General features: G+C 67.7%; 59 protein-coding genes and 1 pseudogene (2 of these 60 running past the window's edge). 40 read left to right on the top strand and 20 right to left on the bottom strand.

Annotation, left to right across the window (positions count from 1 at the left end; genetic code table 11):
• Window positions 1-241: pseudogene (locus tag FND50_RS14085) on the bottom strand (RNA-guided endonuclease InsQ/TnpB family protein); it reaches 922 nt to the left of the window's first position.
• Window positions 242-318: 77 nt separating this feature from the next.
• Here FND50_RS14085 and FND50_RS37765 point away from each other — a divergent pair.
• Window positions 319-540 carry a transposase gene (locus FND50_RS37765; RefSeq protein ID WP_397494177.1) on the top strand — a complete coding sequence of 74 codons (222 nt, stop codon included), beginning with the start codon at window positions 319-321 and terminating at the stop codon, window positions 538-540.
• Between the two features lie 318 nt (window positions 541-858).
• On the opposite strand, the gene FND50_RS14095 is transcribed toward FND50_RS37765, so the two are convergent.
• Genes FND50_RS14095 through cofD form a run of 3 tightly spaced genes read right to left on the bottom strand, consistent with a single transcriptional unit; the run spans window position 859 to window position 3,768 of the window.
• A complete protein-coding gene (locus tag FND50_RS14095) occupies window positions 859-1,407 on the bottom strand; it encodes an NUDIX hydrolase (protein WP_144286155.1) in 549 nt (182 codons plus the stop codon).
• Between the two features lie 10 nt (window positions 1,408-1,417).
• On the bottom strand, window positions 1,418-2,782 hold the full coding sequence (locus FND50_RS14100) for a coenzyme F420-0:L-glutamate ligase (RefSeq protein WP_144286156.1): 1,365 nt from the start codon (window positions 2,780-2,782) through the stop codon (window positions 1,418-1,420).
• Entirely contained in the window at window positions 2,779-3,768 is a 990-nt protein-coding gene (cofD, locus tag FND50_RS14105; RefSeq protein WP_005264987.1) for a 2-phospho-L-lactate transferase, read from the bottom strand. The genes FND50_RS14100 and cofD overlap by 4 nt, the downstream gene beginning before the upstream one ends.
• Before the next feature lie 467 nt (window positions 3,769-4,235).
• Here cofD and FND50_RS14110 point away from each other — a divergent pair, with 467 nt between their 5' ends.
• Entirely contained in the window at window positions 4,236-4,496 is a 261-nt protein-coding gene (locus tag FND50_RS14110; RefSeq protein WP_166680705.1) for a WhiB family transcriptional regulator, read from the top strand.
• Between the two features lies 1 nt (window position 4,497).
• On the opposite strand, the gene FND50_RS14115 is transcribed toward FND50_RS14110, so the two are convergent.
• The gene (locus tag FND50_RS14115; protein ID WP_029539455.1) at window positions 4,498-4,989 is read right to left on the bottom strand and encodes a metallopeptidase family protein; all 492 of its coding nucleotides are present in this window, start codon (window positions 4,987-4,989) and stop codon (window positions 4,498-4,500) included.
• 80 nt (window positions 4,990-5,069) lie between these two features.
• Here FND50_RS14115 and FND50_RS14120 point away from each other — a divergent pair, with 80 nt between their 5' ends.
• The 15 genes from FND50_RS14120 to secA all read left to right on the top strand — a co-directional run bounded on the left by FND50_RS14120 (window position 5,070) and on the right by secA (window position 23,770).
• Window positions 5,070-5,465, top strand: coding sequence for a DUF3499 domain-containing protein (locus tag FND50_RS14120; protein WP_005259770.1), 396 nt, complete (start codon window positions 5,070-5,072; stop codon window positions 5,463-5,465).
• Window positions 5,466-5,568: 103 nt separating this feature from the next.
• Window positions 5,569-6,936, top strand: coding sequence for a phosphomannomutase/phosphoglucomutase (locus tag FND50_RS14125; RefSeq protein WP_144286157.1), 1,368 nt, complete (start codon window positions 5,569-5,571; stop codon window positions 6,934-6,936).
• A 77-nt stretch (window positions 6,937-7,013) separates the two neighbouring features.
• The gene (locus tag FND50_RS14130) at window positions 7,014-8,093 is read left to right on the top strand and encodes a tobH protein (protein WP_144286158.1); all 1,080 of its coding nucleotides are present in this window, start codon (window positions 7,014-7,016) and stop codon (window positions 8,091-8,093) included.
• The gene (manA, locus tag FND50_RS14135) at window positions 8,093-9,325 is read left to right on the top strand and encodes a mannose-6-phosphate isomerase, class I (RefSeq protein ID WP_144286159.1); all 1,233 of its coding nucleotides are present in this window, start codon (window positions 8,093-8,095) and stop codon (window positions 9,323-9,325) included. The genes FND50_RS14130 and manA overlap by 1 nt, the downstream gene beginning before the upstream one ends.
• A 78-nt stretch (window positions 9,326-9,403) precedes the next feature.
• Window positions 9,404-10,330 carry a cation diffusion facilitator family transporter gene (locus FND50_RS14140; protein WP_144286160.1) on the top strand — a complete coding sequence of 309 codons (927 nt, stop codon included), beginning with the start codon at window positions 9,404-9,406 and terminating at the stop codon, window positions 10,328-10,330.
• A 28-nt stretch (window positions 10,331-10,358) separates the two neighbouring features.
• Window positions 10,359-11,867: an amino acid permease gene (locus FND50_RS14145; protein WP_144286161.1), complete on the top strand. Its 1,509-nt coding sequence runs from the start codon at window positions 10,359-10,361 to the stop codon at window positions 11,865-11,867.
• Window positions 11,868-11,951: 84 nt separating this feature from the next.
• Window positions 11,952-12,572, top strand: coding sequence for a TetR/AcrR family transcriptional regulator (locus tag FND50_RS14150; protein ID WP_043790470.1), 621 nt, complete (start codon window positions 11,952-11,954; stop codon window positions 12,570-12,572).
• Between the two features lie 90 nt (window positions 12,573-12,662).
• Window positions 12,663-14,147: an adenosylhomocysteinase gene (gene ahcY, locus FND50_RS14155; protein ID WP_144286162.1), complete on the top strand. Its 1,485-nt coding sequence runs from the start codon at window positions 12,663-12,665 to the stop codon at window positions 14,145-14,147.
• Between the two features lie 56 nt (window positions 14,148-14,203).
• Complete coding sequence (locus FND50_RS14160; RefSeq protein ID WP_144286163.1) at window positions 14,204-14,887, top strand: dTMP kinase; 684 nt, start codon at window positions 14,204-14,206, stop codon at window positions 14,885-14,887.
• 45 nt (window positions 14,888-14,932) lie between these two features.
• Window positions 14,933-15,610, top strand: coding sequence for an MtrAB system response regulator MtrA (gene mtrA, locus FND50_RS14165; RefSeq protein ID WP_005240059.1), 678 nt, complete (start codon window positions 14,933-14,935; stop codon window positions 15,608-15,610).
• Window positions 15,607-17,379, top strand: coding sequence for an MtrAB system histidine kinase MtrB (mtrB, locus tag FND50_RS14170; RefSeq protein WP_005240060.1), 1,773 nt, complete (start codon window positions 15,607-15,609; stop codon window positions 17,377-17,379). Before mtrA ends, mtrB begins: the two co-directional genes overlap by 4 nt.
• Window positions 17,376-19,169 carry an MtrAB system accessory lipoprotein LpqB gene (lpqB, locus tag FND50_RS14175; RefSeq protein ID WP_005259751.1) on the top strand — a complete coding sequence of 598 codons (1,794 nt, stop codon included), beginning with the start codon at window positions 17,376-17,378 and terminating at the stop codon, window positions 19,167-19,169. Before mtrB ends, lpqB begins: the two co-directional genes overlap by 4 nt.
• Before the next feature lie 31 nt (window positions 19,170-19,200).
• Entirely contained in the window at window positions 19,201-19,899 is a 699-nt protein-coding gene (locus tag FND50_RS14180; protein WP_005259749.1) for a ComF family protein, read from the top strand.
• Between the two features lie 171 nt (window positions 19,900-20,070).
• Window positions 20,071-20,748 carry a ribosome hibernation-promoting factor, HPF/YfiA family gene (gene hpf / locus FND50_RS14185; RefSeq protein WP_005259747.1) on the top strand — a complete coding sequence of 226 codons (678 nt, stop codon included), beginning with the start codon at window positions 20,071-20,073 and terminating at the stop codon, window positions 20,746-20,748.
• 151 nt (window positions 20,749-20,899) lie between these two features.
• On the top strand, window positions 20,900-23,770 hold the full coding sequence (secA, locus tag FND50_RS14190) for a preprotein translocase subunit SecA (RefSeq protein WP_144289054.1): 2,871 nt from the start codon (window positions 20,900-20,902) through the stop codon (window positions 23,768-23,770).
• Window positions 23,771-23,786: 16 nt separating this feature from the next.
• On the opposite strand, the gene FND50_RS14195 is transcribed toward secA, so the two are convergent.
• Window positions 23,787-24,311, bottom strand: a complete 525-nt coding sequence (locus tag FND50_RS14195) for an Rv3235 family protein (protein WP_005259741.1) — start codon at window positions 24,309-24,311, stop codon at window positions 23,787-23,789.
• A gap of 105 nt (window positions 24,312-24,416) precedes the next feature.
• Between FND50_RS14195 and FND50_RS14200 the strand changes: the two genes are divergently transcribed.
• The 6 genes from FND50_RS14200 (at window position 24,417) to FND50_RS14225 (ending at window position 30,692) form a co-directional block, all read left to right on the top strand.
• Complete coding sequence (locus FND50_RS14200; RefSeq protein WP_144286164.1) at window positions 24,417-24,854, top strand: HAD-IA family hydrolase; 438 nt, start codon at window positions 24,417-24,419, stop codon at window positions 24,852-24,854.
• Complete coding sequence (locus tag FND50_RS14205; RefSeq protein ID WP_005259739.1) at window positions 24,848-26,272, top strand: wax ester/triacylglycerol synthase family O-acyltransferase; 1,425 nt, start codon at window positions 24,848-24,850, stop codon at window positions 26,270-26,272. The genes FND50_RS14200 and FND50_RS14205 overlap by 7 nt, the downstream gene beginning before the upstream one ends.
• A 30-nt stretch (window positions 26,273-26,302) precedes the next feature.
• Complete coding sequence (locus FND50_RS14210) at window positions 26,303-26,815, top strand: DUF6912 family protein (protein ID WP_005259738.1); 513 nt, start codon at window positions 26,303-26,305, stop codon at window positions 26,813-26,815.
• Window positions 26,816-26,906: 91 nt separating this feature from the next.
• Window positions 26,907-28,022 carry a ferredoxin reductase gene (locus FND50_RS14215; protein ID WP_005259737.1) on the top strand — a complete coding sequence of 372 codons (1,116 nt, stop codon included), beginning with the start codon at window positions 26,907-26,909 and terminating at the stop codon, window positions 28,020-28,022.
• A gap of 62 nt (window positions 28,023-28,084) precedes the next feature.
• On the top strand, window positions 28,085-29,341 hold the full coding sequence (locus FND50_RS14220) for an acyl-CoA desaturase (protein WP_144286165.1): 1,257 nt from the start codon (window positions 28,085-28,087) through the stop codon (window positions 29,339-29,341).
• A 112-nt stretch (window positions 29,342-29,453) separates the two neighbouring features.
• The gene (locus FND50_RS14225) at window positions 29,454-30,692 is read left to right on the top strand and encodes a fatty acid desaturase (protein ID WP_005240079.1); all 1,239 of its coding nucleotides are present in this window, start codon (window positions 29,454-29,456) and stop codon (window positions 30,690-30,692) included.
• 29 nt (window positions 30,693-30,721) lie between these two features.
• Here the strand turns inward: FND50_RS14225 and rsgA are convergent, their stop codons facing one another.
• On the bottom strand, window positions 30,722-31,762 hold the full coding sequence (gene rsgA / locus FND50_RS14230) for a ribosome small subunit-dependent GTPase A (protein ID WP_005259734.1): 1,041 nt from the start codon (window positions 31,760-31,762) through the stop codon (window positions 30,722-30,724).
• On the bottom strand, window positions 31,708-33,024 hold the full coding sequence (aroA, locus tag FND50_RS14235; protein ID WP_144286166.1) for a 3-phosphoshikimate 1-carboxyvinyltransferase: 1,317 nt from the start codon (window positions 33,022-33,024) through the stop codon (window positions 31,708-31,710). Before aroA ends, rsgA begins: the two co-directional genes overlap by 55 nt.
• Window positions 33,025-33,102: 78 nt before the next feature.
• On the opposite strand from aroA, the gene FND50_RS14240 reads away from it, so the two are divergent.
• A complete protein-coding gene (locus tag FND50_RS14240) occupies window positions 33,103-33,861 on the top strand; it encodes an SOS response-associated peptidase (protein WP_043787757.1) in 759 nt (252 codons plus the stop codon).
• Here FND50_RS14240 and ybaK read toward each other — a convergent pair.
• Window positions 33,848-34,342, bottom strand: coding sequence for a Cys-tRNA(Pro) deacylase (gene ybaK, locus FND50_RS14245; protein WP_065490421.1), 495 nt, complete (start codon window positions 34,340-34,342; stop codon window positions 33,848-33,850). The genes FND50_RS14240 and ybaK overlap by 14 nt on opposite strands.
• A 98-nt stretch (window positions 34,343-34,440) precedes the next feature.
• Between ybaK and FND50_RS14250 the strand changes: the two genes are divergently transcribed.
• Both FND50_RS14250 and rsrA read left to right on the top strand, forming a co-directional pair.
• Complete coding sequence (locus tag FND50_RS14250) at window positions 34,441-35,178, top strand: sigma-70 family RNA polymerase sigma factor (protein WP_051055340.1); 738 nt, start codon at window positions 34,441-34,443, stop codon at window positions 35,176-35,178.
• Complete coding sequence (gene rsrA / locus FND50_RS14255; protein ID WP_005240092.1) at window positions 35,175-35,456, top strand: mycothiol system anti-sigma-R factor; 282 nt, start codon at window positions 35,175-35,177, stop codon at window positions 35,454-35,456. Before FND50_RS14250 ends, rsrA begins: the two co-directional genes overlap by 4 nt.
• Window positions 35,457-35,526: 70 nt before the next feature.
• Here the strand turns inward: rsrA and FND50_RS37770 are convergent, their stop codons facing one another.
• Complete coding sequence (locus FND50_RS37770; protein ID WP_022597109.1) at window positions 35,527-35,601, bottom strand: 50S ribosomal protein bL37; 75 nt, start codon at window positions 35,599-35,601, stop codon at window positions 35,527-35,529.
• A 94-nt stretch (window positions 35,602-35,695) separates the two neighbouring features.
• Here FND50_RS37770 and FND50_RS14265 point away from each other — a divergent pair, with 94 nt between their 5' ends.
• The gene (locus tag FND50_RS14265; RefSeq protein ID WP_005240095.1) at window positions 35,696-35,911 is read left to right on the top strand and encodes a biotin/lipoyl-binding carrier protein; all 216 of its coding nucleotides are present in this window, start codon (window positions 35,696-35,698) and stop codon (window positions 35,909-35,911) included.
• Window positions 35,912-35,928: 17 nt separating this feature from the next.
• On the top strand, window positions 35,929-37,431 hold the full coding sequence (locus tag FND50_RS14270; protein ID WP_144286167.1) for a sensor histidine kinase: 1,503 nt from the start codon (window positions 35,929-35,931) through the stop codon (window positions 37,429-37,431).
• A 60-nt stretch (window positions 37,432-37,491) separates the two neighbouring features.
• Here FND50_RS14270 and FND50_RS14275 read toward each other — a convergent pair whose 3' ends face one another.
• Complete coding sequence (locus FND50_RS14275) at window positions 37,492-37,746, bottom strand: WhiB family transcriptional regulator (RefSeq protein ID WP_005240099.1); 255 nt, start codon at window positions 37,744-37,746, stop codon at window positions 37,492-37,494.
• Window positions 37,747-37,985: 239 nt separating this feature from the next.
• Window positions 37,986-38,942, bottom strand: coding sequence for a diacylglycerol kinase family protein (locus FND50_RS14280; protein WP_005259726.1), 957 nt, complete (start codon window positions 38,940-38,942; stop codon window positions 37,986-37,988).
• Between the two features lie 76 nt (window positions 38,943-39,018).
• Here FND50_RS14280 and FND50_RS14285 point away from each other — a divergent pair, with 76 nt between their 5' ends.
• Window positions 39,019-39,456, top strand: a complete 438-nt coding sequence (locus FND50_RS14285; protein WP_005259725.1) for a hypothetical protein — start codon at window positions 39,019-39,021, stop codon at window positions 39,454-39,456.
• On the opposite strand, the gene FND50_RS14290 is transcribed toward FND50_RS14285, so the two are convergent.
• Window positions 39,453-39,932 (bottom strand): GNAT family N-acetyltransferase, encoded by a 480-nt coding sequence (locus tag FND50_RS14290; protein WP_005240103.1) that lies wholly within the window; start codon window positions 39,930-39,932, stop codon window positions 39,453-39,455. The genes FND50_RS14285 and FND50_RS14290 overlap by 4 nt on opposite strands.
• Window positions 39,929-40,543 (bottom strand): acid phosphatase, encoded by a 615-nt coding sequence (locus tag FND50_RS14295; protein ID WP_005562524.1) that lies wholly within the window; start codon window positions 40,541-40,543, stop codon window positions 39,929-39,931. Before FND50_RS14295 ends, FND50_RS14290 begins: the two co-directional genes overlap by 4 nt.
• 69 nt (window positions 40,544-40,612) lie before the next feature.
• Here FND50_RS14295 and FND50_RS14300 point away from each other — a divergent pair, with 69 nt between their 5' ends.
• A complete protein-coding gene (locus FND50_RS14300; protein WP_144286168.1) occupies window positions 40,613-41,410 on the top strand; it encodes a ParA family protein in 798 nt (265 codons plus the stop codon).
• Here the strand turns inward: FND50_RS14300 and FND50_RS14305 are convergent.
• Entirely contained in the window at window positions 41,382-42,212 is an 831-nt protein-coding gene (locus FND50_RS14305; protein ID WP_005259719.1) for an SDR family oxidoreductase, read from the bottom strand. The genes FND50_RS14300 and FND50_RS14305 overlap by 29 nt on opposite strands.
• An 8-nt stretch (window positions 42,213-42,220) precedes the next feature.
• Complete coding sequence (locus FND50_RS14310; RefSeq protein ID WP_144286169.1) at window positions 42,221-43,051, bottom strand: NAD(P)H-dependent oxidoreductase; 831 nt, start codon at window positions 43,049-43,051, stop codon at window positions 42,221-42,223.
• A gap of 99 nt (window positions 43,052-43,150) precedes the next feature.
• Between FND50_RS14310 and FND50_RS14315 the strand changes: the two genes are divergently transcribed.
• Entirely contained in the window at window positions 43,151-44,137 is a 987-nt protein-coding gene (locus FND50_RS14315) for a GlxA family transcriptional regulator (protein WP_054247388.1), read from the top strand.
• A 54-nt stretch (window positions 44,138-44,191) separates the two neighbouring features.
• Window positions 44,192-44,605 (top strand): VOC family protein, encoded by a 414-nt coding sequence (locus FND50_RS14320; protein WP_144286170.1) that lies wholly within the window; start codon window positions 44,192-44,194, stop codon window positions 44,603-44,605.
• Between the two features lie 9 nt (window positions 44,606-44,614).
• On the opposite strand, the gene FND50_RS14325 is transcribed toward FND50_RS14320, so the two are convergent.
• Window positions 44,615-45,829 (bottom strand): hypothetical protein, encoded by a 1,215-nt coding sequence (locus tag FND50_RS14325; protein ID WP_144286171.1) that lies wholly within the window; start codon window positions 45,827-45,829, stop codon window positions 44,615-44,617.
• 9 nt (window positions 45,830-45,838) lie between these two features.
• Window positions 45,839-47,473 (bottom strand): DEAD/DEAH box helicase, encoded by a 1,635-nt coding sequence (locus FND50_RS14330; RefSeq protein WP_005259710.1) that lies wholly within the window; start codon window positions 47,471-47,473, stop codon window positions 45,839-45,841.
• A 321-nt stretch (window positions 47,474-47,794) separates the two neighbouring features.
• On the opposite strand from FND50_RS14330, the gene FND50_RS14335 reads away from it, so the two are divergent.
• Together FND50_RS14335 and FND50_RS14340 are read left to right on the top strand one after the other, a co-directional pair.
• The gene (locus tag FND50_RS14335) at window positions 47,795-48,475 is read left to right on the top strand and encodes a ferritin-like fold-containing protein (protein ID WP_144286172.1); all 681 of its coding nucleotides are present in this window, start codon (window positions 47,795-47,797) and stop codon (window positions 48,473-48,475) included.
• Between the two features lie 112 nt (window positions 48,476-48,587).
• Entirely contained in the window at window positions 48,588-48,818 is a 231-nt protein-coding gene (locus FND50_RS14340; RefSeq protein WP_005259708.1) for a DUF3107 domain-containing protein, read from the top strand.
• Window positions 48,819-48,875: 57 nt separating this feature from the next.
• Here FND50_RS14340 and FND50_RS14345 read toward each other — a convergent pair whose 3' ends face one another.
• Window positions 48,876-49,547 (bottom strand): TetR/AcrR family transcriptional regulator, encoded by a 672-nt coding sequence (locus FND50_RS14345; RefSeq protein WP_005259707.1) that lies wholly within the window; start codon window positions 49,545-49,547, stop codon window positions 48,876-48,878.
• Window positions 49,548-49,771: 224 nt separating this feature from the next.
• On the opposite strand from FND50_RS14345, the gene FND50_RS14350 reads away from it, so the two are divergent.
• The 3 genes from FND50_RS14350 (at window position 49,772) to FND50_RS14360 (ending at window position 53,167) form a co-directional block, all read left to right on the top strand.
• Window positions 49,772-50,911, top strand: a complete 1,140-nt coding sequence (locus FND50_RS14350) for a DUF3152 domain-containing protein (protein WP_005562509.1) — start codon at window positions 49,772-49,774, stop codon at window positions 50,909-50,911.
• A gap of 134 nt (window positions 50,912-51,045) precedes the next feature.
• On the top strand, window positions 51,046-52,230 hold the full coding sequence (moeZ, locus tag FND50_RS14355; RefSeq protein WP_144289055.1) for an adenylyltransferase/sulfurtransferase MoeZ: 1,185 nt from the start codon (window positions 51,046-51,048) through the stop codon (window positions 52,228-52,230).
• 82 nt (window positions 52,231-52,312) lie between these two features.
• Window positions 52,313-53,167: a TIGR02569 family protein gene (locus tag FND50_RS14360; RefSeq protein WP_005562508.1), complete on the top strand. Its 855-nt coding sequence runs from the start codon at window positions 52,313-52,315 to the stop codon at window positions 53,165-53,167.
• On the opposite strand, the gene FND50_RS14365 is transcribed toward FND50_RS14360, so the two are convergent.
• The gene (locus FND50_RS14365) at window positions 53,164-53,829 is read right to left on the bottom strand and encodes a FadR/GntR family transcriptional regulator (RefSeq protein WP_144286173.1); all 666 of its coding nucleotides are present in this window, start codon (window positions 53,827-53,829) and stop codon (window positions 53,164-53,166) included. The genes FND50_RS14360 and FND50_RS14365 overlap by 4 nt on opposite strands.
• Before the next feature lie 11 nt (window positions 53,830-53,840).
• Between FND50_RS14365 and FND50_RS14370 the strand changes: the two genes are divergently transcribed.
• From FND50_RS14370 to nirB, 3 genes are all read left to right on the top strand, one after another.
• Window positions 53,841-55,091 carry an MFS transporter gene (locus FND50_RS14370; RefSeq protein ID WP_005562506.1) on the top strand — a complete coding sequence of 417 codons (1,251 nt, stop codon included), beginning with the start codon at window positions 53,841-53,843 and terminating at the stop codon, window positions 55,089-55,091.
• Window positions 55,092-55,222: 131 nt separating this feature from the next.
• A complete protein-coding gene (locus FND50_RS14375) occupies window positions 55,223-56,635 on the top strand; it encodes an MFS transporter (protein ID WP_144286174.1) in 1,413 nt (470 codons plus the stop codon).
• Between the two features lie 52 nt (window positions 56,636-56,687).
• Window positions 56,688-57,070 carry the start of a nitrite reductase large subunit NirB gene (gene nirB, locus FND50_RS14380; RefSeq protein ID WP_144286175.1) on the top strand. Its footprint extends 2,128 nt past the window's final position, so 383 of the gene's 2,511 nt are visible here — the first part of the coding sequence; the start codon lies at window positions 56,688-56,690; the stop codon falls past the right edge of the window.

Below are 57,070 nucleotides of genomic sequence, written 5' to 3' on the forward strand. Positions count from 1 at the left end.
CCCGCGCCGCGTAGGCGTCCGCGACCTTCTTGATCGTGCGGACCGCCGGTTGCGCCGACAGCCCCAACGCCTTCAACTGGTGGTAGACGGCCTTCTGCAGGGCGAACGCGCGGCGATCCTCGCTCGCGTGCCCGACCTGTGACACCACGCCTGCGGCGGTGTTACACAGCATCAGTGTGTCGTGCAGCGCACGCGCCTGCGCGTCGGTGGGGGCAAGTTTGATCTTCACCACCCGTTTCACACCCTCACCACACTCCCGTGCGTCATCAAATATCGTCGAGGCGCTGACCGAGTTCAACGCGAAGCACGATCACGTGCATCTGCCGATTCACGACCCACGACCCACCGACAGTTCAACCGTCAATTCTGATCACCAGCCGCGAGGGTGTCTCGGCACGGCATCCGCGACAGCAATTCCCCGACCACACCCGGGCAAACCTCTGCAGTCACTCTTCGCCACCATCATATTTCGCTGCCTCCGCCGGAGAGACCCCGCTGTCAAACGTCGCCCCATACATCACCAACCAGAAACAGCCCTGATCCCGGGGGGAGTCGTGCAGTCCCGGCTCTACCACGCAACTCTGATCGGCACCTCCGGCCATGAAGAGCCCGGCTTCCGCCGAAGCGCTGGTGAAGTGACGCACGGTTTCACACGCTAAGTGGCGCTGGACGATTCGTATACGGAGGGATCGGCGATCCGGGCACGAGTCGTCCCAACGGATTACACGGATGATCGGATCGGGTTGCCGAGCAACTTGCGGCCCGTTCGGGGGATCTCGGCTACGCCGACCCGGCGATCTGGGGAACATCCTCCGGTGACCGTATCTCGGCGAAGCGCCCGACGCTGGAACCGCTCCGCTAGCGCAGTCCGGCCAGGTGCACGAGCTGGTCGATCGTGGACTTCTCCGCGTTCGGCGGCAGTGCGTCCACCGGCCACCAGCGGAGATCCGTGGATTCGGAGCTGCGCACGATGTGGGCGCCGGGACGCGCGCGGACGAGGAACCGGAGATCCAGGTGCCGGGTGGGTTGTCCGAGTGAGCACGTGATCGGGTGGGTGTGCGCCGAGAGCAGGTCGGGATCGATCCGGAGGTCGGGAATTCCCGATTCCTCGCACGCCTCCCGCAGCGCGGCGTCGACGACGGTCTCGTCGGAAGGCTCGCAGTGCCCGCCCAATTGGATCCACCGGCCGACCCGGGGATGCAGGGTCAGAAGCACGTGACATCCTCCCTCGTCCAGGACGAGGGACGACGCCGTGATGTGTCCGGGTGCGTGCTCCCGCAGGCACCCGAGCGGCGCCGACGCGAGGAACGCGAGCATGGTGTGGCGCAACGATTCGTCGTTCTCGTCGAGCGTTTTCCAGCCCTCGAGCGCGGCGGTCGCGGTGCGGTGTAGTGATTCGGCGCTCATTGCGCGTGGGTCATCTCTCGATCAGGGCGTCGCCGGGGTCGGCGGCGTGTCGGGGGGTAAGTGGTTCGAGGGGGTGGCCGACGGCGACCGCTCCGAGGGGTTGCCAGTCGGCGGGGAAGTCGAGGGTGCTGCGGACGATATCGGCGGCGAAGATCGTCGACCCGATCCAGCAGCTGCCGATTCCCTTGGTGGCCAACGACACCAGCAGCCCCTGCACCGCGGCGCCGACCGCGACGGTGAACATCGTCGACTCCGCCGCCTGCCGGCGCTTGTCGGGGTAGGTGTGGGCGCCGTCGGGGACGCAGAACGGGATGATCACCTCCGGTGCGTCGAACAAAATGTTGCCGCGGGCCACCCGCGCCGCCACCGCGTCCGCGCTCATCCCGTCGGCGGCCAGGTCGGTGCGCCACTGCTCCCGCATCCGGGTCAGCAGGGCGTCTCGGACGGTGCGGGTGCGGACCCACACGAACCGGACCGGTCGGGTGTGGTGCGGTGCGGGCGCGGTCAGGGCGTCCGCGATCGACGCCCGCACCGCATCCGGATCGACCGGGTCGGTCGAGAACTGGCGGACCGAGCGGCGCAGCAGCAACGCCTCCGCCCGGCCCAGCTCGACCGATTCGGCGGTGCCGAGCCAGAACAGGTCCTCGGCGCCACGCCGGATCAGATCCTGTGCCCGCGAACCGTCGTCGACCAGATCCAGACCACGCACGACCGCGACCGGTACCCCGCCGAGTTTGCCCTTCACCAGATCCCCCGCCGCGGCGATCTCGTCGGCGACCGCCACCTCCGTCACCACCAGTTCGTTGCCCTGACTGTCGCGGGACCCGGCGTACCCGTGCAACACCGGAAGCCCGACCGCGCCGATCGCGGCGTCGATCTGGCCGTTGCGCCACGCCCGGCCCATGGTGTCGGTGACCACCACCGCCACCCGCACCCCGAGCGCCACCTCGATCGCATCTCGCAGGGTGCGGGCGCTGGCATCGGGATCCTCCGGCAGCAACGCCAGTTCGGAGCCCGCCACGTTCGAGCCGTCGATGCCCGACGCGGCCTGCACGATCCCGAGCCGGTTCTCGGTGATCAGGGTCCGGCCCTTGCGGGCCACGATCCGGACCGCTTCCTGCTCGACCAGCCGCCGCCGGGCGGCATCGCGTTCCTCCGGGTCGGTCGGGGAGGACACGATCCGGCCCTCGACCTTCGAGAACACCTTGCTGGTGACCACCAGCACGTCCCCTTCGGCGAGCCACGGCGCGGCCGCAACGATCGCCGCCGCCAGGTCGTCGCCGGGCCGGAACTCGGGCAGACCGATCACCGGGCGGATCTCGAGCGCACCGCCCGGGGCGTGATCGAGCCGGGCGGAACCGGTGGCGTCGCTCACAGCGCCACCCCCGCCACGTCCAGCGCCGCCCGCACCATCGCGGCGGTGGCGTCGGGGTCGGACATGATCAGCGGCACCCGGGCCACCTCCACCCCGGGAACCTCGGCGGTGTCGGTGTCGTGGACAAGCCAGCCGTCGAGGATCCCGGTCCCGGACCGGGCCCCGTACCAGCGGCCGATCGCCTCCGCGGAGGTGTCGACGCCGATCACGTCGAGGCATTCGTCGGCCATGCCGCGCAACGGTTTTCCGCCGACGATCGGCGAGATCCCGACCACCTTCGCCGCGGTGGTGCGCAACGCACCGCGGATCCCCGGCACCGCCAGGATCGCCCCCACACTGACCACCGGATTCGACGGTGCCAGCAGCACGATGTCGGCCGTCTCGATCGCCTCGAGCACCCCCGGCGCCGGGGCGGCCTGCTCGGCGCCGATGTGCGCGAAGCTGTGCGTCGGGACCTGGGCGCGGTACCGCACCCACCACTCCTGGAAGTGGATCGCCCGCTGCTCCCCGTCCTCGGGATCGGTGATCACGACGTGAGTTTCACTACGATCATCGGTCACCGGCAGCAGCGTCACACCCGGCTGCCACCGGTTGCACAACGCCTCGGTCACCGCCGACAACGGATACCCCGTCCGCAGCATCTGCGTGCGGATCAGATGCGTGGCGATGTCCCGGTCACCGAGCCCGAACCAATCCGGTTTCGCACCGTAGGCGGCGAGTTCGGCCTTGGCGTTCCAGGTTTCACCGGCATGCCCCCACCCACGCTCGGTGTCGATGCCGTCGCCGAGGGTGTACATGCAGGTGTCCAGGTCCGGGCAGATCCGCAGTCCGTGCATCCACACGTCGTCGCCGACATTGACGACAGCGGTGATGGAATGGCCGGAATCGGCGCCCGCACGACCGGGCGCATCGGCCCCGAGCAACCTCCGCACACCTTGCAGGAACCGGGCCCCGCCCACCCCGCCAACCAATACAGTCACGTTCACGGTGCAAGCCTAGGCGGTGGCCGACCGCCTCCTGTGAGCTGCTTCCCCGAAGCGAATCGAGAGCGCGAAATAGTAATCGACTTTCGACGGTTAGCTTGACCGCGACACGCTGGGCGTGTCTAATCACAAATATGTCATTCCGACGTTGTGGGCGTGGAATCACTTGCAACGGGGATCAATTCGAACGGTTGTTCGAACGGGTGGCAGGGGTGTTCGGTTCGGGGTACATGATCGATCGAAATTTTCTGCGCTATCACAGGTGAGGAGGCGGAACGATGCCCAATGAGCAGATCGAGTCGGAGACTCGCTGGAGCACAGTAAGCGACGAACCGCAGACCAATTCCGAAGCAGGCGCAGCGGACGGCGTCTGTGTTCAAGAAGTCTGTGTGCAAGAAGGCAGTGTGAAAGAAATTCCTGTGCCGGAACTCGTCGCACAGGAAGTCGAGACGACGGGCCCCCGCCCGGCGTTGAGTCTGGTGACCGGTTTCGACGAACTGTTCGAGACCATCGAGGACCAGTGGCAGGAACGCGCGCTCTGTGCGCAGACCGACCCGGAGGCCTTTTTCCCTGAAAAGGGAGGCTCCACCAGGGAAGCGAAGCGCATCTGCCTGGGCTGCGAGGTGCGGGACGAGTGCCTCGACTACGCACTGGCCAATGACGAGCGGTTCGGTATCTGGGGTGGCCTGTCGGAGCGTGAGCGCCGGCGCCTGAAGCGGGGGATCGTCTAGTTCAGTCTTCGTCGCCCGGCAGATCCGGGTCGATGACCTCGGGTTCGACTCCGAGGTAAGTACTCACCTGCTGTACGAGCACGTCGTGCACCAGGTCGGTGAGGTCGTCCGGGTCCTTGGCGCGCTGTTCGAGCGGTCGTCGGAACAGCACGACTCGCGCCCGCGTCGTGGATCCGTGCCGGTCGATGCCAGCCGGGATCAATCGGGACAGTGGCACGGGCCCGTCCGCCACGACCTCGGCGGGCCAGTTGACCGAATCCGGGTCGAGCGCATGAATCTTCGGGACCTCGTCGACAGCGATGTCCAGCTTCGTCAGGCGTTCGCGCCAGCGCGCGTCGATCGGCGCGAATGCCTCGAGCACCACCAGATCGAACTTCTCTGCGCGGCTCCGTCGTGCCGGCGCGTCCGGAGGGAAGACGGACCCGCGGATTCCCCGGCCCCGTCGGTCGACGGATCGGGTGGTCACGGGACGCCTGCGTCGTGCTCTGGACATGGTGTGGACATTACGACAGCCGCACACTCTCGGTGTGTCCGAGTAGGTGTCGGGCCTTCGTGGGGCTAGGCTTCCTAGCTGTGAGATCTCTGCGTCGATGCTGCCGCCCCGGGTGCAAGAACCCCGCTGTCGCGACGCTCACGTACGTCTACTCCGACTCCACCGCCGTCGTCGGCCCGCTTGCGACGGTCGACGAGCCGCACTCGTGGGATCTGTGCGAAACGCACGCGTCGAGGATCACCGCACCCAAGGGCTGGGAACTGGTTCGGTACGAGGGTGGGTTCTCGTCGAGCACCCCGGACGAGGACGACCTGACCGCGCTGGCGGAGGCCGTGCGGGAGGCGGGCCTCGGCGATCGCGGGCGGTCCGAACGGGCCCTGTCCACCGAGGATCGCGCGGAGACCGGCACCCAGCCCAGCCCGGCGCGCACCGGGCGTCGCGGCCACCTGCGGGTACTTCCCGACCCTTCCAACTGACGTCCAGCCTGTTTCCGGGCCTGCGGTCCGCGGCGTGCCGTGCCCGCGACGGGCAGGCATTAGGCTTGCGCCAGCACTGGTGCTCGTAAAGGAGAAACAAGAAGTGGCGCGATCAGCCGAGTCCGTACATGCCGTGATCAAGGCTTACGACGTGCGGGGTGTCGTCGGTGAACACATCGACGCCGCGTTCGTGCAGGACGTGGGTGGCGCATTCGCACGACTCGTTCGCGAGGACAGCGCCACGAAGGTCGTGATCGGCTACGACATGCGCGCGTCTTCCCCCGATCTGGCCCGCGCGTTCGCCGATGGCGTCACCGCCCAGGGTCTGGACGTCGTCCTCATCGGACTCGCGTCCACCGATCAGCTGTATTTCGCTTCGGGGCTGTTCGACTGCCCGGGTGCGATGTTCACGGCGAGCCACAACCCGGCGAAGTACAACGGCATCAAGCTGTGCCGCGCAGGCGCGAAGCCGGTGGGGCAGGAGACGGGCCTCGCCACCATTGCAGCCGAGGTCGTCGACGGGGTTCCCGCGTTCGACGGTGCTCCCGGCACGGTGTCCGAGGAGGACGTGCTCGAGCAGTACGCGAGTTTCGTCCGCGGACTGGTGAACCTCTCCGACCTCCGCCCGCTGACGGTGGCCGTCGACGCGGGCAACGGCATGGGCGGGCACACCGTCCCCGCCGTGTTCGAGCCGATGCCGGTGAAGCTGGAACCGCTGTACTTCGAACTCGACGGCACGTTCCCGAACCACGAGGCGAACCCGCTCGACCCGGCGAACCTCGTGGACCTACAGCGGTACGTCCGTGAGACCGGGGCCGACATCGGTCTGGCCTTCGACGGCGACGCCGATCGCTGCTTCGTGGTCGACGAACTCGGCAACCCGGTGTCGCCGTCCGCCGTCACGGCCCTGGTCGCCGAGCGGGAGCTGGCCAAGGAGCCCGGCGCGACCGTCATCCACAACCTCATCACGTCCCGCGCGGTGCCGGAGCTGGTGACCGAGCTGGGCGGACACCCGGTCCGCACCCGGGTGGGGCATTCGTTCATCAAGCAGCAGATGGCCGAGACGGGCGCGATCTTCGGCGGTGAGCACTCCGCGCACTACTACTTCCGCGACTTCTGGGGCGCCGACTCCGGCATGCTCGCCGGACTGCACGTCCTCGCGGCACTGGGGGAGCAGGATCGTCCGCTGTCCGAGCTGATGGCGAAGTACGAGCGGTACGCGGCGTCGGGTGAGATCAACTCGACCGTCGCGGACGCCGCCGAACGGACCGCCGCGGTGCTGTCGGAGTTCGCCGAGCGCACCACGGACGTGGATCGGCTCGACGGTGTCACGGTCGCGCTGGCGGACGGCGCGTGGTTCAACTTGCGGGCCTCCAACACCGAACCGCTCCTGCGACTCAACGTGGAGGCGGCGACGGCGGCCGAGGTAGATGCACTCGTTACCGAGATACTGGGCATCGTCCGAGCCTGACTGCCATAGTTGGAAGTAAAGGTTCTGCTCGTGCTGCGAATGTGGCTTGCACCGATGAAGAAAGGGGGTGCGGTGTCATGACAGCGCCGACGCCCCTGGTCGATCTGGACGACGGGGACGCACTGGTTGCGGCGGACACCGAGGGTGTGTTGCGATCCGCCGCCATGGGGGGTGCCCAGATCCGGGCGACCGGGTCCGCGGTCGAGGAGGGGGCTCTCGAACGACTGCAGGGGCTGCGTCCGCGCAGCGTGGTGGTGGTGACCGGTGCGGGGCGTGCCAGCCGCGGGGCGGCGATCCTGACGGCGGTCCTCGCCGAACGGATCGGTTTCCCGCTGGTGCGCGCCACCCGGACCCCCGTGTGGGTGGGCCCGCTCGACGTGGTCGTGGTGGCCGGCGACGACGCAGGTGACCCACGGCTCGTGCAGGCCATCGATGCGGCGGTGCGCCGCGGCGCCGAAGTGGTGGTGGCGGCACCGGATGAGGGACCCTTGCAGGCCGCGGCGGCCGGACGCGTCGTCATGTTCGCGCCGCGGGTCCGGGCACTCACCCGGCACGGTCTGCTGCGGTACTTCGCCGTTCTGCTGGCCGTCCTCCGGGTGGTCGGTTCGGAACGCTGGGGTGACGAGGTTCCCGACCTCGAGCAGATCGCCGACGCCGTCGACGGTGAGGCGCTGCGCGACAGGCCGAACAGCGAGGTGTTCCACAATCCCGCGAAATCGTTGGCCTCCCGCATGCAGGGACGCCGAATCGTGCTCACGGGCGATACGGAGAGCACGGTGGAACTGGCCCGGCACGGCGCCGAGGTGCTGCTGCACGCGGGCCGGGTGGCGACCGCGTCGGAGCTTCCGGACGTTCTGAGCGCGGCGGGCACGTTCCGTGTCGACCAGGCGCTCTCCGCGCACGACTCGATATTCCACGATCCCGAGTTGGACGGTCCACCGTCGGCGAGCCCGGTGCGCACGTTCGTGCTGTCGGCAGACGCCGATCGGATGCTCGTCGAACGCAGGATCGCCGCCCTGGGCGACGTCGATCTCGTCGTCGCGTCCTCGGACGAGGGTCAGGTTCCGTCGCAGCGTCCCGAGCTGGAACAGGCGGCGGTTCTCGTCGGCAGGCTCGACATGACTGCCGCGTACCTCCAGTTGATCGGCGGCATCTAGTGCACCGACTCGAAGGTGCGCTCCGGTCCTACGCGTGGGGATCGCGCACAGCCATCGCACAGCTGCGTGGACTTCCGGTTCCCACGGCGCATCCGGAGGCGGAACTGTGGTTGGGCGCGCACCCGGGTGATCCCGCCCGCGTCCTCACCGAGGAGGGGCCCCGGTCCCTTCTGGACCTGGTGCACTCGGAACCCGAACGCCAGCTCGGCAAGCGGAGTGTGGAGACGTTCGGAGAACGTCTCCCGTTCCTGCTGAAGTTGCTCGCGTCGGAGGAACCACTGTCGTTGCAGGCCCATCCGAGCGCCGAGCAGGCGTGGGAGGGGTTCGCCCGGGAGAACGAGGCGGGAATACCCCTCGAATCCTCGGTGCGCAACTACAAGGACGCCAGCCACAAACCCGAACTCGTCGTGGCCCTCAGCCGGTTCCACGCGCTCGCCGGTTTCCGGGACCCTCAGCGGACGGTCAAACTGCTCGAGGCGATTGCGGTTCCGGAGCTGCAGCCCTACGCCGGCCTGATCGCCGGGCAACCCGACTCGGACGGTCTCCGCGCGTTGTTCACCACATGGATCACGTTGCCGCAGCCGGTGCTCGGCGCGCTGATGCCGAGAGTGCTCGACGGATGCGTCGCCTATCTGTCGAACACCAAGGACGGTGAGTTCGCGGCGGAGATCCGCACCGCCCTCGAATTGAGTGAGGTGTACCCGGGGGATGCGGGGGTGCTGGCCGCGCTCCTCCTGAACCGGGTCACCCTCGAACCAGGGCAGGGCCTGTACCTCGACGCGGGCAACCTCCACGCCTACCTGCACGGGATGGCCGTCGAGATCATGGCCAACTCCGACAACGTGCTGCGCGGGGGACTCACGCCCAAGCACGTGGACGTTCCGGAGTTGCTGCGCGTCCTCGACTTCGACACCGTCGACATTCCGATACTGGAAGCGGAAGAACGCCCGGGCCGTGGCGAATTCGTGTACTCCACACCGGCGCCGGAATTCGTCCTCGCGCGGATCGATCTGTCGCCGGACGGCCCCACGGAGCACCGGCTCGACTCGGAGGGGCCGTACATTCTGCTGTGCACCTCGGGTTCGGTGGAGTTGCGGTGCGGAACCGATGCCCTCGACCTGTCCCAGGGCAACGCCGTCTGGATCGCGGCCGAGGACCCCGAAGTCGTGGTGACCGCGGGCACCGAGTCTGCCCAGTTGTTCAGTGCGAGGGTCGGCCCGCCGATCGCGTAGCCTGTGACCCGCCCTGCGATCCGAGAAGGGCTCCGCGGCCCGTCGTGAGGGTCGTGTGCGACCGAGAGGAGAAGTCAGTTGTCGGTTCATGGGGGAAAGAAGGCGATTCTCGCCGCGCTCGGCGCCAATGCCGGTATCGCGGTAGCCAAGTTCGCCGGCTTCCTGATCACCGGCTCGTCGTCCATGCTGGCGGAATCCGTGCACTCGGTGGCCGACACCTCCAACCAGGGCCTGCTCCTGCTCGGCCAGAAGAAGGCCGAACGCGCCGCCGACGATCTGCACCAGTTCGGTTACGGGCGTAGCCGCTACTTCTACTCGTTCGTCGTCGCGCTCGTGTTGTTCAGCCTCGGTTCGCTGTTCGCGATCTACGAGGGCATCCACAAGATCCAGCACCCCGAGGAACTCACGTCGCCCCTCGTGGCGGTGGTCATCCTGGTGATCGCCATCGGGCTCGAGACGTTCAGCTTCCTCACCGCCGTGCGGGAGTCGCGTCCCCTCATGGGGAAGGCGAGCTGGTGGGGATTCATTCGCACGTCGCGCAGCCCGGAGCTTCCCGTCGTGCTGCTCGAGGACACCGGCGCACTGGTCGGTCTGGTCCTCGCTCTCGGTGGTGTCGGACTGACGATGCTCACCGGCGATCCGGTGTGGGACGGTGTCGGCACCCTCTGCATCGGCGCCCTGCTCGGAATCATCGCGATCATCCTCATAGTCGAGATGCAGAGCCTGCTGATCGGTGAGGGAGCCACCGCAGACGAGGAGGCGCGGATTCTCGCCGCCCTCGTCGACGGTGAGAAGATCGAGCGCGTCATCCACTGCAAGACGCAGTACCTCGGACCCGAGGAAATCCTCGTGGCCGCGAAAGTGGCCGTGGCCGCCGGATCGGACATCAGCGCCGTCGCCGAAGCCATCGACGAGGCCGAGGCGCGAGTGCGCGGCGCAGTCCCCGCGGCTCGCCGCATCTACATCGAACCCGATCTGTTCCGGGCAACCGAAGGCATAGGCTGAACGGCAACTTTCGATTGAGGAGGCTGATGTGGCCATCCAGGACAAAGGCAGCGGAGAACCGCACCTGAGCGGCAGGCCGACCGGATTGTTCCGCACCAAGTCGATCGAGCAGTCGATCCGAGACACGGACGAACCGGAAACCAAGCTCCGCAAGGATCTGACGGCGTGGGACCTGACCGTCTTCGGTGTCGCCGTCGTCATCGGCGCCGGCATCTTCACGCTCACCGCGCGCACCGCAGGCAACGTCGCCGGTCCGTCCGTGTCGGCGGCGTTCGTGATCGCCGCCATCGCGTGCGGGCTCGCCGCGCTCTGCTACGCCGAGTTCGCCTCGACCGTTCCGGTCGCGGGCAGCGCGTACACGTTCTCGTACGCGACGTTCGGTGAACTGATCGCGTGGATCATCGGCTGGGACCTCATCCTCGAATTCGCGCTCGCCGCGTCGGTCGTGGCGAAGGGCTGGTCGCTCTATCTCGGTGAGGTGATCGGCAACCACACACCGGTGGCGCAGCTCGGCTCGGTCACGTTCGACTGGGGTGCGGTACTCATCGTCGCGATCATCACCGTCGTGCTGGCGACGGGCACCAAGCTGTCGTCGCGGGTCTCACTCGTAATCACCTCGATCAAGGTGGCCGTGGTGCTCGTCGTGGTGGTGGTCGGCGCGTTCTACATCGACACCGACAACTACTCCCCGTACATTCCCCCGTCCGAGGCGGGCAGCACGGGCGAGGGCATCCACCAGTCCCTGTTCTCCTACGTCACGGGTGCCGGCGGCAGCACGTTCGGCTGGTACGGCCTGCTGGCGGCGGCGAGCCTGGTGTTCTTCGCGTTCATCGGTTTCGACATCGTCGCCACCACCGCCGAGGAGACGAAGGATCCGCAGAAGGCGTTGCCCCGCGGAATTCTGGGATCGCTGCTGATCGTGACGATCCTGTACGTGGCGGTGACGCTGGTGCTCACCGGCATGGTCGACTACCACGAATTGGCCGGGGACAGTTCCAATCTGGCCACGGCGTTCGGCATCCACGGGGTCACGTGGGCGAAGAACCTGATCTCGTTCGGTGCGCTCGCCGGTCTCACCACCGTGGTGATGGTGCTGATGCTCGGGCAGACCCGGGTTCTGTTCGCCATGTGCCGGGACGGACTGATGCCGAGGCGCCTGGCGCCGACCGGCAAGCACGGCACACCCGTTCGGATCACCGTGCTCGTCGGTGTCGTGGTGGCCGTGCTCGCGGGCATCTTCCCGATCGGCACCCTCGAGGAAATGGTCAACATCGGAACGCTGTTCGCGTTCGTCCTCGTGTCGGTCGGCGTGATCGTGCTGCGCCGGACGCGACCGGACCTGCCCCGCGGATTCCGTGTCCCACTGGTCCCGTGGGTGCCTGTCCTCGCCGTCCTCGCCTGCCTGTGGCTGATGGTGAATCTGTCGGTCGAGACGTGGATCCGGTTCATCGTGTGGATGGCGCTCGGGGTGATCATCTACTTCGCCTACAGCCGCCGCCATTCGATGATGGAGAGAAGAAGCCGCGGCGAGGTCTGACACGCAACGGGATTCGGCGTGCGGGGGTCGGAGCGGCAGTACCGGGCGAGTACCCCGGAGGTGGCGGGCACTAATGTCTTCGCCATGACTTCGTCGCGTGTCCGGGTGCCCTATCAGGAGGCTGCGCGGCTGCTGCTGCGTCAGTCGGTGCTCGATGCGATGCGGGATCTCCTGTTCGAGAAGGACTGGTCGGACATCACGATGTCGGATGTCGCGGCCGGCGCCGGGGTGAGCAGGCAGACGCTCTACAACGAGTTCAAGTCGCGGCAGGGGCTGGCGGAGGCGTACGCCCTCCGGTTGGCCGACGAACTGGTCGACGCGGTCGACGAGGCGCTGGCGGCGAACGTCGGGGAAGGCCGCGCCGCGCTGCTTTCCGGATTTACCGCGTTCTTCGCAGCCAGCCTGTCCGACCCGCTCGTGCAGTCACTTCTGCGTGGCGAGACCAAGCCCGATCTGCTGCGTCTGATCACGACCGAGAGCGCGCCGATCATCGAGCGGGCGTCGACGCGGCTCGCCGACGTCTTCCAGCGGGGCTGGGTGCGGGCGAACCCGTCGGACGCGGGGATTCTCAGCCGCGCCATCGTGCGCCTCGCTATGAGTTACATCTCGATGCCACCCGAATCCGAGGCCAACGTCGCTGAGGATCTGGGTGCTCTTCTGGGGCCTTTCGTGGACGAGGCGGTCGACGGGGCCGATCGGGAGTGACCGCCCCGCGGCGGAGCCTCACGTGAGTGTGACCCTCGGGCCGCAGTACCGATAGCCTTGACCGAAACAGCAGTCAACCAGGAGAGGCAGATGACGACCTCAGTTTCAACCACGCCCGTGGCCGAGAGCCGAAACGGGATCGATTTCAAGGTGGCGGACCTTTCGCTCGCCGAGTTCGGCCGCAAGGAGATCCGGCTCGCCGAGCACGAGATGCCGGGACTGATGGCGCTTCGCCGCGAGTACGCAGAGGTGCTGCCGCTCAAGGGTGCTCGCATTTCCGGTTCGCTGCACATGACCATCCAGACGGCCGTCCTCATCGAGACGCTCACCGCACTGGGCGCCGAGGTCCGCTGGGCCTCGTGCAACATCTTCTCGACGCAGGATCACGCCGCCGCCGCGATCGTCGTCGGCCCGCACGGCACGCCCGAGGAGCCGCAGGGCACCCCGGTCTTCGCGTGGAAGGGCGAGACGCTCGAGGAGTACTGGTGGGCCGCCGAGAAGATGCTCACCTGGCCGGACGCCGACAAGCCCGCGAACATGATCCTCGACGACGGCGGCGACGCCACGATGCTCGTCCTCAAGGGCGCGCAGTTCGAGAAGGCCGGCGTCGTGCCGCCCACCGACGACGAGCAGGATTCCGACGAGTACAAGGTGTTCCTAGCCCTGCTGCGTCAGTCCCTCGAAGCGGACAAGACCAAGTGGACCGCGGTTGCGGAGTCGGTCCAGGGCGTCACCGAGGAGACCACGACCGGTGTCCTGCGTCTCTACCAGGTCGCGGCCGCCGGTGAACTCACGTTCCCGGCCATCAACGTCAACGACTCGGTCACCAAGAGCAAGTTCGACAACAAGTACGGCACCCGGCACTCGCTGCTCGACGGCATCAACCGCGGCACCGACGTCCTGATCGGCGGCAAGGCCGCGCTCGTCTGCGGTTACGGCGACGTCGGCAAGGGTTGCGCGGAGGCTCTGCGCGGACAGGGTGCCCGCGTCGCGGTCACCGAGGTCGACCCCATCAACGCTCTCCAGGCGCTGATGGACGGCTTCGAGGTCAAGACGGTCGAGCAGGCCATCGGCTGGGCCGACATCGTCATCACGTCCACGGGCAACAAGGACATCATCACGTTCGAGCACATGAAGCAGATGAAGCACCAGGCCATCCTGGGCAACATCGGCCACTTCGACAACGAGATCGACATGGCCGGCCTCGAGCGGTCCGGCGACGTCACCCGCATCAACATCAAGCCGCAGGTTGACGAGTTCCGGTTCAACGACGGCCACTCGATCATCGTGCTGTCCGAGGGCCGCCTGCTGAACCTCGGCAACGCCACCGGCCACCCCTCGTTCGTGATGAGCAACAGCTTCTCCAACCAGGTGATCGCGCAGATCGAACTGTGGACGAAGCCGGAGGAGTACGACAACGAGGTGTACCGCCTCCCGAAGCACCTCGACGAGAAGGTCGCGAAGATCCACGTCGAAGCGCTCGGTGGCACGCTCACCAAGCTCACGAAGGAGCAGGCGGAGTACATCGGCGTCGACGTCGAGGGCCCGTTCAAGCCCGAGCACTACCGGTACTAGAGGCCGCGGCGTCCCCCGGTCCGTCGCGCACGGGCCGGGGGATAGCCTTCTTCCTCGTGGGAAAACTGATTGCGTTGGAAGGCTTGGACGGCGCGGGCAAGCGAACACTCGTCGGCGCAGTGGTGACACGCCTCACCGAGCAGGGCCTGACGGTCGGCACCCTCGACTTTCCGCGGTACGGCAGGTCCGTGCACGCCGATCTGGCGTCCGAGGCCCTCAAGGGCACGCACGGTGACCTCAGCGACTCCGTGCACGCGATGGCCGTGATGTTCGCGCTGGACCGGTCCGGTGCCGTCGGGGAGCTGTCGGCGCTGCTCGCCGAACACGACCTGGTGATTCTCGACCGCTACGTGGCGTCCAACGCCGCGTACGGTGCGGCCCGGTTGCATCAGGGGGCGGACGGGGAGTTCGTCGGCTGGGTGGGGAACCTCGAATTCGAGCGGCTGGGGCTGCCCCGGCCCGACCTGCAGCTGTATCTGGACGTTCCCGTGGCACTCGCCGAGCAACGCGCCCGCGGCCGTGAATCGGCGGATGCGAGCCGCTCGCTGGACGCCTACGAGCGCGACCGTGGACTGCAGGAACGCACCGGCGTGGTGTACCGGGAGCTGGCCGGGAAGGACTGGATTTCGCCGTGGTGGGTGCTCACCCCGGACACCGATCCGGTCACGCTCGCCGAAAACCTGGCACTCTTGAGTGACGACACGGCACGCCGTGACGAGAAAGAACACGGCACGCCGTAACGGCGAACGGGCTGTTACGGCCTCCGAAGATGCAACGATAGGGACATGAAGCCAAGGATTCTGGTTGTCGACGACGATACTGCGCTCGCGGAGATGCTCACGATCGTCCTCCGCGGCGAAGGATTCGATCCGTATGTGGTGGGGGACGGGACCCAGGCGCTCACCGCGGTCCGGGAGACACGCCCGGACTTGGTGCTGCTCGACCTGATGCTGCCCGGCATGAACGGCATCGACGTGTGCCGGGTCCTGCGCGCCGATTCCGGTGTCCCCATAGTGATGCTGACCGCGAAGACGGACACCGTCGACGTGGTCCTCGGATTGGAATCCGGCGCGGACGACTACATCATGAAGCCGTTCAAGCCGAAGGAGCTGGTGGCGCGGGTCCGGGCACGGCTTCGCCGGACCGAGGACGAGCCGGCCGAGCTGCTCAGCATCGCCGACATCGTCATCGACGTCCCCGCCCACAAGGTGAGCCGGGGCGAAGAACTGATCTCCCTCACCCCCCTCGAGTTCGACCTCCTGGTGGCTCTGGCGCGCAAACCGCGACAGGTGTTCACCCGTGAGGTCCTGCTCGAGCAGGTGTGGGGTTACCGACATGCAGCCGACACCCGACTGGTCAACGTGCACGTTCAGCGTCTGCGGGCCAAGGTCGAGACTGATCCCGAGAATCCCGAAGTGGTTTTGACGGTCAGGGGGGTCGGCTACAAGGCCGGACCGCCGTGACAGGTGTTTCCCGATGGCGGCGTCGTGTCAACCGACGCGTTTCGCCGATCCTTCGGTGGGGTCACTCACTGAGCAATACCCTCGCGCACACGTGGCGTCGTTCGCTGCAGCTGAGGGTCGTCGTCTCGACGTTGACGTTGTCGCTCATCGTCATCGTCGTGCTCGGCGTCGTGCTGACGAGCCAGATCACCGACCGTCTGCTCGAAACGAAGATCAACGCGGCGACCGAGGAGATGGACCGTGCCCGCAGCACGGTCGAGGGGCAGCTGGCGGGGGCGGACGACAGTAGTTCGCCCACCACCCAGCTCGACGGTGCCCGGGCTGCGCTGACGAACCGGGAGCCCGACGCCGGTCAGGCGTCGGGGTCGGCGGGAACGTTCGATCCTGTGCTGATCGTGCCCGGTGACGGCCCCCGCGCCCCGACGTCCAGCGGCCCGGCGGACCAGATTCCGGAATCACTGCGGGCGTTCGTCCAGGCCGGTCAGGTGGCCTACCAGTTCGCCACGGTCAACGATCCCGAAGGCTATTCGGGGCCGGCGCTGATCGTCGGGAGCCCGACCGCATCCGCGATCTCCACGCTCGAGTTGTACCTGGTGTTCCCGCTGGCCAGTGAGGACCGCAGTCTGTCGCTGGTCCGCGGCACGCTGCTGGTGGGTGGTGCGGTGCTGGCCGTGCTGCTCGCGGCCATCGCGCTCCTCGTCGCCCGGCAGGTGGTTCTGCCGATCCGGTCGGCGTCCCGGATCGCGGTGCGCTTCGCCGACGGCCGGCTGAAGGAACGCATGCCCGTGCGCGGCGAGGACGACATGGCCCGGCTGGCGATGTCGTTCAACGAGATGGCGGAGAGCCTGTCCAAACAGATCACCCAGCTCGAGGAGTTCGGAAATCTCCAGAAGAGATTCACCTCCGACGTGAGCCACGAGCTGCGGACACCGCTGACGACGGTGCGCATGGCGGCCGATCTCATCCACGACGGCAGCGACGATCTCGACCCGGTGCTCCGGCGGTCGTCGGAGTTGCTGGTCGCCGAACTCGACCGGTTCGAGGGGCTGCTGGCCGACCTCCTCGAGATCAGCAGGCACGACGCCGGTGTCGCGGAACTGGCCGCCGAGCAACTCGACGTCCGGATGTGTGCGCGTGCGGCGGTCTCGACGGTCCGTCATCTCGCGCGCGAGAGCGGGACCGAACTGATCGTGGACCTGCCCGATCAGGCAGTCATGGCCGAGGTGGACCCGCGTCGCGTGGAACGCATTCTGCGGAACCTCCTCGCGAACGCGATCGATCACGGAGAAGGCAAACCGGTGCTGCTGCGCCTGCGCGCCGACGACAGCGCTGCGGCGTTCATCGTGCGCGACCAGGGCGTGGGTCTGCGGCCGGGCGAGGAGAAGCTGGTGTTCAACAGGTTCTGGCGGTCCGACCCGTCGCGGGTGCGGCGGTCGGGCGGTACCGGCCTCGGACTCGCGATCAGTGTGGAGGACGCGAATCTCCACGACGGCAGGCTCGAGGCGTGGGGCGAACCCGGCCAAGGCGCCTGCTTCCGGTTGACGCTGCCGCGGGTGCGGGGCCGCAAGGTCGTGTCGAGCCCGCTGCCGCTGAAACCGGGAACCGCGAAATACGTTCAGGGTCAGCCTGTCCCGGGCGACACCACGTTGCCGGTGCGCAACGAGAGCCCGGAGACGGTGGCCGACGAATCCCGCACGGTTCCCCAGAAGCGCGAGCGCGCGCACGTCGGTGACCGAGACGGTTCGCACCTTCCGGAGCAGGACCTGTGACGCCCCGGCGGCGATCCGCCCTGCTGTCGCGGTCGGTATGCGGAGCGATCGTCCTTGCGGTGCTCGTGACGGTCAGCGGGTGCGCGAGCCTCCCGGATTCCTCCACACCGCAGGCGATCGGCACGATCAACCGTGACTCGCCCGGATCGAGCGTCGCGGCCCCCGCGCCGGGGCGTGAACCCGACCTGCTGCTCCGCGACTTCTTCAAGGCCAGTACCGATCCGTCCAACCGGCACCTCGCGGCCCGTCAGTTCCTCACCCCCGGTGTGACCGGTAGGTGGGACGACGCGGCCAGCGCGACCATCGTCGACAAGGTCGACGTCCTCCCGGAGACGCGGTCGGCCGACAAGGCGACGTACACGATCCGCGCCAACAAGGTGGGGCAGCTCGAGCCCGGCGGACTGTACGTGGCGGAGGAGGGCAGCTTCGAGACGAAGATCAGCCTCGAGCTACTCGACGGGGAGTGGCGGATCTCCGAGCTCCCCGCCGGCGTGATCCTGGACCGGGCACAGTTCCTGAACACCTATCAGCGCAAATCGCTGTACTTCCTCGATCCGGCCGGGACGACGGTCGTGCCGGATCCGCGCTGGGTGTCGGGCGCCCAGGACCAGATGGCGTCCCAGTTGATCGGCTTGCTGATCGACGGGCCGAAGGCCGCCCTGGCCCCGGCCGTGCGCAACGAGCTCGGCGACGGCGTGTCGGTGCGGGGCCCGATCACGAAGGCCGACGGCCGCACCGCGCAGGTGGGGGTGGGGCTCGGCGGCATCCGGATCGATTTCGCCGGCGTGCCGCCCATGGACGCGCAGGCGAAGCAGCTGTTCGCGGCGCAGGTGATCTGGACGCTGGCCAACGCGGAGATCTCGGGCCCCTATGTGCTGCTCGCCGACGGCGAGCCCTTCGACGAGCGGTTCCCGAACGGGTGGACCACCGCCGACGTCGCGTCGATGAATCCGTTCGCGACCTCGAGCGCCACCGTGGGGCTGCACGCGCTGCGCGAGGGGTCGATGGTGAGCGTCACCGAGACCGGCGTCACCCCGGTGCCCGGGTACTTCGGTTCGGCCCGCAACATGCGTTCGCTCGCGCTGTCGCAGGACGGAAAGCTGGTCGCGGCGGTCGCGGACACGGGGCGTCCCGCCCCGGAACCCGCGAGTTCGCTGATGGTCGGCGCGTACGAGGACGGTGCCGCGTCGGTGCTCGAAGGCGGCGCGATCACCCGCCCGACATGGGCACCCGACAATTCGGCGATCTGGGCAGCGGTCAACGGCAACACGGTGATTCGGGTGTTGCGCGAGCCCGGCACCGGCCGGACGTCGGTGGTCAACGTCGACGCCGGCGCCGTCACCGCGCTGGGTGCCACGATCACCGAGTTGCGGCTGTCCCGCGACGGGGTGCGCGCGGCACTGATCGTCGACGGCAAGGTCTACCTCGCGATCGTCACCCAGATGCCGGGTGGTGAGTACGCTTTGACGAATCCCCGTGCGGTCGCGATCGGTCTGGGCAGCCCGGCGCTGTCCCTGGACTGGAGCACGAGCGACACGATCGTCGTCGCGCGCGCGGCCTCGGACATCCCGGTGGTGCAGGTGGCCGTCGACGGATCACGGATGGACGCGCTGCCGAGCCGCAATCTGACCGCGCCGGTGGTGGCCGTGGACGCGTCGACGACCACGGAGTTCGTCGCCGACTCCCGGGCGGTGTTCCAGTTGAACAACAATGATCCGGCGGGCGACCGGTACTGGCGGGAGGTCCCCGGGTTGACGGGTGTGAAGGCGATCCCGGTCCTACCGGGCTGAGGCTGTCGGTGCGGTCGCCGATACTGCCCGCATGCGCGCCCTGCCCGGCCTCCGGAGCCTGCTCGACCTGATCCTGCCCGCCGAATGCGGCGGGTGCGGCGTGCCGGGCACGCAGTGGTGCGCCCGCTGCGCCACGGAGTTGGCCGACGATCCCGTGCTGCTCCGGCCCCGCGTGGATCCCGGGGTCGGGGTGTGGGCACTCGGACCGTACTCGGGTGCCCGCCGTCGGGCCGTGATCGCCGCGAAGGAACGCGGGCGGCGTGATCTCGCTGCGCCCCTCGGATCCGCCGTCGCCGGCGCCCTGGGCCGTCTGCAGCAGTGGGGTGAACTCGACCCGCCGGACGTGGCCCCGGTGGTTCTGGTGCCGGCTCCGACGCGTCCCCGGGCCGCCCGTGCACGCGGCGGCGACCCCGTCACCCGGATCGCCGTCGCCGCGGTGGGAGGCAGACGCGTGTGCCCCGCGCTCGTGATGCGACGCGCCGTGCGCGATTCGGTCGGACTGAGCGCAGATCAACGTCGAGTAAACCTCGAGGGTGGCGTCCGGTTGACGCGCAGCGGTCAAGTATTCGCGCGGCATCTCGCGTCGGAACCGGCTGCACTGCAACGCATCTCGGTGGTACTACTGGACGACGTGTCGACCACCGGGGCGACCGCCGCCGAGTCGGTCCGGGTGCTGTCGCGAGTGGGTATCCGAGTGAGTGCGGTGGTCGTCGTGGCGGGTGTCAGATGAAATTCTGCCGAACAGTGGCACTCGCGCGCGTTACGTACTAGCGTCGCGGACACACCCGAAAACACAGGTAGGAGGTGGAACTTCGAACCTGGTGCCGGGCGGACCCCCTTCCGGCATTGCTCAAACTCGCCGCCGCCCATCAAGGGGCGGGGCCGTAATCGGGAGGTACGAGTGACGACCCCTTCGCAAGCCTCGGTTTTCGTCGACGACCGCACAACGGATGCACAAGAGAAGACGGATACCCCCAACGCCGAGATCGTCGTCAAGGGACGCAACGTCGAGGTACCCGACCACTTCCGCGTGTACGTCTCCGAGAAGCTGTCGCGCCTCGAGCGCTTCGATCCCTCCATATTTCTGTTCGATGTCGAACTTCACCACGAACCCAATCGACGCCAGAGGAAAAACTGCCAGCGCGTCGAGATCACTGCCCGAGGCAAGGGGCCGGTAGCCCGAGCCGAGGCATGCGCCGACAGCTTCTATGCAGCATTCGAGTCGGTGACCGCCAAGCTCGAGAGCAGGCTCCGCCGCACCAAGGACCGCAAAAAGGTCCACTACGGGGAAAAGACCCCGGTGTCGGTGGCGGAAGCCACCGCCGCACTCGCCGAGGACGACAGTCTCGGCATCAGTCCCGACATCTCCCTGGACGGTCAGATGCCGGACGAGCACACACCGGGTCATGTCGTGCGTACCAAGGAACACAAGGCGACGCCGATGACCGTCGACGATGCTTTGTACGAGATGGAGTTGGTAGGACACGATTTCTTCCTGTTCCACGACAAGGAGTCGGACAAGGCGACCGTCGTCTACCGGCGGCACGCGTTCGACTACGGATTGATCCGTCTGGCGTGATGTACTCCCGTTCCGCCTGACGATCCGAGCGGTCGGTCTACTCGTCCGATCGCGGAAGCGCCTACCATGGAATCCGGCCGGGGTTCTCGGACCTCCGGCCGGATTTTGTGTGTCACCCATCCACTGCCGAAGATTGAGGACGAACAAGACTGTGCCGTCGCTGTCGCTATCGAAGCTGCTCCGTGTTGGTGAAGGTCGCATGGTCAAGCGGCTCAAGCACATCGCCGACCACGTTTCCTCGCTGTCGCCCGAGGTCGAAGACCTGACCGACGAGCAACTCCGCGCGAAGACCGAGGAGTTCCGCGCCCGCTACCGCGACGGCGAGACGCTCGACGAGCTGCTGCCCGAGGCGTTCGCGGTCGCCCGCGAGGCGTCCTGGCGCGTGATCGACCAGCGGCACTTCCACGTGCAGATCATGGGCGGTGCCGCCCTCCACTTCGGCAACATCGCCGAGATGAAGACGGGTGAGGGCAAGACCCTGACCTGCGTGTTGCCCGCATACCTCAATGCGATCGCCGGAGACGGCGTGCACGTCGTCACGGTCAACGACTACCTCGCCAAGCGCGACTCCGAGTGGATGGGCCGTGTCCACCGCTTCCTCGGACTCGACACCAGCGTGATCCTGTCCGGCATGTCGCCCGCCGAACGTCGCGCAGCCTATGCGGCCGACATCACATACGGCACCAACAACGAGTTCGGGTTCGACTACCTGCGCGACAACATGACGCACTCCCTGGACGATCTCGTCCAGCGCGGTCACAGCTTCGCCGTCGTCGACGAGGTCGACTCCATCCTCATCGACGAGGCCCGGACCCCCCTCATCATCTCCGGTCCCGCCGACGCCTCGAGCAAGTGGTACGCGGAATTCGCCCGCATCGCGCCGCTGCTCAAGCGGGACGTGCACTACGAGGTCGACATCCGCAAGCGCACCATCGGCGTCCACGAGGCCGGCGTCGAGCTCGTCGAGGACCAGCTCGGCATCGACAACCTGTACGAGGCCGCCAACTCGCCGCTCGTGAGCTACCTGAACAACGCCATCAAGGCCAAGGAGCTCTACACCAAGGACAAGGACTACATCGTCCGCGACGGCGAAGTGATCATCGTCGACGAGTTCACCGGCCGCGTCCTCGTCGGCCGCCGGTACAACGAGGGCATGCACCAGGCGATCGAGGCCAAGGAGAAGGTCGAGATCAAGGCCGAGAACCAGACCCTCGCCACGATCACGCTCCAGAACTACTTCCGTCTCTACGACAAGCTGTCGGGCATGACGGGTACCGCCGAGACCGAGGCCGCCGAGCTGCACCAGATCTACAACCTCGGCGTCATCCCGATCCCCACCAACCGGCCGATGGTCCGCGTCGACAACGGCGACCTGATCTACAAGACCGAGGAAGCCAAGTTCGACGCCGTCGTCGACGACGTGGTGGAGCGGCACGAGAAGGGCCAGCCGGTCCTGATCGGCACCACCAGCGTCGAGCGGTCCGAGTACCTGTCGAAGCAGTTCACCAAGCGCGGCGTGGCGCACAACGTGCTGAACGCGAAGTTCCACGAGCAGGAAGCCCAGATCATCGCCGAGGCCGGCAGGTCGGGCGCCGTCACCGTGGCGACCAACATGGCCGGTCGTGGTACCGACGTCGTGCTCGGCGGCAACCCCGACATCATCGCGGACATCGCGCTCCGCAAGCAGGGACTCGACCCCGTCCACACGCCCGACGACTACGAGGCGGCGTGGGACGACGTCCTCGACCAGGTCAAGGCCGAGGTGAAAGCCGACGCGGACAAGGTTCGGGAGGCGGGCGGACTGTACGTCCTCGGCACCGAGCGGCACGAGTCCCGGCGTATCGACAACCAGTTGCGCGGCCGCTCCGGCCGTCAGGGCGATCCGGGTGAGTCGCGGTTCTACCTGTCGCTCGGCGACGAGTTGATGCGACGGTTCAACGGCGCGGCCCTCGAGTCGATCATGACCCGGCTCAACCTGCCCGACGACGTTCCCATCGAGGCGAAGATGGTCTCGAAGGCCATCAAGAGCGCTCAGACGCAGGTCGAACAGCAGAACTTCGAGATCCGCAAGAACGTCCTCAAGTACGACGAGGTGATGAACCAGCAGCGCACGGTCATCTACAACGAGCGCCGCCAGATCCTCGAAGGCAAGGACATGGAGGGCCAGGTCGAGAAGATGATCACCGACGTGGTCACCGCCTACGTCGACGGTGCCACCGCCGAGGGATACATCGAGGACTGGGATCTCGAACAACTGTGGACGGCCCTCAAGACGCTGTACCCGGTCGGCCTCGACTACAAGGAACTGGTCGGCGACGGCGACGACGGTGAGACCAACGACATCACCGCCGACGAGCTGCGCGAGACCCTGCTGAAGGACGCACACGACGCCTACGCCCGGCGCGAGGCCGAGATCGACGGCGTCGCCGGCGAGGGATCGATGCGCGAACTGGAGCGTCGCGTCCTGCTGAGCGTGCTCGACCGCAAGTGGCGCGAACACCTCTACGAGATGGACTACCTCAAGGAGGGCATCGGCCTGCGGGCGATGGCCCAGCGTGATCCGCTCGTCGAGTACCAGCGCGAAGGTTTCGACATGTTCGGCGGCATGCTCGAGGGTCTGAAGGAGGAGTCGGTCGGATTCCTGTTCAACCTTCAGGTCGAGGCGGCCGCCCCGACGGCGGCACAGGCCCCGGGCGTGAGCGTCACCGCGGCGTCCGCAGCGGCGACGGCGTCGGCCTCGCCCGCTCCGGCACCGCCGCGGCCACTGCCCACCCAGGAGGCGGCGCAGCAGGCGCAGGGCACGGCGGCACCGTCCGCCCTCCGCGCGAAGGGCCTGGACGACGGCGAGCCCCGCGGGCTCACGTACTCCGGGCCTGCCGAGGACGGCAACGCCCAGCTCAGCCGCCGCGGAGCCGCCGAATCGGACGATGCCGCCGATGCCGGAACCCGTCGTCAGCGGCGTGAGGCCGCGCGGTCGCAGTCGAAGAGCAAGAAGGCCCCGCGGACCAAGCGCAAGCGCTGACCGCAGAAGAGGACGATCAGCCGATCACCAGCGAGGTGACGGTCCAGCCCGTGTCGGACTGCTGTTCGACACGGGCTGCGATCACGAAGATCCGCGGTCCCCGGCCGTAGGTGCCGAAGGCCTCGAACGCGCACGGCTCCACCGCGCGCAGGTGCACGCGGACGAGCGTCGCGACACCGAGTCGCCGGGCGGGCGACTCCGACAGCGCGAGCGTGCGCACGACGTCGACGAGCGACGGCGTCACCAGCGGCCGCAATTGCCGTACGTTGCGGCGCCGATCCAGCACTTCGAGGACGAGCCGGAACGCCTGCTCCGTGAACCGCTGGACGTCCGGCGAGGGAAGAGGCAGCGTTCCCGGCTGCGTCGCGGCGGTGCGTGGCGACGCCCCCGAGTGGGGCGACGAGCGGTGCCTGCCGCGCCCGGACGCGTGCCGCCCGCCCGACGGCGCCGCCGAACGCCCCGGCAGTGGCGGTGCGGGAACGTCACCGGCCGCCGGCTCGAAGCGCGGCACCCGTGACAGGAACGTGTAGGACTCACTCATTTCTTACCCCCCGGTTTCGGCATGAGACGGCCGTCGTAGCGGTCATACTCGCACGGATCCCGTCGTCGTGTCGCCGAACCGGGGAGCGGACCCTAGGGTGGGGACGTGCGGGGATTGATATTGGACTTCGGAGGAGTTCTCGCGGGTCCCGGTTCGGACATGGACGGCCTGTCGTCCGTCCTCGCCGGTGCCCGGACTCGTGGGGTGCGGACCGCGATCCTCAGCAACGATCCCGGTGGTCCCGGCGCGCAGTGGCTGCGGGAACTCGGTGACGGCCGGCTGGTCGATCAGGTCGTGCTGTCCGGGGATGTCGGTGTCGCCAAACCTGATCCGCGGATCTACCGGCTGACGGCCGACGCGCTCGGTCTGGCCCCGGGGGACTGTATCTTCGTCGACGACCTGTCGGTCAATGTCCGGGGTGCGGTGGCCGTCGGGATGGTGGGTATCCACCACGTCGACGGCGGCGCCACCGCGGACGAGATAGCGATACTTCTCGATGTCGATCGAGACGGGATGCAAGGGGGACAGGCGCCGACATGGTGACGAGACTGACTACGCAGGACGCGTCGTTCTATTTTCTCGAGGCGAGCAGTACGCCGATGCACGTGGGTTCGCTCGCGATCTTCCGCAAGCCGCGAAACGGGTTGTCCTACGAGGAATTACTGAGCCTCGTCGAGGAACGACTGAGTCTGGTCCCGCGCTACCGGCAGAAGGTGCGGGAGGTGGCGCTGGGACTGTCGCGGCCGGTCTGGGTGGACGACCAGGACTTCGACATCGAGTACCACGTCCGGCGGTCGGCGCTGCCGAAGCCCGGATCGGATGCCCAGTTGCACGATCTGGTCGCACGGCTCACGTCCCGGCCGCTCGACAACACGCGACCGCTGTGGGAGATGTACCTGGTGGAGGGGTTGTCGAACAATCGCTTCGCCATCTTCACGAAGTCCCATTCGTCGCTGGTCGACGGTGAGACGGCGCTCGAGATCGGTCAGGTGATCCTCGACCCGGCGAAGACCCGGCGTCCCATGGCCGAGGAGCTGTGGATGCCGAGCCCCGCCCCCAGTGAGTCCACACTGATCGCCGGGGCGCTGGCGGAGATGGTGGCGCGGCCGGGCGAAGGGCTGGCGGCGCTGCGGATGACGTTGGGTGACATGGCGTCCGCGCTCGGTGAGACCGTACGCGCCGTCGGCAAGGTCGCCGCCGTCGTGCGCACCGCCACGCAGGTGGCGCCGGCGAGTCCGCTGAACGCGACCATTTCACGCAATCGGCGCTTCGCGGTGGTCAAGACCGAGCTGGGTGACTACCGGAAGATCCGCGCGCAGTACGGGTGCGAGGTCAACGACGTCATCCTGGCCGTCGTGTCGGGTGCGATGCGGTACTGGCTGCTCTCCCGCGGCGAGCCGGTGGCCGAGTCGACCACGGTCCGGGCCATGGTCCCGATGTCCGTGTACGCGACGGACCCCGAGACCGACGACGAGGAGTCACGCCGCGGCGAATGGGCGGATCCGCGAAGCATGGTGTCGTCGTTCCTCATCGACCTGCCGGTCGGGGAACCGAATGCCGTGGTGCGGCTGTCGCACGTGGCGCACGCCATGGAGGCGCACGCCAAGCAGAGCCAGCGGGTCACCGCGGAGACCCTGGTGCGTTTGTCGGGATTCGCGCCCGCCACGCTGCACGCGATGAGTGCCCGCGTCGCGAGCAGCTTCTCGCAGCGGATGTTCAACCTGATGATCACCAACGCGCCGGGACCGCAGCTGCCGCTGTACGTCGGGGGAGCGCGGATGCTCGAGATGTATCCGGTGTCGCCGCTGCTGAAAAACCAGACTTTGAGCATCGGCCTGACGTCCTACGACGGCAACGTCTACTACGGTTTGAATGCAGACCGTGACGCCATGGCCGACGTGGACGTGGTGGCGGCGCTGCTGTACGAATCTCTCGAGGAGTTGTTGGATGCCAGCCGGTGAGAAGTCCGCGGTGCGAATGACGGGTGACGCATGACGAGGGTGTACGTTCCCGCGACGATCGAGATCCTCCAGCGGCTCGTCGCCGACCGGGAGTTCGATCCGATGAGCCGTACCGCCTTCGCCGTCACCCCCACGCTCCGCGAGGCGTACTCGTCGGGCGACGACGAGGAACTGGCCGAGGTCGCGATGGCCGAGGCCGCCCGGGCCTCGCTGCGACTGATCGCGGGCCGGGTGGGGGAGAGCGGAAGCGACGGGGTTCGCTTCCGTCGCGCCGTGGTCGCCGCGGACGTGGACGAGGTGACGCCGCGGCCGGATCTCGACGACGCCGTGGTCCGGTTGCCCGGTCCGGTGACGATCGGCACGGTCGCGTCGGTGCACGTGGATCTCGCGGAGGCGGAGCCGGACATCGAACGGGCCGTGTCGGCGATCGACGAGGCGGATCTCGGGGACCCCGACGCCGAGTTCGTTCTCGGTGACGCGGAGGATCATGTCCTGGCGTGGTACGCCACTCAGGAGCTTCCGTTCCTTCTCGAACTGCTCTGACCGGTACGTCCCCTTACCTTGGGGTAACCTACGGTACCGTAACTTGATAACCTACGGTAGCGTAGGTCATGACGGAAAAGGTGGAGGTCGGATGGGTCTGAAGGATTGGATCGAGGCGCCCGCAGCAGCGGTTGTGCCCGCCAAGCGGTCCAAGCTCAATTGGTTGCGAGGTGCGGCGGCACGGCTCACGACGCCGTTGCTGCCCGACGACTACCTGCATCTCGCCAACCCACTGTGGTCGGCTCGCGAACTGCGCGGACAGATCGTGGAGGTGCGCGCGGAGACGGCGGACTCGGCCACGATCGTCATCAAGCCGGGCTGGGGATTCGACTTCGACTACGAGCCCGGCCAGTACATCGGCATCGGTCTGCACATCGACGGACGCTGGCACTGGCGCTCGTACTCCCTCACCTCGCCGCCGAACTGGGACGACAAGCTCATCTCCATCGCCGTCAAGGCGATGCCCGAGGGGTTCCTGTCGAGTCACCTCGTCAACGGTGTGCCCTCGGGGACGATCGTGCGGCTCGCGACCCCCACGGGCAACTTCGCGCTGCCCGACCCGCCGCCGCAGCGGATCCTGTTCCTCACCGCGGGCAGCGGCATCACTCCCGTCATGGCGATGCTGCGCACGATGAACCGGCGCGGTCAGCTCCCCGACGTCTTCCACGTCCACTCGGCCCCCACCGACGCCGACGTGATGTTCGCCGACGAGCTCACCCGGCTTCACGAGGAGCACGACGACTTCCGGTGCAAGATCCAGCTCACCCGCAGCCAGGGCAAGTTCGCGCTGTCCTCGCTCGACGAGGTGTGTCCCGACTGGCGCGAACGGCAGACGTGGGCGTGCGGGCCGCTGCCGATGCTCGACGAGATCGAGACGCTGTGGCGTGACGAGGGCATCGAGGACAAGTTGCACCTCGAGCGGTTCGCCGTCTCCCGCGCGGACACGTCCGGCGAGGGCGGGACCGTCACGTTCGCCAAGGCCGACAAGACCGTGACGATCGACGGCGCCACCACTCTCCTCGAGGCGGGTGAGCAGGTCGGGGCACTGATGCCGTTCGGCTGCCGGATGGGTATCTGCCAGACGTGTGTCGTGCCGATCCTCGCCGGGCACGCCATCGACCTGAGGTCCGGCAAGCAGCACGCCGAAGGTGACCGAGTCCAGACTTGTATCTCCGCGGCGGCAGGGGACTGCACGCTCGACGCGTGAGCGTGGGCGTGTTGTTCACCTGACTCCGCTATTCTCGGACTCTCACCAGACGGAGGAGCACGGTGGCGATCACCGACATCAAAGAGTTCGCGCATCTGACCGAAGCGGACATCGAATCGCTCGGGCGTGAGTTGGATGCGATCCGGCTCGACGTGGAGGATTCGCGCGGCGTTCGCGACGCCCGCTACATCCGCCGGGCCATCAGGGCGCAACGGCTGCTGGAGCTCGGTGGCCGGGCTGCGTTGTTCGGAAGCCGCTACCGCCCGGCCTGGCTCGCGGGCACCGCGATGCTGTCCCTCTCGAAGATCATCGAGAACATGGAACTCGGCCACAATGTGATGCACGGCCAGTGGGACTGGATGAACGATCCGGAGATCCACTCCATGTCGTGGGAGTGGGATCAGACGGGCCCCTCGGAGCATTGGAAGCGGGCGCACAACTACTCCCACCACACGTTCACCAACATCGTGGGAATGGATTCCGATGTGGGGTTCGGCATCCTCCGGATGACCCGCGACGAGGAGTGGCGGCCGATCAATCTGCTGCAGCCGTTCGCCAACATCATCCTGGCCGCCACGTTCGAGTGGGGGATCGCGCTCCACGACCTCACCTTCGCGGCCGAGCTCGAGGGTGCGGAGAAGGGTCAGCTCAATTCCCAGGCCAACAAGGATTTCGGTCGCAAGATCTTCCGTCAGGTCGGCAAGGACTTCCTGCTGTTCCCGGTGCTCGCGGGGCCGGCGTGGAAGTCGACGCTGACGGCCAACGCCACCGCCAATCTCGTGCGGAATCTGTGGGCCTATGTGGTGATCTTCTGCGGGCACTTCCCGGACGGTGCCGAGAAGTTCACGGTGGACGAGTACGAGAACGAGACCCGGCACGAGTGGTATCTCCGGCAGATGCTCGGCAGTGCCAATTTCGATTCCGGCAAGGTCATGGGTTTCATGAGCGGCAATCTCAGCTACCAGATCGAGCATCACCTGTTCCCGGACCTGCCGAGCAACCGGTACCCGGAGATCGCCGTGAAGGTGCGGGCGCTGTGCGAGAAGTACGACCTGCCGTACACCACGGGTTCGCTCGCCAAGCAGTACCTGCTGGCTCTGCGCACGATCCACAAGCTCGCCCTGCCCGACCGGTTCCTGCGGGCGACGGCGGACGACGCCCCGGAGACGTCCTCGGAACGCAAGTTCCGCGACGCCCGTGATGCGGGTGCCGCCATGGTCGAGACGTTGCGCACGGATCCCGTCACGGGGCAGCGGCGGGGTCTGCTGTCGGCGTTGCGCGCCCGCGCGGAGGCCAAGATTCCTCGACGTCGACGGTGATTTCACTCACACCTACACTCAGGTAACCTACGGTGTCGTAACTTACGGTACGGTAGGTCGTGTCAGCGCCTTTCGGGTGTGAACTGTCGACCCAGCCAGGAGGAGGTCCCCCATGGCGATTGCAGACGTCAAGGAATACGCACATCTCACCGAAGCCGACATCGAGTCGCTCGGACGCGAGCTCGATGCGATCCGGCGCGATATCGAAGAGTCCCGCGGGGAGCGTGACGCGCGGTACGTGCGAAACACGATCAGACTGCAGCGTTCCCTCGAAATCGGTGGCCGAGCCGTCCTCTTCGCGAGCAAGCGGCGTCCCGCCTGGCTGGCGGGTACGGCCATGCTGTCTCTCTCGAAGATCATCGAGAACATGGAACTCGGCCACAACGTCATGCACGGCCAGTGGGACTGGATGAACGATCCCGAGATCCACTCCACCTCGTGGGAGTGGGACGTGACGGGACCGTCCGCTCACTGGAAGCAGACGCACAACTACATTCACCACAAATACACCAACGTCCTCGGCATGGACGACGACGTGGGATACGGACTGCTGCGCGTCACGCGTGACCAGCGGTGGAAGCCGTTCAACACCGGCAATCTCCTGTACAACACGCTGCTCGCGCTGTTCTTCGAGTACGGAATCGCGGCGCAGCATCTCGAACTCGGCAAGGTCGCCAAGGGGCGCGTGCCGAGCGAGGAGACCCAGCGCAAGCTCCGTGAGGTCGGCGAGAAGGTCGGCAAGCAGATCCTCAAGGACTATGTAGTGCACCCCGCGGTCACGGGTCCCGCGTGGAAGAGCACGCTCACCGCAAACATCGCCGCGAACATGATCCGCAACGTGTGGACCAACGCGATCATCTTCTGTGGACACTTCCCGGACGGCGCCGAGAAGTTCACCAAGGCGGACATCGACAAGGAAACGCCGGCCCAGTGGTACCTGCGCCAGATGCTCGGTAGCGCGAACATCGAGGGTGGCAAGCTGATGGACTTCATGTCCGGCAATCTCAGCTACCAGATCGAGCACCACCTGTTCCCCGACCTGCCCAGCAACCGCTACTCGGAGATTGCCGTGCGGGTGCGGGAACTGTGCGACAAGTACGACCTGCCGTACACGACCGGGCCCTTCCTCGTGCAGTACGCGAAGTCGTGGCGCACCATCGCCAAGCTGTCGTTGCCGAACAAGTACCTCAAGGCGACCGCGGACGACGCGCCGGAGACGGCGTCGGAGCGCAAGTTCGGTGGAAACACCACGGCGACAATCGATCCCGTAACCGGTCGCCGTCAGGGATTGAGTACCGCGATCAAGCGCACCCGCAAGCGCCGCGGTCTTCGCGCGCTGCTGTCCCGCTAGAAAGTACCGCTATCGACGCGGTTCGTCCCTCACCAGGCTTCGTTGGACGCGATGGCCGTGAGGAGGTGACGGACCGCGTCGACGCGTTTGGCGGCCTTGCCCTCCAGCCGGTCGAGCGCGCATTCTGGGTCTGCGGGCGGCCCGAGGTGGGTGCACCCCCTCGGGCAGTCCTCGATGGCTGCGGCCAGATCGGAGAACGCGGCCACCACGTTCTCCGGGGAAATGTGGGCCAGTCCGAACGACCGGATGCCGGGGGTGTCGATCGCCCAGCCGCCCGTCGGAAGCGGCAGCGCCACCGATTGCGTGGACGTATGCCTGCCCTTGCCGACGCCGGAGACCACGCCGACGGCCCGGTCGGCGTCGGGCACGAGGCGGTTGACGAGAGTCGACTTCCCGACCCCCGAGTGGCCGATCAGCGCGGTGAGCCGGCCCGACAGCATCGACAGGACCTCGTCGACCGGATCGTCGCGACCGGCCACGACGACGGGGACGTCGAGGTCGGCGAACGCGCTCGCGAACTCCTCGGGCGGCTCGAGATCGCTCTTCGTGAGGCACACGATGGGACTCAATCCGCCCGCGTACGCGGCGACGAGCGCACGTTCGACGAATCCCGTCCGGGGCGGCGGGTCGGCGAGCGCCACGACGATCAGCAGCTGCTGGGCGTTGGCCACGACGATCCGCTCGTACGGATCGGTGTCGTCGGCGGTGCGTCGCAGCACCGTGGAGCGTTCGGCGACCCGCACGATCCGCGCCAGGGTGTCGGGCTTGCCGGACAGATCACCGACGACACTCACCTCGTCGCCGACCACGATGGGGGTGCGGCCCAGTTCCCGGGCGCGCATGGTGACGAGGGGACGCTCGGGGTCGCCGCCCAGCACGCAACCCCACCGGCCGCGGTCGACCGAGACGACCATCGCCGACTCCGCGGCGAGGTGCTCCGGCCGGGTCTTCGTGCGCGGGCGCGTTCCTCGGCCCGGGCGTACCCGGACGTCGGACTCGTCGTACTGCCTGCGACTCAGAAGCTCGCCTTCCGTTCGGTGCCCGCGGCTGCGGACAGCATTGTGGCCCACAGGTTCTCGAAACCGGGCAGGGTCTTGGCCGTGGTACCGACGTCCTCGATCTCGATGCCGTCGACCCGCAGCCCGACGATGGCGCCAGCGGTCGCCATCCGGTGGTCGGCGTAGGAGTGCCACGTCCCACCGTGCAGGTCCGCCGGGACGATCGTGAGGCCGTCCTCGGTCTCGGTGACGTTCCCGCCCAGCGAGTTGATCTCGTGTGCGAGCGCGGCCAGCCGGTCGGTCTCGTGACCGCGCAGGTGCGCGATGCCCCGCAGGTGCGACGGGCCGTCCGCGAGTGTGGCGAGCGCCGCCACGGTCGGGGTGAGTTCGCCCACGTCGTGCAGGTCGATGTCGATGCCGGTCAGCTGCTGCGGACCACGGACGGTGAGGTTCGCGCCGTCCAGCCGGACGTCCGCGCCCATCGCCAGGAGGATTTCCCGGATCGCGTCGCCTGGTTGCGTCGTCCTGCTCGGCCACAGGGGAACGGTCACCTCACCGCCGGTGACGGCGGCGGCGGCCAGGAAGGCGGTGGCATTCGACAGATCGGGCTCGATCGCCCGGTCGACGGCCCGGACGACACCGGGGCTCACCCGCCACGTGTCGGCCTCCCCGCCCGTCGCCGGGGTCGTGACCTCGACACCCGACTCGCGCAGCATCTCGACCGTCATGTCGATGTGCGGCATGGACGGGACCGTCTTGCCGTCGTGATGGACCGTGACACCCTCGTCGAACGCGGCCGCCGACAGCAGCAGCCCGGAGACGAACTGTGACGAGCCGGACGCGTCGATGGTGACCCGTCCACCGCGCAGCGAGCCCGCACCGCGGACCGTGAACGGGAGGGAATCGCCGTCGATGTCCGCGCCGAGACCGCGCAGCGCATCCAGGATCGTGTCGAGGGGCCGGGTGCGCGCCTGCTCGTCCCCGTCGAAGTGAACCGTTCCGCTCGCGAGCGCCGCGACCGGCGGAAGGAACCGCATGACGGTGCCCGCCAGTCCGCAGTCGACGGCACCGCCCCGGAGTCGTCCGGGGGTGACCCGCAGCGTCGTGTCGGCGCCGACCGTCTCGATGCTGATGCCGAGCGTGCGGAGCGCGCCGATCATGAGGTCGGTGTCCCGGCTGCGCAGTGCCCCGGTGAGGGTGGACGGACCGTCCGCGAGTGCGGCGAGGATCAGCGCGCGATTGGTGATCGACTTCGATCCGGGGAGTGCGACCGTCGCGACGACGGGCGCTTCGGCACGGGGGGCGTTCCACAGGCTCAGGCTCACGGTCTCCATCTTCGCCTATCGGGCGGGTCGCCGGGCGGGGTGGGCGGCGTGTCGCGGGTGTCGGTGGTTCGTGCCACTCTGGTGGGCATGTGCGGCAGGTATGCGACCACTGCGAATCCGGCGACACTCGCGGCCGACCTCGATGCGATCAACGAGGCGGGCGAGGAGGAGAGTCCGCCCGACTACAACGTGGCGCCCACCACGCAGGTCCTGACGGTCGTCGACCGCCACGACGCCCGGCGGATCCGGCGGATGCGGTGGGGGCTCGTGCCGTCGTGGACGAAGGAGCTCGGCAAGGGGCCGGTGCTGTTCAACGCGCGAGCGGATTCGGTCGACAACAAACCGGCCTTCCGGAACGCGTTCAAGTACAAGCGCTGCCTCGTTCCGATGGACGGCTGGTACGAGTGGCAGACCGAGGTCGATGCGGCGGCCGCCGGGAAGAAGTCGGGCAAGGCGAAGAAGATCCCGTACTACATGTCGCCGGAGGACGGCTCGCGCCTGTACATGGCCGGGCTGTGGTCGGTCTGGCACGATCCCGCGGTCGCGGAGTCGCCCCCGGTCCTGAGCTGCAGCATCATCACGGTCGACTCCGCCGCCCAACTCGAGAACGTGCACGACCGGATGCCGCTCGTGATGCCCCGCGACCGCTGGACCGCATGGCTCGATCCCGAGCATCCCGCGTCGACGGATCTGCTCGAGGTGTCACCCGACGCCATCGCCGACATCACCGTCCGGCGAGTGTCCACGCTGGTGAACAGTGTGAAGAACAACGGACCGGAACTCCTCGACCCGGACGCGGCCGGTCGTGACGAGGCACAGGTGGGGGAGCAGATCAGCCTGCTGTGACCGCCGCGGTGACGGCGCCGCTGAGCCGCACCAGGTCGGCGGGCGCGAGTTCGATCTCGAGTCCGCGCCTGCCGGCGCTGCACAGCACCCGGTCCCAGTCGAGAGCCGACGCGTCGACGACCGTGGGGAGTGCCTTGCGCTGGCCGAGCGGTGAGATGCCGCCGAAGACGTACCCGGTGGAGCGCTCCGCCTCGGTGCGTTCCGCCATCACGGCCTTGCCCGCGCCCAGCGCCGCGGCCGCCGCCTTCAGCGACAGTTTCTCCGGCACCGGCACGACCGCCACCGCCAGCTTGCCGGTGTCGAGTTTGATCACGAGCGTCTTGAACACCTGGTGGGCGGTGACGCCGACCGTCTCGCCCAGGGCGTCGACGGCCTCCGAACCGTACGATTCCGCCCGCGCATCGTGCGCGTAGCTGTGCACGCTGTGATCGATGCGATGTTCGACGAGCAGCTTCGTCGCGGGAGTGGCAGTTCCGGCCATGGACAGACACTCTGCCACGCGGTCGGGAACACAGCGGACGGGAGGCGTGTTGGTACCTGCAGAAGAACAGTGCATCGAAGGGAGTGGTCCGTATCGTGATGTCCTCGGTGATGGAGCCCACGTCGCGTTTGCAGTTGGCGGTAACGTTGACGCCCACGGCGACCGAAGGGATCAGCGTGCAGGAACATGACCGTCCGACGGCAGACCAGGCCGAGCCACAGGACGAGTTGATCGCGCGTTTCGAAAGGGATGCGCTCCCACTTCTGGATCAGCTGTACGGCGCTGCTCTGAGGATGACCAGGAACCCGGCGGACGCCGAGGACCTCGTGCAGGAAACGTACGTGAAGGCCTACACGGCGTTCCGTTCGTTCCGCGAGGGCACCAACCTCAAGGCGTGGCTGTACCGGATCCTCACGAACACGTACATCAACTCGTACCGCAAGAAGCAGCGCCAGCCCGCGCAGTACCCCACCGACGAGATCACCGACTGGCAGCTGGCGGCGACGGCGGAACATTCGTCGACCGGTCTGCGGTCCGCCGAGGTCGAGGCCCTGGACGCGCTCCCCGACGACGACATCAAGGAAGCACTCCAGGCCCTGCCGGAGGAGTTCCGGATGGCCGTCTACTACGCCGACGTCGAGGGATTCCCCTACAAGGAGATCGCCGAGATCATGGGCACCCCGATCGGGACCGTGATGTCGCGATTGCACCGCGGGCGCAAGCAGCTCCGGGGTCTGCTCGCCGATGTCGCACGCGAACGTGGATTCAACCGTGGGGGCACCGACGAGGTGCCCGGCGACAGTGTAGTGAGCACGGAGCAGGAGGTTTCTCGGTGAGCGAGCAGGACGAATTCGAGCAGCTCGACTGCTCCGCCGTCATCGCGGACGTTTGGCTGATGCTGGACCGTGAATGCGACGAGGCGTCGAGGGCGCGGCTGCAGAGGCACCTCGACGAGTGCGGGTCGTGCCTCGAGGCGTACGGGATCGAGGAGAAGGTGAAGAGCCTCGTGAACCGCAAGTGCGGTGGGGAGCACGCGCCGGAAAGTCTGCGTCAGAGACTCTCCATCGAGTTGCGGCGGACAATCCTGATCACGAACACCGAACCAGACGCATAACTCGTCAGAACAGCAATCAGGGGCCGGAGAGCATCGCTGCTTTCCGGCCCCTGGTGCGTTCTACGGCGCGTCAGGCGTTGGGACGCTTGCCGTGGTTTGCGGCGTTGCCCTTGCGACTGCGCTTCTTACGACCACGCTTACCCATGAGTAGATCTCCCTTCTTTTCACCACAGTCTTCCACGTGTGGTTGGGTGTCCTTGCAACAGGGCTTTCTCGACACCCGGGAGTGAAGGATCACAATGGCAGAAGACGTGCGCGCCGAAATGGTTTCGACGGTGTATCAGGTTGTGGTGAGCGCGGGTGACGAGGTGAAGGAGGGTGACACCCTCGTCATCCTGGAGTCGATGAAGATGGAGATCCCCGTCATCGCCGAAGAGCCCGGCACGGTCACCTCCGTGGACGTCAAGGTCGGCGACGTGATCCAGCAGGGCGATCTGATCGCTGTCATCTCCTGAGCTGACACCCACCGACGATGTCCACACTGAGTGACCTGCTCGCCGAACACACCGACCTGCCCGGCGAGGCCGTCGATCATCTCCAGCGCGTCGTCGGTGAATGGCAGTTGCTCGCCGACCTCTCCTTCGCGGACGTTCTGCTCTGGGTCGGAACGGATTCCGCGGCCACCAACCCCACCGGCACCGTGATCTGCGTCGCGCACTGCAGACCCACCACCGCGTCGACCGCGTTCCCGGAGGACGTCGTCGGGACCGTCGTGTCGGAGTCGGAACACCCGCAGGTGCTGCAGGCGCTGCTCGAGGGCCGCGTCGTGCGCCCCGAGGACGGCGGCGGGCACGACGTTCTGCCGCCGCGCGGAGAGGCGGTCCCGGTGCGGTGGAACGGCGAGGTGATCGCGGTCCTGAGCCGGGACACCAACCTGTCGCACCAGCGGGCGCAGAGCCCGCTCGAGGTCGCGTATCTCGACTGCGCCGAGGATCTGTGCCAGATGATCAGCGACGGCACCTTCCCGATCCGGGAGGCCCGGTCGGACACCAACTCGAGTCCCCGTGCCGGCGACGGCTTCATCCGTCTCGACACCGACGGCAGCGTGGTCTACGCGAGTCCCAATGCGCTGTCGGCCTACCACCGGATGGGTCTGAGCTCGGACCTGATCGGTCAGAACCTCGCCGCCACCACGCGCTCGCTCGTGACGGACCCGTTCGAGTCGCAGGAGGTCGCCGGGTACATCCGCGACACCATCGCCGACAAGCCGGGTCGTCGCATGGAGATCGAAGCCAGGGGAGCGACCGTGCTGCTCCGGGCGCTGGTCCTCAAACCCGGCGGGAAGCGGGTGGGCGCCGCTGTCGTCGTGCGGGACGTCACCGAGGTGAAGAGGCGGGATCGCGCCCTGCTCAGCAAGGACGCGACGATCCGCGAGATCCATCACCGGGTGAAGAACAATCTGCAGACCGTGGCGGCGCTCCTGCGACTGCAGGCCCGGCGCACCAACAACGAGGAAGCCCGGCAGGCGCTGAGCGAATCGGTGCGCCGCGTCACCTCGATCGCCCTGGTGCACGACACACTGTCGATGTCGGTGGACGAGGAAGTGAACCTCGACGAGGTCGTCGACCGCCTCGTGCCGATCCTGTCGGACGTGGCGACGGTGAGCACGCCGATCAAGGTCCGCCGGGAGGGCAGCTTCGGGGTGTTCTCCGCGGAGCGGGCCACGCCACTGGTGATGGTGCTGACCGAACTCGTTCAGAACGCGATCGAGCACGCCTTCGAGCCCGGCGCGCCGGGGACGGTCACCATGAGGGCCGAACGCTCCGCGCGGTGGCTGGACGTCGTGATCCACGACGACGGCAGGGGATTACCACCCGGTTTCAGCCTCGAGCGGTCCGACCGTCTCGGTCTGCAGATCGTCCGGACCCTGGTGGCCGCCGAGCTGAACGGTTCCCTCGGGCTGCATCCCGGGGCGGACGGTGGCACGGATGCCGTGTTACGCGTACCGCTGGGCCGTCGTGGGCCCCGGTACTGACCGGCGGGCAAGCAAAAGGCCCGGCACCATGTGGTGCCGGGCCCGTCTCCTTCTGAAGTGTCAGACGGTGGTGCGGGCACGCGTCCGAGCGTTGCGGCGCTTGAGTGCGCGTCGCTCGTCTTCGCTCATGCCGCCCCACACACCGGCGTCCTGGCCCGACTCGAGTGCCCACGAGAGGCATTCGGCGGTCACCGGGCAGCGGTTGCAGACAACCTTGGCATCAGCAATCTGCGCGAGGGCCGGACCGCTGTTGCCCACAGGGAAGAACAACTCGGGGTCTTCGTCGCGACAGATTGCCTTGTGGCGCCAGTCCATCCTTCTGCTCCTTAACTGGGTGCGAAATGCACCGTTTCGTCTTCATGAGTTCATGTGTGCGTAGAGAATGTTTCCGCACTGTTGCTTGTGAATGCTTTCACGAACTGGCGGGATGTCAATAGAAAACCGCCGCACCGTGGGGGAGCTCACGTACTTAGGCTGCCCTTCGAGGCGCGCCGTCCTTTGTACCCCGTGCAGGCACTTCCCGCTAGGTGAAAACGGGGATTCTCGAGAATTGCTCAGGGTCGCGCCGGGGCGACCACATCCAGCGCCTCGGGCACCGACACGAACTCGACGACATTGCGCAGTCCGATGTAGTCGCCGTCCATCTGCAGTCCGATGGGCTCCGACGCGGAGATCCGCACGGACGGCACGTCGTCGACCCGGACCAGCTTCTTCGCCTTCGGACGGGTTCCGGGAGTCAGCAGCTGGCGGGCCACCCGCAGCGTGGTGAGGATCGCGGTGGACCGCATCGCGAAGACACCGAGGCCCGTGTCGTAGGTGGTGTCGGGATTCGTGTGCACTTCCCGCTTGTTCAGATACGTCCAGGGGCTCGCGTTCGACACGAATGCGTAGTGGACACCCTCGACCGGGTCGTGATCGGGAACCTCGACGGTGAGCGTCGGCTCCGCATATTTCGACCGGAAGAACACGCGCACCGCCGCGCGGACATATTGCGCCGGTGTGGCCGGGCGCCCGTTCTTGCGGTGCATGTCGACCGCCTCACACACCTGGGCGTCCCAGCCGAGACCCGCGTTGAACGTGAACCAGCGGTTGTCGCAGTGCGCGAGCCCGATCCTGCGGCGCTGCCTGCGGGCGAGCAGATCGATGAGCTGGTTGGTGGCGTCCACCGGGTCCGGCGCGATGCCGAGCGAGCGGGCGAACACGTTCGCCGACCCGCCGGGGACGACGGCGATCGGGGGAATCGGCCCCACCGTCACCGCGCTCATCGACTTCGGTACCGGGGTGCCGAGCAGTCCGTTGACCACCTCGTTCACGGTGCCGTCGCCGCCGTGGACGATGATCAGGCCCATCCCGTCCACGCAGGCCTGCTGCGCCAGTTCGGCGGCGTGGCCGCGGTGTGCCGTGTGCGCGACCGTCAACCGCACCCGGCTCGACAGTGCATGGGCGAGGAGATCACGCCCGGCCGGGGTCGTCGATGTGGCATTGGGGTTGACGATCAGCAGCGCGCGCACGGGGCCCAAGCCTAGCGGGGGCGGCACGTGTCACCGTCCGAGGCCGCCGGCGACGGGGTGTTCTAGGCTGGCCGACGTGCCGAAGCCGTCTCTCAGCAAGTCCACGCCCACCACGGTTCGCGCGGCGGGCGCCCTGGTGTCGCTCGAGGGCGCGGTGGCGGTCGGCGTCGCCGTGGTGCTGGTGATCCGGGGACTCCTCGGGCACGACCAGAGCGTCAGCAGTGGATACGGCACCGCGGCCTGGTTCGCGATTCTCGGCGGCGCGGTGTTCGCCGCCGGGCTCGCCCTGATCTTCGGCCGGCGCTGGGGGCGGGCGATCGCGATCGTCGCCCAACTCCTCCTGCTACCGGTGGCGTGGTCGCTGCTCACCGATTCGCATCAGCCGTTCTTCGGTGTGCTGCTCGGAGTCGTCGTCGTGGCGGCCCTCGGGTGCCTGTTCAGCAGTCCCACGTCGAAGTGGATGGCTGCCGAGTACGGCCAGGAGGCCGACGCCGACAACCCGTCGGACCGCTAGCTCACCTCGGACGCGAGGCGGCCGAGCGGATCCCCGGTGAGCCGATACGTGGTCCATTCGTCCTGCGGGTGCGCATCCAGCGACTCGTAGAACGCGATCGACGGCTTGTTCCAGTTGACCACCGACCACGACAGTCGCGTGTAGCCGTTGTCGACGCACTCCTTCGCGAGTGTGGCGAGCAGGGCCTTGCCGTGCCCGGAACCGCGCTCCGACGGGCTGACGAACAGGTCCTCGAGGTAGATGCCGTGCGTTCCGTCCCAGGTGGAGAAATTCCGGAACCACACCGCGATCCCGACGACCCGGTCGTCGTCGTTCGCCGCGACGTGGGCGAAGGTCGACGGCTGCGGACCGAACAGGGCGTCGTCGATCTGGTCGGCGGTGACGGTGCACTCGTCACGGGCCCGCTGGTGTTCGGCGAGTTCGTAGATCATCGCGGTGATCGCGGAGACGTCCTCGGGTACTGCGCGTCTGATCATCGGGCACCTTCCTCGCTCGTGACATTGTGGCTGACCACCTGTTGTGCCCCGTGCTCGAAGCCGAGGACGGAGTACGCACCCGGCGACATCGCGAACCGGCGTCCCTCGCTGATCGGAAGCTCCGCCCAGCGGGCGATGAGCGCGCGCGAGAAGTGTCCGTGCCCGACGAGGATCACGTCACGGTCCACGAGTTGCGAATGCGCGACGGACAGGACGAGGTCGCACCGGGTGTGCACCTGCTCGGCCTGCTCACCGCGAGGGCACGGGTGCGTCCACACGGTCCAGTCCGGCACCTGCTGCCTGATCTCGGGGGTCGTCATGCCCTCGTAGATCCCGTAATCCCATTCGGCGAGCGCGTCCCAGGTGCGCTGAATCTTCAATCCCGCCAGCTCCGCCGTCTCCCGCGCGCGTTGCCGCGGACTGACGATGACGAGGGGGTCGCGCAGTTCGAGGGCGTCCATCGCCGGACCTATCCGCCGCGCCTGGGCTTCACCCAGTTCGGTGAGGTGGACGTCGGTTCGACCGGTGTGTTTACCCCAACGGGCCCATTCCGTTTCGCCGTGTCGGAGGAGGACGATCCGACGGCCGCGCGGCGAATCACTGGGTGGCATCCATCCATCATGGCAGTCAATCTGCGTGTATGGCTCGCCTCCGGGGACGAAGTAGGTAAGGATCGAGCCGTGACAACGGTTCTTGCAGTGGCAAATCAGAAGGGTGGGGTCGCGAAGACCACCACGGTCGCTTCTCTCGGCGCAGCCCTCGTGGGGCTGGGCCAGAAGGTTCTGGTGGTGGATCTCGACCCGCAGGGATGCCTGACGTTCTCCCTCGGGCACAACCCGGACCGCGTGGACGCCTCCGTCCACGAGGTGCTGACAGGTGATCTGGCGGCGCAGGAGGCCGTGATCGACACCGAGGACGGTGTCGCCCTCCTGCCTGCGACGATCGACCTCGCGGGTGCGGAAGCGTTGCTGCTCATGCGTCCCGGTCGCGAGTTCGCCCTCAAGCGCGCTCTGGCGCCGCTGCTGGACGACTACGACACGATCATCATCGACTGCCCGCCGTCTCTCGGTGTGCTCACGCTCAACGGGCTCACGGCGGCGCAGTCGGTACTGGTGCCGCTGCAGTGTGAGACGCTCGCCCACCGCGGTGTGGGGCAATTGCTGCGGACGGTCACCGAGGTACAGCAGATCACCAACCCCGACCTGGTGCTGCTCGGAGCACTGCCGACGCTGTACGACGCACGCACGACGCACAGCCGGGACGTGCTCTCCGACGTGTCCGACCGCTACAACCTGCCGGTTCTCGCTCCGCCGATCCCGCGGACGGTGCGATTCGCGGAGGCCACGGCGTCGGGTGCCACCGTGCTGGCGGGGCGCAAGAACAAGGGTGCCCAGGCGTACCGGGACCTGGCCGAGAACCTCGCCAAGCACTGGGCGGGATCCGAGCTCGCTACGTTTTCGCCTGGAAGTGCCGAGTAAGTTCTTCCGGCGTCGGATTCCACGCGGCGGGCCAATCCTGTTGGCGTAACTGGGCGTCCGTGCCCCCGTCGGCGAAGACGACGCTGCCGCAGAACAGTGTCGAGCCCGGTCCGAGCAGGAACTCGACGAGCGCGGCGATCTCGTCCGGACGTCCGCGCCTGCCCAGCGGCACCGGATAGAAGTCCAGCGCCTTCGCCAGTTCGGGGTCGAGGTCGTCGCCGCTGGTCATCGGCGTGTCGATCATGCCCGGCGCGATCGCGTTGAGTCGTATGCCGTTGCCGATCCACTCCGGCCGTACCGCTTCACGCCGAATCCACCAGGCCAGCGCGAGCTTGGACGCCGGGTACGCCGGGATGGCGGTCACGTCATCGCCGATGCGCACCGCCTCCGCCTCGTCGCCGTCGAGGCACGCGGTCACCAGATTCTCGGGAATTCCCGGCTGCGTGGTGGTGCTGCTCGACGAGATCACCACCACCGAGGCTCCGCCCGCGCGCTCGAGGGCGGGCTTCAGCGCCGTCACGAGTTCCACGGCCCCGAAGTAGTTGACGGCGACGAGTTTGCCGCCCGGGACGTGCGACAGCGACCCGAGCCCGGCGCAGCAGACGAGACCGTCCACGACGCCTCCGCTCGCCTCGGACACGGCGTCGGCCGCCGCGGCCCGTCCGCCGGGGGTCGACAGGTCGGCGGTCACGTCGGTGTGCGCGAGGTCGACTCCGATGACGGTATGACCGGCGGATTCGAGTGTGCGGCGGCTCGCCGCCCCGATGCCCGAGGCGGCGCCGGTGATCACGTAGGTTGCCATGCCGTGAATTAGAACACGTTACAGATCGCTGTGGTGCGGACTTCGGCCTCCGATTCGGCGGTGCCGGAATCCGCGTCGGCATAGTGGGCGCGCAGGCCCGTGACGCCGGGCGCCCGGTCCTCGTGCAGCACGAACCGAGCGTCGTAGTCGCCGCCGTTCTGTGCGCGGAAAGGCAACGGCGCGTCGGTGAACAGGCCGGACAGGCGATCGATCAGCCGCGCCGCGACGCCGGGGTAGTGCTCGGCGGGCAACCGGTCCGCGCTGTCGATCAGAACCGGCGGCACCACCGACATCCCCGTGTACCAGAAGATTCCGTGGTGGACCGGGAACAGGAGTTCGTCCATCTGGCCGTTGATCCCGCGGGGGCCCGCACTGTCGGCGCTGCCGCCGAAGCTGACGACCGTCATCGCCCGCTTGCCGGCCAGGGTGCCGTCGCCGTACCGCCGGGTCGAGCCGTCCTCGCTGCGCAGTCCGTAGCCGTAACCCTCGACGAAGACGCGGTCGAACCAGCCCTTGAGGATCGCGGGCATGCCGTACCACCACAGCGGGAACTGCACGATCACCGCGTCGGCCCACGCGAGCTTGCGCTGCTCGGCGCGGATGTCGGGGGCCAGGGTGCCCTCGGTCAGGGCTCGGCCCGACCGCGCGCCGACGAGGAGGCGGTGGTGGGGGTCGTGTCCGAAATCGTCAGCCGTCACCACCGGGTTCCATCGCATCTCGTACAGGTCCGATGTCCGGATGTCGTGGCCGGCACCGCGCAGGGCCGCGAGGGCGTCGCCGCGGAGAGCCGCGTTCAGGGACTTCGGCTCGGGATGTGCCGATACCCACAGGATCTTCATGGTTCACCTTCCGCTCGGTCGTCCTGACCCCTCCGATCATGGACGCGGGGCTGCGGTCGCGACAGTGGCCGATGAGACGATATGTGAAATAATCGGGCCATGTCCGAATCGAGAGGCGGGCGGACCGGGCGCCGTCATCGCGTGGTCGTGTTCGTGCGCGACGGTCTGCTCCCGATCGAGTTCGGGATCGTCCACCGACTGTTCGGTGAGGCGCGGTCGCGGGACGGCGAGCCGCTGTACGAGGTCCTCACGTGCGCCCTCACCCCCGGGGAGGTCCGGACCGACACCGACGTGACGCTCTCGGTCGAGCACGGTCCGGCGCTGCTCGGCACGGCCGACACCGTCGTGATCCCGGCATCCGATCAGGACTACGACCCTCCGGAGGGCGGACGCCTGCCCCGTCGCCTCGCGGACGCCCTCGCGCACATTCGCCCGGACACGCGGGTGGCATCGATCTGCACGGGCTCGTTCGTCCTCGCGGCGGCCGGCCTGCTCGAGAAACGGCGTGCCACGACGCACTGGAAGTCGGCGGACGCGTTCCGGCGGCTGTACCCCGACGTGCACCTGGACCCCGGCGTGCTCTACACACACGACGGCAGCGTGCTCACCGCCGCCGGCGTCGCATCCGGAATCGATCTGTGCCTGTACATGATTCGTCTCGACCACGGTGCGTCGGTGGCCAACGAGGTGGCACGGGGAACGGTCGTGCCCCCTCATCGCAGCGGCGGTCAGGCGCAGTTCATCACCGAGCCCGTCCCGGAGGCCGACGGTGCGTCCACGGCGCGAGCGCGGGCCCGGGCGCTGTCGCATCTCGATCAACCGCTGTCGCTGCGGGAGCTGGCCGCGTGGGAGTCGATGAGCGTGCGCACGTTCACCCGGCGATTCCGGGCCGAGACCGGGATGTCGCCGACTCAGTGGATTCTCGAACAGCGGATCATCCGTGCCCGAGAACTGCTGGAGAACACCGACCTGCCGGTGGACGGCGTGGCCGCGGCTGCGGGATTCGGCACCGCGACGTCGCTGCGACAGCACCTCTCGCGCACGGTCGGCGTCTCGCCGTCCGCGTACCGCGCCACTTTCCGTTGACGGCATGCTCATTCGTCCAAGTGCGGGGGAGTGCACGGCGCTAACGTCGGGGCCATGACAGTCTCGGATACGCCTCGAAGCAACACCCTGACGATGCGGGCGCAGCCGCTCCTCGCCGTCGACGACGTCGAACGCGCAGGCGAGTGGTACCGGAAGGTCCTGGACGCGCGCAGCGGCCACGGCGGACGGGACTACGAGCAACTCCTCGTCGACGGGCACATGATCCTGCAACTGCACCGGCTCGACGAGGGCCACCACCACGGCACCCTCGGCGACCCTGCGCTCCCGCGGGGACACGGGGTGGCGATCTGGTTCGAGACGCCCGACTTCGACGGCACCGTCGCGCGGGTGCGGGAGGTAGGTGCCGATGTGGTCACGGACGTGCACGTCAATCCTAATGCGGGACATCGCGAGATCTGGATCCGCGACCTCGACGGCTATCTGGTGGTGTTCGCCGAACCCGCGTGAGGGGCGACCTCAGCGCAGCGCCACGACAACATCTCCGCGTTGCTCGAGCACGATGTCGCCGGCCACCGTCGTGATGATCGGCCCCGCCGCGGCGTCACGCGTCACCGGGATCGTGCGAAGCAACGCGCCGGTCGACAGGTCGAGCACGGCGATGCCGGATTCCACCGGGACCAGCAGGTTTCCGGCCATCACGGCTCCCGGGCCGAGAGCGCCGGGGAAGATCCAGCGCGGTGCGAGATCGGATGCGCCGAGCGACACCACGTCCGTACCGGTCCACCAGGTGACCACCGAACTGCTCGTCGACGTGACGGGATCCGGTCCGACTCGTTGGGAGAGCGCGTATTCGGACACGGCGTTGCCGGTGCCGTCGAACAGGCCGATCCGCGGTCCGTACGACGTGCCTGCGGGGAGGTAGACGGCCGTGGTCTCGCCCGACACCCCGAGGATGCGCGCACCCTCGACACCGGCATCCACCCCCGCCAGGACGCTCGACCCGTACTCCTCGGGCTCCTGATTGTCCTTCGGCGACGGGTTCATGACCGTCAGACGATCGGCCACCTCGCCGGGGCAGCGCTCGAGAACGGACAGCCTGCTGCTGCTCGAACCGACGTCGATCAGCGTGCATCCGGCGCGTGGCTGCTTCTTGGGATTCACGGGCGCGTCCACCCGTCCGTATTCGACGGTGCGGACGAGGTCGGAGCGCCACAATTCCAGCCTGCGGTCGCCGAGGGACGCCACATACGTTCCGTCGGCCTTCAGCGTCACCTCGGAATCGGCGTCGCTGCTCCGCTGCGCCAGGCGCTCGCCGGTACCCCCGTCGAGTTCGGTGACCTGGGAGCAACCGCGGTCGTCGCGGTAGACGGCCACGACCTTCTCCCACGACGCCGTCACACCGCACAGGTCGAGATCACGCTCGTACCGCCACAGCTCGGTACCCGACATCCGGTCCCGTCCCACGACGTCCCCGCCGTCCGCGGTGACGACCGCACCACCGACGGCGAGGGGTGCGGTGGTGGCGGAACTGGCGGAATCCCAGATCGGGTTCAGCGTCTCCGGAACCGTCAGGGCTGTGACGAGCGCAGGCGGCGGTTCGGCGGCGGTGACCGAGGTGGTGCCCCGGGCATCGCTGCGGAACCACACCACGGTGAGGGCGACCACGACCGCAACGGCGATTCCGGCAGCGACGACGAGATCGGCGCGCGAGCGCCGCTCAGGTGCCAGCACGGTGGCTGTTTACTCCGCGTTCGTCGCGGCGGCGCCGACCTTCGTGGTCCGGCGGCGACGACGCCGGCGGGGCTTGGAGGCACCCTCGCCGTCGGTGTCCCCGCTCGAAGCGGCGGATTCGGGTGCCGTCGGCTCCGGCGACACGGACTTGGGTCCCACGGAGTCCGCGGGGCGGCCACCACGGGTGCGGCGGCGGGTGCGGGTGCGGGCCGGACGCTCCGTGCGCTCGGCCTTCTCGCCCCGCTCGGAATCGGTGTTCTCGCTCTGCTCCGTGCCCGTCTTCTCGCTCGGCTCGGATGCGACCTTCTCCACCCGGGGGCGCTTGATCGTGCCGGTCGCGCCGGCCGGGATCGACAGCTCCTCGAACAGGTGCGGGGAGCTGGAGTACGTCTCCGCGGGATCGGGGATGCCGAGGCCGAGAGCCTTGTCGATGAGCTGCCAGCGGGGGATGTCGTCCCAGTCCACCAGCGTCACGGCGATGCCGGTGCGGCCCGCCCGGCCGGTGCGGCCGATCCGGTGGACGTACGTCTTCTCGTCCTCCGGGCACTGGTAGTTGATGACGTGGGTGACGTCGTCGATGTCGATACCGCGGGCCGCGACGTCCGTTGCGACCAGCACGTCGATCTTGCCCGTGCGGAACGCCTTCAGCGCCTTCTCGCGAGCAACCTGATTGAGGTCGCCGTGGACCGAGCCGACGGAGAAACCGCGCTCGGCGAGATCGTCGGCGACCTTCTGGGCGGTGCGCTTGGTGCGGGTGAAGATCATCGTCGCGCCGCGGCCGTCGGCCTGCAGCACGCGGGCCACCATCTCCGCCTTGTCGAGCGCGTGCGCCCGGTAGATGTGCTGGCTGGTCCGGTCGTGCACCGCCGAGTCGTCGGCCTGCTCGGCGCGGATGTGCGTCGGCTGGGTGAGGAACGTGCGGGCGAGCGTGATGATCGGACCCGGCATGGTCGCCGAGAACAGCATCGTCTGGCGCTTGTCCGGCACCATTCCGAGGATGCGCTCGATGTCGGGCAGGAAGCCCAGGTCGAGCATCTCGTCGGCCTCGTCGAGGACGAGGACCTCGACCTTGCCCAGGATCAGATGACCCTGGTTGGCGAGGTCGAGCAGACGGCCCGGGGTGCCCACGACGACGTCGGCGCCCTTCTGGAGCGTCGCGATCTGCGTCTCGTAGGGGCGGCCACCGTAGATGGCGAGGACCTCGAGCTTGTTCTTCTCGCCCTTCAGGTACTTCGCGGCGCCCTCGAGGTCCTTCGTGACCTGGATGCACAGCTCGCGGGTGGGGACGATGACCAGCGCGCGGGGAGTGCCGTCGAGTGCGGCCGTCCCGGTGGTGCCACTGGAGATGCGGTGGAGCAGCGGGACGCCGAAACCGAACGTCTTGCCCATGCCCGTGCGGGCCTGACCGATCAGGTCGTCGCCGGCGAGGGCGAGGGGGAGCGTCAGCTCCTGGATCGCGAACGTGCGCTCGATGCCGATCTCGTCGAGAGCGCGGACGATCTCGTCGCGAACTCCGAGCTCGGCGAAGGTCGGAGCGACGTGCGTGGAGTCGAGTTGCGCCGACAGCGTGGTCTCGGTTGCGTCGTCTTCATGGTCGACGGTGATCTTGCTCAGGGGACTGGCCTTCCTCGTAGCTGCACGCACGCACGAGGTAAGGGCCAGGCCGCTGGTCGGCCCGATTTCCCAGTCGACGCTCGTCGATGTCCTCTTCCGAGTCGATCCTGCCTCTGCCTCAGCGCAGAAATCGAAGATTTCGGCGAGGCGCGGCTGGGACCGTCGATCAGGTGCGCGCACATTATCGGTGGGAACCGCTGATCGGATCGTGATCGATCATCACTCAACCGCGTTCTCCGTGGAGGCGAACGTGGTGACGAGCGGTTGCCCATGATCATTGTAGCCGGAGAACGCCTCAAAACCGGTTACGCATGGCAAACATCACTGGCCGACACACTAGGCTGTGGCGCCATGGAGCCCAACACGCCTGCATCCTCCTCTTCCACCATTCCCGCTGATCACCCCGGCGTCAGTGAACTCTTCGCGGTCCTCGCGTACGGCGAGATCTCCGCGTTCTACCGGCTGTCCGAGGACGCGCAGATGGCGCGGACCCTGCAGGGCAAAGTGGCGCTCGCCAGCATGGCGGCCGCCGAGATGGGCCACTTCGAGATGCTCGAGAAGGCGCTGACCGCGCGTGGGTTCGACATCTTCGAGGCGATGGATCCGTTCGTCCGCGCCCTGGACAACTACCACGCGTCCACCACCCCGTCGACGTGGCTCGAGGCACTGGTGAAGGCGTACGTCGGTGACGGGATCGCCGCCGACTTCTACCGCGAGATCGGGCACTCGCTGCCCGCCGAGGTCTCGCGGACGGTCGAGGAGGTGCTCTCGCAGACCGGCCACTCGGAATTCGTCGTCCACGAGGTGCAGCAGGCGATCAAGGCCAGCAACCGCGACAAGGACCGCCTTATGCTGTGGGGCAGGCGACTGCTCGGCGAGGCCATCACCCAGGCACAGTTCGTCCTGGCGCAGCGGGAGGCGCTGACCGAACTCGTCATCTCCGCGTCCGGCGACCTCAACGGTGTCGTCGCGCTCTTCGATCGCATGCAGGAGATGCACGCCGAACGCATGGCCGTGCTCGGGCTCGTGTGAGGTGTGACGGCATGTTCGCTCAGGGCACAGCCCGCAGACGCGCACCGGCGGCGGCCGCTGCATTAGCCTTGCCAGGACAGCTGATGTTTCTCGGAGAGTTCGGAGGTTGACCGTGGAGGTCAAGATCGGTGTAATCGACAGCCCGCGTGAGCTCATCGTCAGCAGCGAGCAGACCCCGGACGAGGTCGAGACATTGGTCTCGGACGCCCTCACCGGTGGCGACGGGATCCTGTCTCTGCAGGACGACAAGGGACGCAAGTACCTCGTGCAGTCCAGCAAGATCGCCTACGTGGAGATCGGCCCGTCCGATATCCGCAAGGTCGGATTCGCGCCGACCAAGTGAACACACGAGAAAGGGCCCGCAGTCGACTCGACTGCGGGCCCTTTCTCGTGCACGGTGCTAGCGCTGTTCGGGATGCAGCGGCACGCGGGACAGACCGCCCCACGCGAGCGTGACCGTCGTGTCGACCGCTTCTTCCTTCGGGATCGGGCGCGCCGCCTCGAGCCAGTACCGCGCGGTGAACTGGCTGGCGCCGACCAGGCCGACAGCGAGGATGCGGGCGCGGTAGGGGTCGAGACCGGAGTCGTGGCTGACGAGGTCGAACACGGCGTCCACGCACGCCTCGGTGGCCTGCTCGACGCGGCTCTGCACCTGCGGTTCACCCATGAGGTCCGACTCGAACACGAGCCGGAATCCCTGCGAGTCGTTGTCGACGAAGTCGAAGAACGCCTGCACCGCGGCGCGGACACGCTGCTTGTTGTCCGTGGTCGAGCGCAGTGCCTGCCGGACGCCGGAGATCAGGCTGTCGACATAGCTCTGCAGCACCGCCACGTACAGCTCGAGCTTGCCGGGGAAGTGCTGGTAGAGGACGGGCTTGCTCACACCGGCGCACTCGGCGATCTCGTCCATACCGGCAGCGTGGTATCCGCGTGTGACGAAGACCTCGCTGGCTGCGGCGAGTAGCTGCAGTCGCCGGGCGTCGCGGGGGAGTCGCGTGCTGCGACGGGCCCCGGTGCCCTTTCCGGGGGTGGCATCGCGATCGGAGTTCGTCCGATCCGCGAGTTCAGTCATAGCGCTTCCAATCTGCACAAGTATTCCGCGTCACATTCTGTGTAACTGTGTGAACGATACCCGCGCGTAGTGAACCGTTCATGGTGGACTCGCTGGACTCGCCCGGTCAAGCATATTGCCTGACCGGTAACTGGGACCAGGTAGGGGGCGGGGGCGCCAGGTGATCCGGGTAGCCGCGACGTTGCGGATCGCATCCGCGTGACACGCCGAATGACCTGCGGACGGTGCGCTGGGACGAGGCGGTGCCGGACTGTGAGATTCTGGGCTGCGTGACTGACCGAGGAGGACCGCGTGTTCGCGGCCGGGCTCCCCAGAGCTCCGAGGACGGGGAGCGACGATCGCGCAGCATCGACCAGCGTGACGTCCGTCCCCGCGCTTCGCAGTCGGCACCGAAGGCGCAGTCGCATCAACCGCTCCGCGCGCAATGGGACCCGACCAGCCGCGACGTCGGCAGGCCCCGGAACCCGCGCCCCGAGCGGCAGGCGAGGAAGCAGAGTCGCATCGGCCGGTTCGTCTCCACCTACGGTTGGCGGGCCTACGCGATCCCGATCCTGCTGGTGGTCACCGTTCTCGTCGTGGTCGACGCGGTCCGGGACACCGGCGGTGGCAGCGAGACGACGGCCGAGACCGACACCCCCGGATTCGGCACCCTGTCCCGGGACACCGACGGTTCGAGCGTCATCGGGATCCCGCCGGAGGCCGACGGTAACTTCGCCGCCGAACTTCCCGCGGGCGCGCTGCCCGAGGGAGGTCCGTTCACGGCGGTCGGCGCTGGCACCTGGCACGTGGTTCCTGGAAGCGGGACCAAGGTCGGGCAGGGCACCGAACGCGAATTCACGTACAGCGTCGAGATCGAGGACGGGGTCGACACGTCCGGATTCGGCGGCGACGAGTCGTTCGGCCGGATGGTCGACCAGACGCTGTCGAATCCGAAGAGCTGGACGAAGGACCCGCGGTTCGCGTTCCGCCGCGTCGACCAGGGCGACCCCGACTTCCGGGTGTCGCTGACGTCGCAGATGACCATCCGCGAGGCGTGCGGCTACGACATCCAGCTGGAGGTGTCCTGCTACAACCCCGGAATCGATCGCGTCGTTCTCAACGAGCCGCGCTGGGTGCGCGGCGCCATCGCGTTCCAGGGCGACATCGGGTCGTACCGGCAGTACCAGATCAATCACGAGGTCGGGCACGCCATCGGCTACCAGGACCACCAGCCGTGCGAGACCGAAGGCGGCCTCGCGCCGGTGATGATGCAGCAGACGTTCGGGACGGCCAACAACGACATCGCGCAACTCGACCCCGAGGGAATCGTCCCGATGAACGGTCTGACCTGCCATTTCAATCCGTGGCCGTTCCCGAGGGCGTGAGCCGGGCCCGCCCCGCGCGACTGCCGGCGGGAGGGGAAGAATGGACCCCGTCGGAACGTTGAAGTCAATGCTGTCCGACACATCGGAAGCTGTCGCGCAATCGTCAGGAGTGGACCGTGTCGCTTGACCGTTCTGTGAAGACCACCGAGGCACTGCCGCCGCTGGTGGAACCGGACGCCGAACTTTCCCGCGACGAGGTGGCGCGGTACAGCAGGCACCTGATCATCCCGGACGTCGGCATGGCGGGGCAGAAGCGTTTGAAGAACTCGAAGGTCCTCGTCATCGGCGCGGGCGGCCTCGGCTCACCCGCTTTGCTCTATCTTGCGGCGGCCGGTGTCGGGACACTCGGCATCGTCGAGTTCGATGAGGTCGACATGTCGAATCTGCAGCGACAGGTGATCCATGGACGGTCCGACGTGGGCCGTCCCAAGGCAGAGAGTGCGCGCGACTCGATCCGTGAGATCAACGACAACGTCGACGTCCGGTTGCACGAGTTCCGGCTCGAGCCCGACAACGCCGTCGAATTGTTCGAGCAGTACGACCTGATCCTCGACGGCACCGACAACTTCGCCACCCGGTACCTCGTCAACGATGCCGCCGTCCTCGCGCACAAGCCGTACGTGTGGGGCTCGATCTACCGTTTCGAGGGCCAGGCGTCCGTGTTCTGGGAGGACGCGCCGAACGGTCGCGGCCTCAACTATCGGGACCTGTACCCGGAGGCGCCCCCGCCGGGCATGGTCCCGTCCTGCGCCGAGGGCGGGGTGCTGGGTGTGCTCTGCGCGTCGATCGGTTCGATCATGGCGACCGAGGCGGTCAAGTTGATCACCGGCATCGGGGAGTCGCTGCTCGGGCGACTGATGGTCTACGACGCACTCGACATGACCTACCGCACCATCACGCTGCGCCGGGATCCGGCGCGGACCCCCGTCACCGAACTGATCGACTACGACGCGTTCTGCGGCGTGGTGTCCGACGAGGGGCAGGCGGCGGCGGCCGGCTCGACCATCACGGCCACGGAGCTGCGCGATCTCCTCGACTCCGGCAAGGACATCGAACTGATCGACGTGCGCGAGCGGGTCGAGTGGGACATCGTGCACCTTCCCGGTGCGGTGCTGATCCCGAAGGACCGCATCCTGTCGGGCGAGGCGCTGTCGGAGCTTCCGCAGAACAAGCCGATCGTGCTGCACTGCAAGACCGGGGTCCGGTCGGCGGAGGCGTTGGCCGCGCTGAAGAAGGCCGGCTTCTCCGACGCCACGCATCTGCAGGGCGGCGTGATCGCGTGGGCGAAACAGGTCGACACCAGCCTGCCTGTCTACTGACCTTCGCCGTGGCGTGATTGCCCGTCCCCGGGCCAGCGCGCCTTGCGCTGTCCCCGGCCCACCCGGCGGTAGCGTTGAGTCCGTGAGCACCGGCCAACCCCCTCAACACGTGTGCTCCACGTTCGGCCTCCGGGAAGTCGAGCCCATCCCACTCGGTGCGGACTGGGACGGCGGGTGGCTCTGTGGAGACGTAGTCCTGTCAGCCGTCGCCGACCACGCGCGCGCCGCGTGGTCCGCCAAGGTCCGCGAGACGCTCGAGGTGGACGGGGTGCGGCTTGCGCGTCCCGTGCGGTCCACCGATGGCAGGTATGTGGTGTCCGGGTGGCGCGCCGACACGTTCATCGAGGGCACACCCGAGCCGCGTCACGACGAGGTCGTGTCGATGTCGGGTCGGCTCCACGCCGCGACCTCGCAGCTCGACCGTCCCCGGTTCCTCGTCCAACCCCCGGTCGCGCCGTGGGCGGAGGTCGACGTGTTCGTGGCGGCGGACCGGGCCGCCTGGGAGAAGATCCCGCTGCGCAGCGCGAAGGGTGCCGAACAGCTCGAGACGCCGTCCCCCGACGGTCGCAAGAGCCTGGAACTGATCACCGGGCTCGCGACGCTGCGCAAGCCCGTCACCAGCCCGGACCAGTTGGTGCACGGGGACCTGTTCGGTACCGTCCTGTTCGCCGGTGCCCTCGCGCCCGGGATCACCGACATCACCCCGTACTGGCGTCCCGCGTCGTGGGCGGCGGCGGTGGCCGTGGTGGATGCGATTTCCTGGGGTGGAGCCGACGAGGCCCTCATCGGCCGTTGGGAAGATCTGCCCGAATGGCCGCAGATGCTTCTGCGTGCGGTGCTGTTCAGGCTCGCCGTCCACGTGCTGCACCCCCGCTCGACCGCGGAGGCGTTTCCCGGACTCGCCCGCACGGCCGACGTGGTGCGCCTCCTCCTCTAGGTGAGCAGCTCCGCGAACAGATCGCGGGCGGCCGTGGTCGCGGCGGACTCGTCCCCGTCGACCACCGCCTGGATCAGACGCCCGTGCTCGTCGTGGAACCCCGCACCGGTCGCGTGCACGTGCCGGTCGACGGTCTGGGCGATCGAGGGCAGTAGCGAGTCGTAGAACTCCAGATACACGGCGTTGTGGCTCGCTTCGACGATCGCGCGGTGCAGGCTGATGTCCGCCGCGACGGCGGCCTCCGTGTCGGATTCGGCCCAGCACCGGGAGCGTTCGTCGAGGAGGTTCTGCAGGCGAGCGACGTCGTCCGGGGTGCGGCGCCGGGCGGCGAGGGCGGCGGCGGTGACGTCGAGCGCCTGCCGCAGTTCCGTGACGTCGCGCTCGTGCGCGCCGGCGAAGTACTTGCCGAGTGTGCCCCCGACATCGGAGGTGGCGACGACGTACGTGCCGGATCCCTGCCGCCGTTCGAGCAGCCCGGTGTGGACGAGCGCCTGCACTGCCTCGCGGACGGTGTTGCGTCCGGTTCCGGTGAGGTCGGACAGCGCGGTCTCGGTGGGGATCCTCTCGCCGACCGCCCACCGACCACTGCAGATCTCGTCGCGCAGCTGCTCGGTGACCTGTGAGATCAGACTCGAACGGCGCACGGGTTTTCCAAAGGTCATCCTGTCATCCTATGATTTATCTCGTGACTCTTCTACGCGGCCGCCTCCTCGTCTTCTGTGCGATCGCCATGTCTGCCCTCGTGCTGAGGCTGGCGGTCACCTCGTTCACCCCGCTGGCCTCGCAGATCCGGGAGGACATCGGGTTCTCACCGACCGTCGTCGGGGTGTTCGGGATGGTGCCGACGGCAATGTTCGCGCTGTTCGGACTGGGAACGCCGCTGATCGCCAAGCGGTGGGGCCTGGAACGGACCGCCCTCGTCGCGATGCTGATGGCCGCGGTCGGCATGCTCACGAGAGCCCTGATGAGCGACACCTGGTCGTTGCTGGCACTGTCGGCGCTCGCGCTGGCCGGCATGGGCATCGGCAACGTGGTGATTCCGCCGCTCGTCAAGCGTTACTTCTCCGACCGGCTGGCCGTGATGAGCTCGGTGTACATCGTCGGCGTGCAGATCGGCACCATCGCGCCCGCCTTCGTGGCCGTCCCGCTCGCCGAGGCCTTCGGCTGGCGGTTCTCGATCGGCGTCTGGGCGCTCCTCGGCTTCGCCGCGGCGGTCCCGTGGATTTTCCTTCTCACCCGCGAACGACGTCGCGCCGTGGTCGTGACCGCGCAACCGCCCGCGGACGTGCCGGCCGACCGTCCCCACGGGAAGGCCTGGCGATCGCCCGTCGGCTGGGGAATGGCCGGCATGTTCGGGATGACGTCGATGATCACGTACTCGATGTTCACCTGGATCCCCGACATCCTGTCCGACGCCGGCGCGAGCGAGGCGTTCGGGGGAGCCATGGTGGGTCTGTTCTCGTTCATGGGTCTCGTCGCGGCGTTCGGGGCCCCCACGCTGTGTGCCCGGATGCGCAACCCGTTTCCGATCGTGATCGGGTGTGCGGTCTGTTACCTCGTGGCCTTCAGTGGACTGCTGCTCGCCCCGATGAGCGCGCCCATCCTGTGGATCGTGCTGCTCGGACTCGGGCCCAGCACGTTCCCGATGTCGCTGACGCTGATCAATCTCCGCACGCGCAGCCACATCGGCTCGGCGACGCTGTCCGGTTTCACCCAGGGAGTGGGTTACGCCGTCGCGTGCCTCGGGCCGTTACTGTTCGGGGTGTTCCACGATGCCTCCGGCGGGTGGACCCTGTCGTTCGGATTCTTGACGTTCGGTGTGGTGATCCTCCTCATCGCAGCGTTCCAGGCGTGCAAGCCGCGCATGCTCGAGGACAGCTGGCACGTCGATTCCGAGCCTGAGGACGCTCTTCGACACGCCTAGGAAACATGCAGGAAACCTCACATCGGCCTGGCTGAAAAGTGAGGATCAGTTGACGTTGCGGTCACCGACCGCAGCACCGCCGCAACACCGGTTTTCTACCTTTGGGTCTCCCACACAACGAGGAGGCCCGGGTGAAGAAGCACTACATCGAGCACTGGGACGCGGAAGACGTCGACGCCTGGGAGGCGGGCGGCAAGGACATCGCCAAGCGGAACCTGATCTGGTCGGTGGTCGCTGAGCACGTCGGCTTCTCCGTCTGGTCGATCTGGTCCGTCATGGTGCTGTTCATGCCGACCGACATCTACGGGATCGACGCGGCGGGCAAGTTCTTCCTCGTCGCGGTCCCGACCCTCGTCGGCTCGATTCTGCGCATCCCGTACACGGTGGCGACGGCCCGTTTCGGCGGCCGCAACTGGACCGTCTTCAGTGCCCTCGTCCTGCTCGTGCCGACGCTGTTCACCCTGTACCTGATGATGAACCCCGGCGCGTCCTACACGACGTTCATCCTCGTGGCCGCACTCGCCGGCGTCGGCGGCGGCAACTTCGCCTCGTCGATGACCAACATCAACGCGTTCTACCCGCAGCGACTCAAGGGCTGGGCACTCGGCCTCAACGCCGGCGGCGGCAACATCGGCGTCCCGATGATCCAGGTGATCGGCCTGCTCGTGATCGCCACCGTGGGTAACACGGAGCCCTGGATCGTCTGCGCCGTCTACCTGGTCTTCATCGCCGTCGCCGCGGTCGGCGCCGCCCTGTTCATGGACAACCTCGGCAACCAGAAGTCCGATCTCCGGTCGATGGCCAAGGCGCTGAAGTTCTCCGACTCGTGGGTCATCAGCTTCCTCTACATCGGCACGTTCGGATCGTTCATCGGCTTCAGCTTCGCGTTCGGCCAGGTCCTGCAGATCAACTTCCTCGCCGGTGGCGCCACCCCCGCCGCGGCCGCGCTGCACGCCGCGCAGATCGCCTTCATCGGACCGCTGCTCGGCTCCATCGCGCGGCCGATGGGAGGCAAGCTCGCAGACCGCATCGGCGGCGGCAAGATCACGCTCTACACGTTCGTCGCGATGGCGCTCGCCGCCGCAGTGCTGGTCACCGCCGGCACCGTCGACGACGGCACGCCCGGCGCGGCCACGGCCGGAGTGCTGGCGGCGTTCGTGTTCGGCTTCATCACCCTCATCCTGCTGGCGGGCATCGGCAACGGCTCGGTCTACAAGATGATTCCGTCGATCTTCGAGGCCAAGGCGCAGGGACTCGAGGGACTGAGCCGGGACGCCAAGGCGGCGTGGTCGCGCGCGATGTCCGGCGCCCTCATCGGGTTCGCGGGCGCTATCGGCGGCCTCGGCGGTGTCGGCATCAACCTGGTGCTGCGCGCGTCCTACGGCGGCACCGCGAAGTCGGCGACCATGGCGTTCTGGGTGTTCCTCGCCTTCTACATCGCCTGCATCTTCGTCACCTGGTTCGTCTTCCTGCGCCGCCCGTCCGTCACTCGTGGGCTCACCGTCTCCGACGGCGACGACGAAAAGGTGTCGGTCTCGGCGTGACCTCACGCAGTACCGCATGAACTCGAGTAATTCAGCTAGAAGGAGCGACGGCATGAGCCGCAAGTCAGCAGTGGTCATCGGGCACGGAATGGTCGGACATCGATTCGTCGAGGCGTTGCGTGCGCGCGACGAGTCGGACGACTGGTCGGTGACGGTGCTCTGCGAGGAGCCCCTCCCCGCGTATGACCGGGTGGGACTGTCCTCCTATGTGGGGGCGTGGGACCCCAAGGAGCTTGCGCTCGCGGGTAACGACTACCCGGACGACGCCCTCGTCGATCTCCGGATCGGCCGCCGGGCCGCGACCATCGATCGGGAGTCCCGCAAGGTCACCACCGATTCGGGTGAGGTAGTCGCGTACGACGCTCTCGTGATGGCCACCGGTTCGTACCCGTTCGTGCCGCCGATCCCCGGGCACGACCGGCCGGAGTGCTTCGT

Origin of the sequence: Rhodococcus sp. WB9, assembly GCF_007558985.1 — a bacterium.
In the GTDB taxonomy this organism is placed as follows: Bacteria; Actinomycetota; Actinomycetes; order Mycobacteriales; family Mycobacteriaceae; genus Rhodococcus_F; species Rhodococcus_F opacus.

Bases quoted from the DNA above. Each gene is read 5' to 3' on its own strand.
- FND50_RS14250 (WP_051055340.1), top strand. From the start codon at position 34,441: ATGTCCTCGGTGATGGAGCCCACGTCGCGTTTGCAGTTGGCGGTAACG.
- FND50_RS14205 (WP_005259739.1), top strand. From the start codon at position 24,848: ATGGTGACGAGACTGACTACGCAGGACGCGTCGTTCTATTTTCTCGAG.
- FND50_RS14275 (WP_005240099.1), bottom strand. From the start codon at position 37,746: ATGGACTGGCGCCACAAGGCAATCTGTCGCGACGAAGACCCCGAGTTG.
- FND50_RS14335 (WP_144286172.1), top strand. From the start codon at position 47,795: ATGGAGCCCAACACGCCTGCATCCTCCTCTTCCACCATTCCCGCTGAT.
- FND50_RS14215 (WP_005259737.1), top strand. From the start codon at position 26,907: ATGGGTCTGAAGGATTGGATCGAGGCGCCCGCAGCAGCGGTTGTGCCC.
- FND50_RS14240 (WP_043787757.1), top strand. From the start codon at position 33,103: ATGTGCGGCAGGTATGCGACCACTGCGAATCCGGCGACACTCGCGGCC.
- FND50_RS14265 (WP_005240095.1), top strand. From the start codon at position 35,696: ATGGCAGAAGACGTGCGCGCCGAAATGGTTTCGACGGTGTATCAGGTT.
- FND50_RS14225 (WP_005240079.1), top strand. From the start codon at position 29,454: ATGGCGATTGCAGACGTCAAGGAATACGCACATCTCACCGAAGCCGAC.
- FND50_RS14115 (WP_029539455.1), bottom strand. From the start codon at position 4,989: ATGTCCAGAGCACGACGCAGGCGTCCCGTGACCACCCGATCCGTCGAC.
- FND50_RS14345 (WP_005259707.1), bottom strand. From the start codon at position 49,547: ATGACTGAACTCGCGGATCGGACGAACTCCGATCGCGATGCCACCCCC.
- FND50_RS14180 (WP_005259749.1), top strand. From the start codon at position 19,201: ATGCGCGCCCTGCCCGGCCTCCGGAGCCTGCTCGACCTGATCCTGCCC.
- FND50_RS14095 (WP_144286155.1), bottom strand. From the start codon at position 1,407: ATGAGCGCCGAATCACTACACCGCACCGCGACCGCCGCGCTCGAGGGC.
- ybaK (WP_065490421.1), bottom strand. From the start codon at position 34,342: ATGGCCGGAACTGCCACTCCCGCGACGAAGCTGCTCGTCGAACATCGC.
- ahcY (WP_144286162.1), top strand. From the start codon at position 12,663: ATGACGACCTCAGTTTCAACCACGCCCGTGGCCGAGAGCCGAAACGGG.
- FND50_RS14210 (WP_005259738.1), top strand. From the start codon at position 26,303: ATGACGAGGGTGTACGTTCCCGCGACGATCGAGATCCTCCAGCGGCTC.
- FND50_RS14195 (WP_005259741.1), bottom strand. From the start codon at position 24,311: ATGAGTGAGTCCTACACGTTCCTGTCACGGGTGCCGCGCTTCGAGCCG.
- FND50_RS14295 (WP_005562524.1), bottom strand. From the start codon at position 40,543: ATGCCACCCAGTGATTCGCCGCGCGGCCGTCGGATCGTCCTCCTCCGA.
- FND50_RS14315 (WP_054247388.1), top strand. From the start codon at position 43,151: ATGTCCGAATCGAGAGGCGGGCGGACCGGGCGCCGTCATCGCGTGGTC.
- FND50_RS14365 (WP_144286173.1), bottom strand. From the start codon at position 53,829: ATGACCTTTGGAAAACCCGTGCGCCGTTCGAGTCTGATCTCACAGGTC.
- FND50_RS14290 (WP_005240103.1), bottom strand. From the start codon at position 39,932: ATGATCAGACGCGCAGTACCCGAGGACGTCTCCGCGATCACCGCGATG.
- FND50_RS14370 (WP_005562506.1), top strand. From the start codon at position 53,841: ATGATTTATCTCGTGACTCTTCTACGCGGCCGCCTCCTCGTCTTCTGT.
- mtrA (WP_005240059.1), top strand. From the start codon at position 14,933: ATGAAGCCAAGGATTCTGGTTGTCGACGACGATACTGCGCTCGCGGAG.
- FND50_RS14270 (WP_144286167.1), top strand. From the start codon at position 35,929: ATGTCCACACTGAGTGACCTGCTCGCCGAACACACCGACCTGCCCGGC.
- aroA (WP_144286166.1), bottom strand. From the start codon at position 33,024: ATGGAGACCGTGAGCCTGAGCCTGTGGAACGCCCCCCGTGCCGAAGCG.
- FND50_RS14130 (WP_144286158.1), top strand. From the start codon at position 7,014: ATGACAGCGCCGACGCCCCTGGTCGATCTGGACGACGGGGACGCACTG.
- FND50_RS14150 (WP_043790470.1), top strand. From the start codon at position 11,952: ATGACTTCGTCGCGTGTCCGGGTGCCCTATCAGGAGGCTGCGCGGCTG.
- FND50_RS14310 (WP_144286169.1), bottom strand. From the start codon at position 43,051: ATGAAGATCCTGTGGGTATCGGCACATCCCGAGCCGAAGTCCCTGAAC.
- FND50_RS14320 (WP_144286170.1), top strand. From the start codon at position 44,192: ATGACAGTCTCGGATACGCCTCGAAGCAACACCCTGACGATGCGGGCG.
- FND50_RS14305 (WP_005259719.1), bottom strand. From the start codon at position 42,212: ATGGCAACCTACGTGATCACCGGCGCCGCCTCGGGCATCGGGGCGGCG.